At 63.4% G+C, this 41,134-nt stretch carries 39 protein-coding genes and 1 pseudogene; 17 read left to right on the plus strand and 23 right to left on the minus strand.

Annotated features, from left to right (window positions below; all coding sequences use genetic code 11):
• The 7 genes and pseudogenes from HX807_RS29820 to HX807_RS29850 all read right to left on the minus strand — a co-directional run.
• Positions 1 to 1,154 (minus strand): annotated as a pseudogene (locus HX807_RS29820) (type IV secretion protein Rhs); the annotation flags it as partial.
• Between the two features lie 174 nt (positions 1,155 to 1,328).
• Entirely contained in the window at positions 1,329 to 2,090 is a 762-nt protein-coding gene (locus tag HX807_RS29825; RefSeq protein ID WP_003209865.1) for an SDR family oxidoreductase, read from the minus strand.
• Positions 2,083 to 2,883 carry an SDR family NAD(P)-dependent oxidoreductase gene (locus tag HX807_RS29830; protein ID WP_177037359.1) on the minus strand — a complete coding sequence of 267 codons (801 nt, stop codon included), beginning with the start codon at positions 2,881 to 2,883 and terminating at the stop codon, positions 2,083 to 2,085. Before HX807_RS29830 ends, HX807_RS29825 begins: the two co-directional genes overlap by 8 nt.
• A complete protein-coding gene (locus HX807_RS29835; protein ID WP_177051959.1) occupies positions 2,876 to 3,697 on the minus strand; it encodes a molybdenum cofactor biosynthesis F family protein in 822 nt (273 codons plus the stop codon). The genes HX807_RS29830 and HX807_RS29835 overlap by 8 nt, the downstream gene beginning before the upstream one ends.
• An 86-nt stretch (positions 3,698 to 3,783) precedes the next feature.
• Positions 3,784 to 4,443: a LuxR C-terminal-related transcriptional regulator gene (locus HX807_RS29840; RefSeq protein ID WP_102605819.1), complete on the minus strand. Its 660-nt coding sequence runs from the start codon at positions 4,441 to 4,443 to the stop codon at positions 3,784 to 3,786.
• 52 nt (positions 4,444 to 4,495) lie between these two features.
• The gene (locus HX807_RS29845) at positions 4,496 to 4,861 is read right to left on the minus strand and encodes a cupin domain-containing protein (protein WP_003209872.1); all 366 of its coding nucleotides are present in this window, start codon (positions 4,859 to 4,861) and stop codon (positions 4,496 to 4,498) included.
• A 154-nt stretch (positions 4,862 to 5,015) separates the two neighbouring features.
• On the minus strand, positions 5,016 to 6,314 hold the full coding sequence (locus HX807_RS29850) for an FAD-binding oxidoreductase (protein WP_008437180.1): 1,299 nt from the start codon (positions 6,312 to 6,314) through the stop codon (positions 5,016 to 5,018).
• A gap of 195 nt (positions 6,315 to 6,509) precedes the next feature.
• Between HX807_RS29850 and hpaR (HX807_RS29855) the strand changes: the two genes are divergently transcribed.
• On the plus strand, positions 6,510 to 6,932 hold the full coding sequence (hpaR, locus tag HX807_RS29855; RefSeq protein WP_003209875.1) for a homoprotocatechuate degradation operon regulator HpaR: 423 nt from the start codon (positions 6,510 to 6,512) through the stop codon (positions 6,930 to 6,932).
• A 132-nt stretch (positions 6,933 to 7,064) separates the two neighbouring features.
• On the opposite strand, the gene hpaI is transcribed toward hpaR (HX807_RS29855), so the two are convergent.
• The 8 genes from hpaI to HX807_RS29895 form a co-directional block, all read right to left on the minus strand.
• Positions 7,065 to 7,865 carry a 4-hydroxy-2-oxoheptanedioate aldolase gene (gene hpaI, locus HX807_RS29860; RefSeq protein WP_102605821.1) on the minus strand — a complete coding sequence of 267 codons (801 nt, stop codon included), beginning with the start codon at positions 7,863 to 7,865 and terminating at the stop codon, positions 7,065 to 7,067.
• Positions 7,866 to 7,883: 18 nt separating this feature from the next.
• Positions 7,884 to 8,687: a 2-oxo-hept-4-ene-1,7-dioate hydratase gene (gene hpaH / locus HX807_RS29865; protein ID WP_008437182.1), complete on the minus strand. Its 804-nt coding sequence runs from the start codon at positions 8,685 to 8,687 to the stop codon at positions 7,884 to 7,886.
• Positions 8,688 to 8,697: 10 nt separating this feature from the next.
• The gene (locus HX807_RS29870; RefSeq protein WP_008437183.1) at positions 8,698 to 10,002 is read right to left on the minus strand and encodes an MFS transporter; all 1,305 of its coding nucleotides are present in this window, start codon (positions 10,000 to 10,002) and stop codon (positions 8,698 to 8,700) included.
• Between the two features lie 51 nt (positions 10,003 to 10,053).
• Entirely contained in the window at positions 10,054 to 10,446 is a 393-nt protein-coding gene (locus HX807_RS29875; RefSeq protein WP_087694947.1) for a 5-carboxymethyl-2-hydroxymuconate Delta-isomerase, read from the minus strand.
• Positions 10,447 to 10,588: 142 nt separating this feature from the next.
• Positions 10,589 to 11,446, minus strand: a complete 858-nt coding sequence (hpaD, locus tag HX807_RS29880; RefSeq protein WP_003209884.1) for a 3,4-dihydroxyphenylacetate 2,3-dioxygenase — start codon at positions 11,444 to 11,446, stop codon at positions 10,589 to 10,591.
• A 148-nt stretch (positions 11,447 to 11,594) separates the two neighbouring features.
• Positions 11,595 to 13,055, minus strand: coding sequence for a 5-carboxymethyl-2-hydroxymuconate semialdehyde dehydrogenase (gene hpaE, locus HX807_RS29885; protein WP_177051961.1), 1,461 nt, complete (start codon positions 13,053 to 13,055; stop codon positions 11,595 to 11,597).
• 5 nt (positions 13,056 to 13,060) lie between these two features.
• A complete protein-coding gene (locus HX807_RS29890; RefSeq protein WP_177051971.1) occupies positions 13,061 to 13,831 on the minus strand; it encodes a fumarylacetoacetate hydrolase family protein in 771 nt (256 codons plus the stop codon).
• On the minus strand, positions 13,828 to 14,493 hold the full coding sequence (locus HX807_RS29895) for a fumarylacetoacetate hydrolase family protein (protein WP_102368624.1): 666 nt from the start codon (positions 14,491 to 14,493) through the stop codon (positions 13,828 to 13,830). The genes HX807_RS29890 and HX807_RS29895 overlap by 4 nt, the downstream gene beginning before the upstream one ends.
• Positions 14,494 to 14,636: 143 nt before the next feature.
• On the opposite strand from HX807_RS29895, the gene hpaA reads away from it, so the two are divergent.
• Positions 14,637 to 15,539 carry a 4-hydroxyphenylacetate catabolism regulatory protein HpaA gene (gene hpaA, locus HX807_RS29900; protein WP_003209891.1) on the plus strand — a complete coding sequence of 301 codons (903 nt, stop codon included), beginning with the start codon at positions 14,637 to 14,639 and terminating at the stop codon, positions 15,537 to 15,539.
• Positions 15,540 to 15,550: 11 nt separating this feature from the next.
• Here hpaA and HX807_RS29905 read toward each other — a convergent pair whose 3' ends face one another.
• Positions 15,551 to 16,807, minus strand: a complete 1,257-nt coding sequence (locus HX807_RS29905) for an OprD family porin (protein ID WP_177051974.1) — start codon at positions 16,805 to 16,807, stop codon at positions 15,551 to 15,553.
• Positions 16,808 to 17,019: 212 nt separating this feature from the next.
• Between HX807_RS29905 and hpaR (HX807_RS29910) the strand changes: the two genes are divergently transcribed.
• Together hpaR (HX807_RS29910) and HX807_RS29915 are read left to right on the plus strand one after the other, a co-directional pair.
• A complete protein-coding gene (gene hpaR, locus HX807_RS29910; RefSeq protein ID WP_177051976.1) occupies positions 17,020 to 17,442 on the plus strand; it encodes a homoprotocatechuate degradation operon regulator HpaR in 423 nt (140 codons plus the stop codon).
• Between the two features lie 88 nt (positions 17,443 to 17,530).
• On the plus strand, positions 17,531 to 19,921 hold the full coding sequence (locus tag HX807_RS29915) for a TonB-dependent receptor (protein ID WP_177051978.1): 2,391 nt from the start codon (positions 17,531 to 17,533) through the stop codon (positions 19,919 to 19,921).
• Here HX807_RS29915 and HX807_RS29920 read toward each other — a convergent pair.
• The 3 genes from HX807_RS29920 to HX807_RS29930 are packed head-to-tail and all read right to left on the minus strand — an operon-like array spanning position 19,891 to position 24,415.
• The gene (locus HX807_RS29920; RefSeq protein WP_008437192.1) at positions 19,891 to 20,844 is read right to left on the minus strand and encodes a sulfonate ABC transporter substrate-binding protein; all 954 of its coding nucleotides are present in this window, start codon (positions 20,842 to 20,844) and stop codon (positions 19,891 to 19,893) included. The genes HX807_RS29915 and HX807_RS29920 overlap by 31 nt on opposite strands.
• Positions 20,841 to 22,172, minus strand: coding sequence for an LLM class flavin-dependent oxidoreductase (locus HX807_RS29925; RefSeq protein ID WP_177051980.1), 1,332 nt, complete (start codon positions 22,170 to 22,172; stop codon positions 20,841 to 20,843). Before HX807_RS29925 ends, HX807_RS29920 begins: the two co-directional genes overlap by 4 nt.
• A gap of 2 nt (positions 22,173 to 22,174) precedes the next feature.
• Complete coding sequence (locus tag HX807_RS29930) at positions 22,175 to 24,415, minus strand: TonB-dependent receptor (protein ID WP_177051982.1); 2,241 nt, start codon at positions 24,413 to 24,415, stop codon at positions 22,175 to 22,177.
• A 205-nt stretch (positions 24,416 to 24,620) separates the two neighbouring features.
• Here HX807_RS29930 and HX807_RS29935 point away from each other — a divergent pair, with 205 nt between their 5' ends.
• The 12 genes from HX807_RS29935 to gspD all read left to right on the plus strand — a co-directional run bounded on the left by HX807_RS29935 (position 24,621) and on the right by gspD (position 36,096).
• Positions 24,621 to 25,661: a LacI family DNA-binding transcriptional regulator gene (locus tag HX807_RS29935; protein ID WP_008437199.1), complete on the plus strand. Its 1,041-nt coding sequence runs from the start codon at positions 24,621 to 24,623 to the stop codon at positions 25,659 to 25,661.
• Between the two features lie 627 nt (positions 25,662 to 26,288).
• The gene (gspE, locus tag HX807_RS29940) at positions 26,289 to 27,983 is read left to right on the plus strand and encodes a type II secretion system ATPase GspE (RefSeq protein WP_177029019.1); all 1,695 of its coding nucleotides are present in this window, start codon (positions 26,289 to 26,291) and stop codon (positions 27,981 to 27,983) included.
• Positions 27,980 to 29,182: a type II secretion system inner membrane protein GspF gene (gene gspF / locus HX807_RS29945; protein ID WP_102605832.1), complete on the plus strand. Its 1,203-nt coding sequence runs from the start codon at positions 27,980 to 27,982 to the stop codon at positions 29,180 to 29,182. The genes gspE and gspF overlap by 4 nt, the downstream gene beginning before the upstream one ends.
• A 20-nt stretch (positions 29,183 to 29,202) precedes the next feature.
• Entirely contained in the window at positions 29,203 to 29,628 is a 426-nt protein-coding gene (gspG, locus tag HX807_RS29950; RefSeq protein ID WP_177051986.1) for a type II secretion system major pseudopilin GspG, read from the plus strand.
• On the plus strand, positions 29,628 to 30,059 hold the full coding sequence (locus HX807_RS29955) for a type II secretion system protein (RefSeq protein ID WP_003209913.1): 432 nt from the start codon (positions 29,628 to 29,630) through the stop codon (positions 30,057 to 30,059). The genes gspG and HX807_RS29955 overlap by 1 nt, the downstream gene beginning before the upstream one ends.
• Complete coding sequence (locus HX807_RS29960) at positions 30,056 to 30,424, plus strand: type II secretion system protein (protein ID WP_008437204.1); 369 nt, start codon at positions 30,056 to 30,058, stop codon at positions 30,422 to 30,424. Before HX807_RS29955 ends, HX807_RS29960 begins: the two co-directional genes overlap by 4 nt.
• Positions 30,421 to 31,038: a prepilin-type N-terminal cleavage/methylation domain-containing protein gene (locus tag HX807_RS29965; protein ID WP_177051989.1), complete on the plus strand. Its 618-nt coding sequence runs from the start codon at positions 30,421 to 30,423 to the stop codon at positions 31,036 to 31,038. Before HX807_RS29960 ends, HX807_RS29965 begins: the two co-directional genes overlap by 4 nt.
• The gene (locus HX807_RS29970) at positions 31,035 to 31,757 is read left to right on the plus strand and encodes a general secretion pathway protein GspK (RefSeq protein ID WP_177021243.1); all 723 of its coding nucleotides are present in this window, start codon (positions 31,035 to 31,037) and stop codon (positions 31,755 to 31,757) included. Before HX807_RS29965 ends, HX807_RS29970 begins: the two co-directional genes overlap by 4 nt.
• Positions 31,754 to 32,794 (plus strand): PilN domain-containing protein, encoded by a 1,041-nt coding sequence (locus HX807_RS29975; RefSeq protein ID WP_177051991.1) that lies wholly within the window; start codon positions 31,754 to 31,756, stop codon positions 32,792 to 32,794. Before HX807_RS29970 ends, HX807_RS29975 begins: the two co-directional genes overlap by 4 nt.
• On the plus strand, positions 32,769 to 33,380 hold the full coding sequence (gspM, locus tag HX807_RS29980) for a type II secretion system protein GspM (RefSeq protein ID WP_023659000.1): 612 nt from the start codon (positions 32,769 to 32,771) through the stop codon (positions 33,378 to 33,380). The genes HX807_RS29975 and gspM overlap by 26 nt, the downstream gene beginning before the upstream one ends.
• Positions 33,377 to 33,901 carry a general secretion pathway protein GspN gene (locus HX807_RS29985; protein WP_177051993.1) on the plus strand — a complete coding sequence of 175 codons (525 nt, stop codon included), beginning with the start codon at positions 33,377 to 33,379 and terminating at the stop codon, positions 33,899 to 33,901. Before gspM ends, HX807_RS29985 begins: the two co-directional genes overlap by 4 nt.
• Positions 33,898 to 36,096 carry a type II secretion system secretin GspD gene (gene gspD, locus HX807_RS29990; RefSeq protein ID WP_177051995.1) on the plus strand — a complete coding sequence of 733 codons (2,199 nt, stop codon included), beginning with the start codon at positions 33,898 to 33,900 and terminating at the stop codon, positions 36,094 to 36,096. Before HX807_RS29985 ends, gspD begins: the two co-directional genes overlap by 4 nt.
• Before the next feature lie 8 nt (positions 36,097 to 36,104).
• Here the strand turns inward: gspD and HX807_RS29995 are convergent, their stop codons facing one another.
• From HX807_RS29995 to HX807_RS30010, 4 genes are all read right to left on the minus strand, one after another.
• On the minus strand, positions 36,105 to 36,767 hold the full coding sequence (locus tag HX807_RS29995; RefSeq protein ID WP_003209925.1) for an RraA family protein: 663 nt from the start codon (positions 36,765 to 36,767) through the stop codon (positions 36,105 to 36,107).
• 26 nt (positions 36,768 to 36,793) lie between these two features.
• Complete coding sequence (locus tag HX807_RS30000; protein ID WP_256349615.1) at positions 36,794 to 38,131, minus strand: MFS transporter; 1,338 nt, start codon at positions 38,129 to 38,131, stop codon at positions 36,794 to 36,796.
• A 103-nt stretch (positions 38,132 to 38,234) separates the two neighbouring features.
• Positions 38,235 to 39,458, minus strand: coding sequence for a pyridoxal phosphate-dependent aminotransferase (locus HX807_RS30005; RefSeq protein ID WP_177051997.1), 1,224 nt, complete (start codon positions 39,456 to 39,458; stop codon positions 38,235 to 38,237).
• Complete coding sequence (locus tag HX807_RS30010; protein ID WP_177051999.1) at positions 39,455 to 40,111, minus strand: RraA family protein; 657 nt, start codon at positions 40,109 to 40,111, stop codon at positions 39,455 to 39,457. Before HX807_RS30010 ends, HX807_RS30005 begins: the two co-directional genes overlap by 4 nt.
• Positions 40,112 to 40,215: 104 nt before the next feature.
• Here HX807_RS30010 and HX807_RS30015 point away from each other — a divergent pair, with 104 nt between their 5' ends.
• On the plus strand, positions 40,216 to 41,100 hold the full coding sequence (locus HX807_RS30015) for a LysR family transcriptional regulator (RefSeq protein WP_177052001.1): 885 nt from the start codon (positions 40,216 to 40,218) through the stop codon (positions 41,098 to 41,100).
• The last annotated feature ends 34 nt before the right edge of the window (positions 41,101 to 41,134 follow it).

Consider the following 41,134-nt stretch of genomic DNA (forward strand, 5'->3'; position numbering starts at 1 on the left):
TTCACCAGCGCCGTGCGCGCCGTCTTCGGCTCCCGCACCATCGGTGCCGGATTGGAAATCTCGTCCACGCCAGCCTTCAACGGCACCGCCGCAGCCTTGACCGGCACTGCATGACTCTGAAGCGATAACGGCTTAAGCACCTCCGCATGCCTATCCAACGGGGCTGTACCGCCCAACTTGGCAATCTGCTCCAACCACTCCCGTGCCCGCTCGGACCTGACCTTGCCCAGCACCTGCGCGCCCAGCCGTACCGCCACACCCATGCCACCGGTAGCCCACAGCAACAGCAGGTTGAGCAACACCTCGGTGGTGATTTCCCCGAGCAACTCAAACATGTAATGCGGCGGCAGCATGCGTATCCAACTGACCATCGCGGACAGGTAGATGAACAGCAGCGGCTCGTCGCTGAGAATCAACAATCCTTTGGCAATCGCCTCATGACTGAGCTTCAGGAGCGCTCCAAGCTCGGCTTGGGAGAGGTACTGCAGGAGCTTTTCGGTGTTGGGCTTGATGTCTGCCAACCACTGGTACAGCTGCGCAATACCGTCCCAGAGGCCGTAAAGCACGTTTTCAAAGCCCCGCGCATAAGCCAGTTGCAGCGAGGTGTAGCGCTCGCCATAACCCGCCTTGGAATAGCTCTCCCATATCGGATTGAACGTGCTCGTCCACTGACCGCGCAGGTTGCCTTCCAGCGAGCTGATCTCGGACTGGTAGGAGGCATACAGTGCCTTGACGTGATCCTGGGAAACGTTGGGATAAAAACTGACCCGGTACTGCCGGTCGACGGTGCACTCGGTGACTTCGAGAATGCCGCTGGGGCCGATGGTTTTATGGATGGGGTCGCCGAGGGCGCCACCGTCTTGCGCGACTTCCTGCAGCATCACCGGCGTATTGCCGATGGGCACGAACCGTGTGCTCTGGAACATGTGCACCAGGGTCAACGGTGAGTTGGCCTTGCAGGTCGCGACGGTGCTGGCGGGATACAGGGAACGGGTGATGGGCGCGACCAGCGAAACCTCGTCGCCGACCTTGAACACCTGCTCGACATCCAGTGCCGAAAAGCTCCAGAAGCTCTCGGCCCACGCGTCGTAGGTGTTCAGGCAATGTGTGAAGTCGTTGAGAACCCCATCGACGTCGCGCGTCTTCGGGTCCATCGCCGCCACGACCAGAAAGCCTATGGCGGGATTCAAGAGGCAGCCCCATCGGGCAGGGCATTAATCGAAAAAAACATCGGCGTTCCCTCGCGCTGTGTGATCAGGCGAGGGACTTTGCAGAGGTTCTCAGGGCAGGGGAGTAGAGGTTATCCGGCAGTTCGGTAGGACGTTTCGTTAAACCTCCGGCAAGGTCGAGCCGCCATCCACCACCAGCGTCTGCCCAGTGATATAGCCCGCCAGGTCCGATGCCAGGAACAGCATTGCCCCGGCAATATCCGACGGTGCGCCCAGCCGTCCCAGCGGTACCCGGCTGGCGATCTGTGCATTTACCTGGTCATCCCCCAGGTTGCCCATGGCCGGGGTTGCGATCATGCCGGGCTCCACACCGTTGACTCGCACATTCAAACCGGCCAGTTCCAGCGCCGCATTGCGAATGAACCCGTTGACCCCGGCCTTCGACGCCGCATAGTGACTCAACCCCGGAAACGCAACCCGCGGCCCCGTGACAGACGACGTAACCAGCACGCAGCCCCGACCCTGACGGCGGAACATCGGCAGCGCCGCCTGGGTCAGCCAGAACAACGCCGAGAGGTTGACCGCCAAGGTACGGCCGAGCATCGCCGGAGTGATCTCGGCAAAGGGCGTCAGCGGAAAATACCCGGCGTTATGCACCAGAATATCCAGCCGCCCCCAGTCGTGCTCCACCCCTGCAATCAGCTCGAAAACCGCAGCCGCATCCGCCAGATCCACCGTCACCGCTTCCACCTGGCAGCCGCGCCCGCACAGCTCCAGCGCGAGCGCCTCTGCCAGTTGCAGGTCGGCGATCATCACCCGCGCGCCCCGCAGGGCAAACGCTTCGACGATGGCCCGACCAATACCCTGGGCGCCACCCGTTACCAATACGTTGCGACCAGTGAAATCCAGGTCTTCATTCATGACGCTGCTCCATACGCGCATAGGCCAGCGTCGGCACATCGACGATGCTTGAGCCCCCGTCCGCCACCAGCGTCGCACCCGTAATGATCGACGCGTCACTGGATGCCAGGAAGCGGCACACCCTGGCGATTTCTTCAGCGCTGGCCGGCCGGCGCAACGGCACATCGGCGCACACCCGGTCATAGGCGTGCTGCAGCGTCTCGCCATGGAAATCCATCAACGGCTGCATTTCCTCATCCGCCATCGGCGTGCGCACCCAGCCGGGGCACACCGCGTTCACCCGCACCCCGCGCGGGCCGTAATCCCGGGCCAGCGAGCGATTGAGCCCGAGCAAGGCATGCTTGGCCGTGGTGTAGCCGCACACCTCGGGCCCGGCAGCCAGTGAGGCAATCGAACCCATCAGCACGATGTTCCCGCCACTTTCCAGCAGCAGCGGCAAGCACGCCCGCGCACTGTAGAAGGCGCTGTCGAGGTTGCTGCGCAGCGCCGCTTCCCAGGTCTGCGGGCTGGTGTCGGTGGCGCTGCCCACGCCATGGCCGCCCGCACAGGCCAGCAGCACGTCGATCCGCCCATAGTGCTGGCGAATCTGCGCAATAAAACCCTCCCAGGTCTGCGGGCAGGCCGCATCACCCACCAACACCAACCCCCCGGTTTCCCGCGCGACCTGCTCCAGCGGTTCGCGACGACGGCCGATCAGTATCAACTGCGCACCCTCGGCAGCATACAGCCGGGCGCACGCAGCACCGATGCCCGTGCCGGCCCCGGTGATCACAATCGTGCGCGGCTCAGTCATCGGGATGCTCCGTGCGATTGAGCACCTGGCAGTAGGAACTGATGGGAAAGTTCGATAGTTCATCGAAGGAGGCGTCGGCATAGCCAAAGATCTTGCCGTCGCTGCGGTGTTGCTGCAGGTCGATCAGCACCAGGCCGAGGGTGGGGATGATTTTTTCGCGCCAGACGAACAGGTAGAGCTGGTCGGCGATCTTGTAGTAATCGCAGCGGTCGGTGTCGCACAGGCCTTGCTCGACACCCTTAAGGCATTGCCAGGCGTAGAACTGGTGGTTGAGGTAGATGTGCTCGTAGACCTCGCTCGGGCTGTAGCGATACTGGTTGCGCAGGCCGATCAGGTCGGTGGTTGGTGCGTGGGGGCATTGGCCTGGCTGCCACGGGCGGTCGAGGCTGCCGTGGAGGAATTCCACTTCCACCGACGTCAGCGGCTTGCCGGCAAGGGCGCGGCTGTAGAGGCCTTCGCGGGTTTGTTCCTGGGTGGGCATGCGCCCGAGCACAGCGGTGAACGAAGCGCTGGCGGTGTCGAGCACCAGGCTGACCGACCAGGCCTGCGTGCCTTCGCGCTTGATGAAATCCACCAGGTACAGGCCTGGGCGCACCGAGGTCGCACGGTAGGTGGCGCTGCCGCTGGAGTGACCGTCGGCCGCGACCCAGGACAGGCTGTCGCGCTCGAACCGGTGCTCGATCTGCCAGCCATTGGCGAAGTGCAGCGTGAAGGCCTTGCCGCTCAGGTCGGCCAGGTTCGGCAGGATAAATGCCTCTGGGGCGAAGCCGTCGGCCAGGGCGCCCACGGTGATCCAGTCAGAAGGGGTGGTCATTTGCGATGCTCCGGTTGGGTGGGTGAACACCACGAATCATCGCGCCCGGGAGCAGGCGCGGGTATCAACCGGATGGTTGAGGCGAACTACAGAAACAGGCTGCCCACCAGCTCGGTACGACTGCTGACGCCGGTCTTGCGAAACAGGTTGATCAGGTGGGTCTTGATGGTGGGCAGGCCGACGTCCAGCTCCTGGGCCAGCTGTTTATTGCTGGCGCCCTGGCGCAACAGCAGGGCGATCTGGCGCTCCTTGGGTGTGAGACCGGCCAATGCATCTTCAGTGGGCTGCATGTTGGCCACCGCCAGTTGCAGCAAGGTTTGCAGGGCGTTCAGTTGGGCCAGTTGCTCGCCGGTGAAAGCGCCCTGGTCGGCGGTGCGCAACAGCGAAATCGCCGCCTGGGGCTGGCCGGCGCGCTGGGCGAAAATCTCCACCACATCGACCACGCCATAGCGCCGCAGAAAATCCCCATAGCGCCGGGTATCCCGCGCCGGCTGGCGGGCCATGGCAAGGCCCAGCGGCACCACCGCCAGGCCACTGGACAGGCAGTTGCGCGGTTGCAACGGGTCGAATTGGCGGTAGTTGTCGAGGTAGTCGCGGTGCATTTCGCCGCTCATGCCGTGCAACTGGAAATCCCGGGCTTGCAGCTGGCGGTCGACGCAATAGAACGCGGCCTGGCTGACCGGAATCAAGCGGGTGAAAGCCTGCAGGCACTGGCCGGCGACTTCGTGGGCGGGGAGAGCGTGCATGGGTGGGCACCTGCGCCAAAAGGCTGCCGACGGGTGCCGGCAGCCGGGGCTATCACACCACGGCGAAGTAGTGTTTGACGAAACTTTCGCTGACCACTTCCCACAGCACCGGGGTGCCCTTGGTCACGAACCAGCTGTCACCGGCCTTGTAGCGGGTGCTCTGGCCGGTGGATTCGTCGGTGAGTACCACTTCGCCGGTGACCACGGTGGCCTGTTCGGCAAACGGGTAGACCATGCGGAACTTGCCCTGGGTGGTGCCGAAATAGGCGCTGCTGACCGGGTCGGTGGGGGCACCGAAGGTCATTTTGCCGAAGGCCCGGACTTCGCCTTCGAGGATGGTCGAGCCGAGGTCGGCGACGGTGCCCCAGGCGTCGAGTTCGGATAGCTGGATGTCTTTCTTGAGGGTAACGAGGGTCATGGCAGTTGCTCCTGATGAGAAAAATTTAGTGACCAACTGTAGGAGCGAGCTTGCTCGCGAAGGTCGTCAACGATGACGTTGGCGTTCTGGATGAGCGCGGCGCCCTTGGGTTTTTCGCGAGCAAGCTCGCTCCTACAGGTGTCAGGCGTGGGATTTAGCGGCGGCCGTTCCAGTAACCGGAGAGCTGATGCCAGGACTTGCCGGCGGTAAGCAGCAGTGGGCGGATCGCGTCCTTGCCGATGATGGTCGGGCGATGGATCGAGCTGACCAGGTCATACCGCGCCGACCCTTCGCTCATGCCTTCGGCCAGCACCTTGCAGATGATGTGGCTTGGGGTCACGCCGAAGCCCGAATAGCCCTGCACATAGAACGCGTTGCTGCGCCCGGGCAAGGTGCCGACCTGCGGGAACAGGTTCGGGCTGCAGGCCATCGGGCCGCCCCAGGCCAGGTCGATCTTCACGTCCTTGAGGTACGGGAAAATCTTCAGCATCAGGTTGCGGTTCCAGGCTTTCAAATCGCCGGGAATGTGCTCCACCAAAGGCGTGGCGGCGCCGAACAGCAGGCGGTTTTCGTTGGTGACGCGGTAGTAGTCGATCACCGGGCGAATGTCGCTGTAGGCCCCGCGAATCGGGCTGATACGGTTGATCAGCTCTTCTGGCAACGGCTCGGTCATCATCTGGAACGCGTAGGTGTTGATGGTCGAGCGGTGCAGTTCCGGCTCCAGCTTGTTGAGGAAACTGTCGCAGGCCCACAGCAGCTTGCTGGCCTTGACCGAACCGCGGCCGGTGCGCACGGTGATGCGCTCGCCATAACTGACTTCCAGCGCCGGGCTGTTCTCGAAAATTCGCACGCCGTGGCCGGCCAGGGCCTTGGCTTCGCCCAGCAGCAGGTTCAACGAGTGCACATGCCCGCCGCCCATGTGCAGCAGGGCGCTGCTGTAGGCGTCGGAGCCGATGATCTGCCTGACGTCGGAGCCGCCAAGAAAGCGGATCTCGTGTTGGGTGTTGATGGATTTGAAGTCTTTCTCCCAGGCGCGCAGGGTCTTTTCCTGGCGGGCGTTGAAGCCCATGTAGCCATAGCCGTGGCAGAAGTCGGCATCGATGTCGTACTTGGCGATGCGGTTCTTGATGATGTCGGCGCCCAGGTCGCTGATCTCGAAGATCTGGCGCAGGCCGTCTTCACCCACGTCCTTCTTGATCTTTTCCAGGTCGTGGCCAATGCCGGCCATGATCTGCCCACCGTTACGCCCGGTTCCGCCGAAACCCAGGTAACGCGCTTCCAGCACAACGATGTTGGTGATGCCTTTTTCGGCGAGCTCCAGGGCGGTGTTGATCCCGGAAAAGCCGCCACCGATGATCACCACGTCGGCTTCCACGTCCTGCTCCAGGGTGGGGAAGCTGAGGTTGTATTTCTTGGTCGCCGTGTAATAGGTCGGCGTTTCGATATTGATCATTGCGCTGCCTGACAGTGAAGAGCTAATGAGTGTATTAAGGCCGTTGGCGCGCTGGATGTCTTGATTCTGTGTGCCGCCGGTTTTGATCCTGCGCGCCAGAGCCTTCGCCGGCTTCACAAGTTATAGCGTGAGGTGGGGAGGAGAGTGTTAGAGTTTCGTTAAAACATTAACTAAATCTATCGTGACCCTGAGCCTATGTTGAAACCCAGACAATCCCTGACCCTGACCTTGCTTCAGGCCCGTGAAGCGGCGATGAGTTTTTTCCGGCCCTCGCTGAATGAGCATGGGCTGACCGAGCAGCAATGGCGGGTTATTCGAATTCTCAGCCAGCATGACGAGCTGGAGATTTACCAACTGGCGGAACTGGCGTGCATTCTCAAGCCGAGCATGACCGGCGTGCTGGTGCGCATGGAGGCAGCGGGCATGGTGCACCGGCGCAAGGCCGAGCAGGATCAGCGGCGGGTGCTGGTGACGCTGGCGGAGAAGGGCAAGGCCAGTTTCGAGTCGATGAGCCAGTGCATGGAGGAGAATTATCAGCGGTTGCAGGAGCAGTTCGGGGAGGAGAAGTTGCAGGTGTTGTTGGGGTTGCTGGATGAGTTGAAAACCATCAAGCGCTGACACACCGCCGATCCAAATGTGGGAGCGGGCTTGCTCGCGAATGCGGTGGGTCAGCCAACAAACCTGGCACTGATACACCGCTTTCGCGAGCAAGCCCGCTCCCACATTTTGGATCTTTGTGGTTTCAGAGCGTCAGTACACGCCGCCGGTAGTGGCTGGTGCCGCAGTGTCTTTGAACTTCGCCGCCAACCCCTGCAACCCGCGCATCAACACCGTCGTATCCACCCCTACCGCCACAAACGCCGCCCCCAGCTCGATATACCGCCGCGCCAGTTTCTCATCCGCGCTCAAGATGCCCGCCGCCTTGCCGGCTTTTTGAATCCTTACGATGGCGTCCTCAATCGCCGCCTGCACCTCGGGGTGCCCGGGATTCCCCCGATGCCCCATGGCCGCACTCAAATCCGCCGGCCCGATAAACACCCCATCCACGCCATCAACCGCCGCAATCGCGTCCAGGTTGTCCAGGCCTTCACGGTTCTCGATCTGCACCAGCAGGCACATCTGCGCATCGGCCTCATCCAGGTAACCGGGAATACTGTTCCAGCGCGACGCCCGCGCCAGCGCGCTGCCCACGCCCCGTACACCACCCGGTGGATAACGCATCGCCCGCACCAGCTGCCGTGCCTGGTCAGCCGTCTCCACCATCGGCACCAACAGCGTCTGCACGCCGATATCCAGCACCTGCTTGATCAACGCCGTATCGCCGATCACCGGGCGAATCACCGGTTGGCTGTCATAAGGCGCGACAGCCTGCAGTTGGCCGAGCATGCCGCGCAGGTCATTGGGCGCGTGCTCGCCGTCGATCAGCAGCCAGTCGAACCCGGCATTCGCCGCCAGTTCGGCGCAATAAGCGTCCGCCAAACCGAGCCACAGGCCGATCTGGGTCTCGCCACGTTGCAGGCGTTGCTTGAAGCGGTTGATGGGCATGTCCATGAAACAGTCCTCCAGTATTCAGACAAAGCGGCAGGAGATGGAACCCAGCATGTCGTAGTCGACATGGAAGGTGTCACCCGGATTCGCCGCCACCGGGCGGGTGAAGGAGCCGCCGAGGATGATCTGGCCGGGTTGCAGGGTGACGTCGTACGGCGCCAGTTTGTTCGCCAGCCAGGCCACGCCCTTGGCCGGATGGTTAAGTACCGCAGCCGACACCCCGGACTCTTCGATCACCCCGTTGCGGTATAGCACCGCCGGCACCTTGCGCAGGTCGATCTCGGTGGGGCGCACGGCGCGGCCGCCCATCACCACGCCGGCATTGGCGGCGTTGTCGGAAATGGTGTCGAATACCTTGCGGGTGGCGTTGGTGTGCGGGTCGATCTGCTGGATGCGTGCGTCGATGATTTCCAGCGCCGGGATCACCCATTCCGTGGCATCGAGCACATCGAAAATCGTGCAGTTCGGGCCCTTGAGCGGCTTGCCGAGGATGAACGCCAGTTCCACTTCCACCCTCGGCACGATGAAGCGCTCGAAGGGGATGTCGGTGCCTTCGTCGAAGAACATGTCATCGAGCAGGGCGCCGTAATCCGGCTCGGTGATGTTCGACGACACCTGCATCGCCCGCGACGTCAGGCCGATCTTGTGCCCGACCAGCTTGCGCCCGTCCTTGATTTTCCGGGCCACCCAGGCGCGCTGGATGGCGTAGGCGTCTTCAATCGTGATGTTCGGATGCTCCAGGGAAAACTGGCGCACCTGTTCACGGGAACGCTCGGCCTGGTCGAGGCGGGCGGCGGCTTGCTGAATAAGGGCTTGATCAAGCATGACAAAATCTCTACTGGGGATTGACGATGGCCGCATGGGTGCGCAGCACCAGCAGGCCGCCGAGGGCGATAAGCAGCGCCAGCACGTACAGGGCCAGGCTCGCGCTTTGGGTGGTGTCGCGCATCCAGCCGATCAGGTAGGGCGCGAGGAACGAAGCGATGCTGCCGAACGAGCTGATCAGCGCGATGCCGGCCGCCTGGGTGCTGTTGGACAGGAACGCCGGCGGCAATTGCCAGAACATCGGCAGCGCAGCGCTGGCGCCCATGCCGGCGAGGATCAGGCCGCCCAGTACCAGGGTCGGGTTGGTGGGCGAGAGCCCGGCCACCGCAATACCGATGGCCGACATCAGCAACGGCACGCACAGGTGCCAGCGGCGTTCGCGGTTGCGGTCGGACGAGCGCCCGCAGCCGATCATGAAGAAGCACCCGGCCAGATACGGTACGGCGCTCAGCAAGCCGACCTGGCTGTCGCGGCCGATGCCGGCGCCGTGGATCAGGGTGGGCATCCAGAACGCCAGGGTGTTCACCGCCAGCATCACCGCGAAGTACACCGCCACCAGCAGCCACACCTGCGGGTCACGCAGGATGCCGCCGAAGGAGGTGATGGATTTGCGCTGTTCTTCAGTGCTCAGTTGCTCGCGCAGTTGTTGCTTTTGCGCGGGCTCCAGCCACTTCACGGTTTCGAAGCTGTCGGGCAGGTATTTCAGGACGACCAGGCCGAGCAGCACCACCGGGGCGCCTTCGATCAGGAACATCCACTGCCAGCCCCGCAGCCCGCCGAAATCATGGAAGTTCTCCAGGATCGCACCGGACAACGGGCCACCAATCACACCGGCCATGGGCACGGCAATCGCAAACAGTGCGGTGACTTGCGCGCGGCGGCGGGCCGGGTACCAGCGGTTGAGGAACACCAGGATCCCCGGGAAGAAGCCGGCTTCGGCCACCCCCAGCAGAAAGCGCAGCACGTAGAAGCCCGTGGAGCTTTCGATCCACAGCATGCTGGTGGAGAGCACGCCCCACACCACCATCAGGCAGGCGATCCAGCGCCGTGGGCCGACCCGGTCCAGGGCCATGTTGCTGGGTACGCCGAACAGCGCGTAGGCGATGAAAAACAGGCCGGCACCGAGGCCATACACCGTGTCGCTGAAGTGCAGGTCGGTGCTCATCTGCATCTTGGCGAAGCCGATGTTGATGCGGTCCAGGTGGGCAAACAGGTAGCAGATCAGCAGCAACGGCATCAGTCGCCAGGTGACGATGCTGTGGGTGCGCTGATGTTCGATCAGGGTGGTGCTGTCGGCGGTATTGGCTGTGCTCATGATGTTGTTCTTTTTTGTTTGAGTGGCCATGGGCGGAAAGGTGGGCTGTGCTCAGCCCGCCTGGTTCTTCAGGAATGCGTGCACGTTGTTCTGCTTGAAATTCAGCTCGGGGTGCAGCTCGATCATCTCGAACGACAACGCCAGCAGCCGCTGGGATTGCAGCTCGGCGAAGTGTTCGGTGATGACCTTGAACAGGGCTTCGGCCACCGCCTTGCGGGTTTCCAGGTCGCGCCCGTGGCCGACCTTGAGGGTCATGTGGACGAAGGCGTAGTCATGCTTGCCGTCGGCCATGCGCCAGGTGTCCAGGCGCACTCCGCGACTGCGGATGCCCCCCAGGGGAAACACGCCGCTGTCCCCCAGCACGGCGTGAACCTGCTCGAACAGGGCCGGCAGGTTGGCCTGCTGCTCGATGTTGTCGGTGTATTCGGCGATGAAGTGCGGCATGTGTATCTCCTCTTGGGGTGAGGTGCAGCGAATTCCTTGTAGGAGCTGGCTTGCCTGCGATGGCATCAACTCGGTGCGACAGATACACCGAGGTGCCTGCATCGCAGGCAAGCCAGCGCCTACAGGTGATCTTCACCAAGGCTCATAAAGGGAAAATGGCATTGATCTGCCCGGTGCCCGAACTGCCGAACGGCTGGGTGATGATCTCGGCCGGCTGGTTGTAGTCCGGCCCGCCCAGCAGTCCCAGGAGCATCGCGGTGTCGTGCATCTTGCCTTCGCCGAAGCAGTGCTCGGCGTAGTCCGGCAGCATTGCGCAGAACTCCTTGAAGCGGCCTTGCTTCCACATCTCCACCACGTGCAGGTCCATCTGTTTGTCGAATTCACGGGTCCAGTTGTGGATGTTGGCTTCGGCTTCGCGGTCGTCCGAGAAACGGTGGGAGAGGGAGCCCGAGGCCAGCACCAGCACTTTGCGGTCGCTCTTTTCGATGGCGCGGCGCACGGCGGCGCCAAACGCGAAACTGTCTTCCAGGCGGTGCCAGGCGCACCACGCGGCAATCGAGATCACGTCGAACTTCTGCGCGTCCGGCACGCCCATGTGCATGTAGCGCATCGGCACCAGGGTGCCGTATTCCAGCTCCAGGCTCGGGATGTTGTGGGCCATGGTGCGCACGCCGGCCAGGTTGGCCTCGGCGGCGATCAACTCGCCCAGCTCGGGGCAGCCCGGGTACTCGTACTCCATGTTCTTGATGAAGTGCGGCAGTTCGTTGCTGGTGTAGGTGCCCTTGAAATGCTCGCCGCAATTGACGTGATAGCCGCTGTTGACCAGCCAGTGCACGTCGAACACCACCGCGGTGTCGGCCCCCAGTTCACGGGCGCGCCGCCCGATTTCCTTGTGCCCGGCGATGGCTGCTTCGCGGCAACCGTGGTGCTTGCCGGGCAGTTCCGACAGGTACATCGAGGGGACGTGGCAGATCTTCGCTGCCAGAACCACTTCGCCCATGATCATTCTCCTGAGTATTTATTCTTTTGTAGGAGCGAGCTTGCTCGCGAAAAACGTCAACGATAACGCAGCACTTCTGTTAGCCCGCGGCGCCTGCGGGTTCTTCGCGAGCAAGCTCGCTCCTACAGGTAGCGTTGTTATATCCGGGTTACACACCCCAGCGCGGGATGTGATGACTGCCCATGGAAATGCACACGTTCTTGATCTCGGCAAACACTTCGAAGCTGTACTGGCCGCCTTCACGGCCGGTGCCGGAACCTTTTACCCCACCAAACGGCTGGCGCAAGTCCCGCACGTTCTGGCTGTTGATGAACACCATGCCGGCTTCGATGCCGTAGGCCAGACGATGCGCCTTGCCGATGTCCTGGGTCCAGATGTAGGACGCCAGGCCGTACTCGGTATCGTTGGCCAGTTGCAGTGCCTCGGCTTCGTCCTTGAACGGGATCAGGCACACCACCGGGCCGAAGATCTCTTCCTGGGCGATGCGCATCTGGTTGTTCACATCGGCAAACACCGTCGGCTGGATAAACTGCCCGCGGCTCAAGTGCGCCGGCAGGTTGGCCGGGCGTTCCAGGCCGCCGGCCAGCAGGGTGGCACCTTCTTCGAGGCCAATCCTGATGTAGCCGGTGACCTTGTCATAGTGGGCCTGGGTGATCATCGAGCCGACCTGGGTCTTCGGGTCCTGTGGGTCGCCGACGATCAGGCGTTTGGCGCGGGCGGCAAATTCGGCGACGAACTGCGGGTACACGCTCTCCTGAATGAAGATCCGGCTGCCGGCGGTGCAGCGTTCACCGTTGAGCGAGAAGATGGTGAACAGTGCCGCGTCGAGGGCGCGGTCCAGGTCGGCGTCTTCAAAGATCAGCACCGGCGACTTGCCACCCAGTTCCATGGAGTACTTTTTCAGCCCGGCGGTCTGCATGATTTTCTTGCCGGTGGCGGTACCGCCGGTGAAGGAAATCGCCCGCACGTCCGGGTGGCGCACCAGCGCATCACCGGCGGTGGCGCCGTAGCCCTGGATTACGTTCAGCACGCCTTTGGGAATCCCGGCTTCGACCGCCAGGCGCCCCAGTTCATTGGCCGTCAGCGGCGACAGCTCGGACATCTTCAGCACCGCGGTATTGCCCAGCGCCAGGCACGGCGCAGTCTTCCAGGTGGCGGTCATGAACGGCACGTTCCATGGCGACACCAACGCGCACACGCCCACCGGCTGGTACAGGGTGTAGTTGAGCATCTGGTCGTCCACCGGGTAACTGTGGCCGTCCATGCGGGTGCAGACTTCGGCGAAGAAATCGAAGTTGTGGGACGCCCGGGGAATCAGCACGTTCCTGGTCTGGTGGATCGGCAGGCCGGTGTCGAGGGTTTCCAGCTCGGCCAGGTGCGGCACGTTCTGTTCGATCAGCTCACCGAGCTTGCGCATCAAGCGGGCACGTTCCTTGGCCGGTGTGCCTGCCCACTTCGGAAAGGCTTCCTTGGCTGCTGCAACGGCCTGCGCCACTTCCTCGGCACCGCCGCTGGCCACTTCACCGATGGCTTCGCCGGTGGCCGGGTTGTAGTTGATGAAGGTGTCTTTGCTTTCGACCTCACGGCCGTTGATCCAGTGTTTGATCATATTGCTCAAGCCTCTTTACGGGCGGCAAAAAAGTCCGCCTCGCTGACAATTCGATTGACCAGGCGGCCTACGCCTTCCACTTCCACGATCACTTCATCTCCCGGCACCACATCCGCCAGGCCTTCCGGCGTGCCGGTGGCGATCATGTCGCCGGGCTGCAGGGTCATGAAGCTGGACAGGTACTCGATCAAATACGGGATGTCGAAAATCATGTCTTTCGTGCTGCCTTCCTGGCGCAGCTCACCGTTGATCCAGGTGCGCAGCTTCAGGTTGCTCGGGTCTGGCACGTCGGCGACATCCACGATCCATGGGCCTACGGGGGTGGTGGCGTCGCGGTTTTTCACCCGCAGGTTGGGGCGGTAGTAGTTTTCCAGGTAGTCGCGGATCGCGTAGTCGTTGCACACCGTGTAGCCGGCCAGATACTCCAGGGCGTTCTCGCGCTTGACGTTGCGCGCCGGCTTGCCGATGACCGCCACCAGTTCGCACTCGTAGTGCATGTAGGCGACGTTATCCGGCCGCCAGGTCACCTGGTTATGGCCGGTGTAGGTGCCGGGAGACTTGATGAACGCCAGCGGTTCGGTCGGTGGCTTGAAGGCCAGTTCGGCGGCGTGGTCGGCGTAGTTCAGGCCGAGGGCAAACATGCTGCCGGTGGCCGGTGGCAGCCATTCGACCTGGTCTTCAGCCAGCAGGCGACCGTCGGCCAGGCGCACGGCGTTTTCAGCTTCTACCAGCACCTGGTGGGCTTCACCTTCAAAGCGAATACGGGCGTGTTTCATGACAGCTCCTCTGCCTTGATGTGGTTGACCAGGCGGCCCAGGCCGCTGATCTCGACTTCAACCGTGTCGCCGGGTTGCACATCCACCCGGCCTTCGGGCGTGCCGGTGATCAGCAGGTCGCCCTCGTGCAGGGTCATGAACTCGCTGATCTCGGCGATTAACTGCGGCAGGCTGCGTACGAAGTTGGCGGTGGAGTTTTGCTGGCGCAGTTCACCGTTGACGAACAGCTTCACGCTCAATTGATGCGGATTGGCGACCTGGTCGCGGGCCACCAGTTCCGGGCCCAATGCGCAGAAACCGTCCCGGCACTTGGCTTTCACCGCCGGGCGGTAGTAGCTGTCTTCCGGCAGGCTGAACTCATTGACGATGGTGTAGCCCGCCACATGCTCCAGGGCATTTTCGACGCTGACCCGGCTGGCGCTCTTGCCAATCACCACCCCGAGTGCCGGGCCCGGTTGCAGGCGTTCACCCTGTGGGTGCAGCACCACGCCGTCGTGGCCGTTGCGGGTATTGGGCGTCTTGATGAACAGCACCGGCTTCACCGGTGGTTTCTGGTAAGGCGCTTGTTCGAATTCGGCGAGACGTTGGTTCAGCAACCCCTGGTAGTTCAGCGCAACGCCGAACAGGGTGCCGTTCGCAACATCATGCAGGGCACGGCTCATGCTTTTCTCCTGGCAGTGGCGGGGCAGATTCGGACCTGCACCGTGGGAAATTCGTTAACGTGTTAACGTTATAATTAAGATGTTAACTATCGTCAAGCGTGGCAATATTTCAGGGCAGTCAAAACAACAAAGAGAATGCAGTGATGAGCGATCGTCAGCCGATCCCCAACATCAACATCGGGCAGGTCTACGACCAGCGTTACAGCGATGCCGAGGTGCACTACGACCGGCTCGGCAACCTGGCGGGATTTTTTGGCCGCAACATGCCGGTGCATCGCCATGACCGGTTTTTCCAGGTGCATTACGTCAAGACCGGAGCGGTGCGGGTCTACCTGGACGACCAGCAGTACCTCGAATCCGGGCCGATGTTTTTCCTCACGCCGCCGACGGTGGCGCATTCCTTCGTCACCGAAGCCGACGCCGACGGCCATGTGCTGACCGTGCGCCAGCAACTGGTGTGGGCCTTGATTGACGCCGACCCCAGCCTGGCCCCCGGCGCACAATTGCCGGCGGCCTGCGTGGCGTTGGCGCGGCTGGCACCGGAGTTTCAGCCCGAGGTGCGCCGCCTGGAATTCCTGTTTGATGAGCTGTGCAGCGAGATCAACGCCCAGGCCAGCGGACGCGGTTCGGCCCTGGACAGCCTGACACGGCTGATCATGATCAGCCTGCTGCGGCTCTGCGCCAATTCCCTGGAAGCCCGGCCTGCACGGCACGAAGACCTGCGGATCTTCCACCGCTTCAACGAACTGATCGAAGACCACTACCTGCAACACTGGCCGCTGTCACGCTACGCCGACGGTATCGGCGTCACTGAAGCGCGGCTCAACGAGGTGTGCCGACGCATCGCCGACCTGCCGTCCAAGCGCCTGATTCTGGAGCGGCTGATGCAGGAGGCCCGGCGCCTGCTGCTGTTCACCGGCAGTTCGGCGAATGAAATCTGCTACCAGTTGGGGTTCAAGGACCCGGCGTATTTCAGCCGGTTCTTCCAGCGCTACGCGCAAATGACGCCGGGGGAATACCGCCAGCGTCAATCGGGGTTGCGTTGAGGCGCCCGGCGTTACCACAGGGCCACGGTGTAGCCGATGATCACCCGGCTTTCGTCGAGGTCGCTGGTCAGGCCGTTGCTTGAGCGCAGGGTCGCATTGCGCAGGCGCACGTTGACGTTCTTCAGCGGGCCGCTCTGCACGGTGTAGACCAGGTCGGTGTCGCGCTCCCATTCCCGGCCGTTGCGCACCGTGGCGGTTTGCGCATGGCTGCCGTCGACGTAGCGGGTCATGAAGGTCAGGCCCGGCAGGCCGAGGGCGGCGAAGTTGTAGTCGTAGCGCGCCTGCCACGCGTCGGTGTTGGCCTTGGTGAAGATATTGATGGTCACCAGGTTGACCGAGTACGGGTCTTGCCCCGGGAAGGCAAAGTCGCCGTCACCGGAAAGGCTCTGAAAGCCCAGGCCGAATTTGTGTGCGCCCACCGACAAACTGAACATGCCGTTGAAAAAGCGGTTGTCGATCCGCCCGCCGTCCACCCGCGAAGCGCTGCGCAGCAGGGCGCTGCCTTGCTCGCGGGTGTCGAAGTAGCGCAGGTCGGTGCGCAGGTTCACGCCCTGGGCCAGCGGCAGGTCATGCACCAGGCCGATGAAATTCTGGCGGTAGATGTCCTGCATCTGCGCGTAGTAATAGGTCGCGGCCAGGTGCGGGTTGATCGCGTAGGTGCCGCCGGCGAGGTCCAGGTGGCTGCTGTTGACGCCGCCGTAGCTCATGGATTCGTTGTTGGAGGAGTCCCGCAGGTTCTGTTTTTCCAGGCGGCCGACGTTCAGGGTCAGGCCGTCGATGTCCTGGGAGGTCACCAGTTCACCGTTGTAGGTCGACGGCAGCAGCCGGGTGTCGTTGTAGGCGGCCACCGGCAACAGCGGTTGCAGGGTGCCGAGCTTGAGCACGGTCTTCGACAGGCGCAGCTTGGCGGTCAGGCCGAGTTCGCTGTAGCTGTCGGCCGGCTCGCCGCTGGCGCCAGACGGCAACAGCCCGGTGCCCCGGCGGTCGCGGCTGGAGTCGAGCTTCAGGCCCATTTCACCCAGGGCGTCCACGCCAAACCCGACCACGCCTTCGGTGTAGCCCGACTCCAGGCGCAGCACAAAACCTTGCGCCCATTCGTCTGCCTTGTTCTGCGGCGCGTTGGCCTGGCGAAAGTCGCGGCTCATGTAGAAATTGCGCAGGTCCAGGCTGGCCTTGCTGTCCTGGATGAAGTCGGCGTGGGCGACCAGAGGGCTAAACGCGGCGCACAGGCCAGCGCTTGCCGCCGTGCGAAAGAGGCACGAATGCATGAGGGGCGTTCCTTTTGTTGTTTTTGTTGGTAGAGCCCGCCACCAGGGCAGGGGCGGGCATATTGTTAACATGTTATCTTTAAGCTGAATAGCTGGATTAACAGGTTTTTATGAATTCGTTTCGAAATTAACGACTTGCTGCGTGCGTCGGGTTGCGCACGCGGAACACCGACTCTAAGCTTCGTCGCTTCGACCTCTATTGCGCGTGAACCATGCCCACCCCCAGACCGTCCCTTACGCTCACCTTGCTCCAGGCCCGCGAAGCGACCATGGCGTTCTTCCGGCCGTTGCTCAATGAACATGACCTGACCGAACAGCAGTGGCGGGTGATCCGCATCCTGCGCCAGCAAGGCGAACTCGAAAGCCACCAACTGGCGCACCTCGCATGCATCCTCAAGCCGAGCATGACCGGCGTACTGGGGCGGCTGGAGCGTGACGGCATCGTGCGCCGGCGCAAATCCGCCGAAGACCAGCGCCGGGTGTTCGTCGCCCTGACCGAACAGGGCCAGCAGTGTTTCGTCGACATGAGCGCCGGGATGGAAAGCAATTACCTGAAGATTCAGAAGCAGTTCGGCGAGGAATCCCTGGAGCAATTGATGGAGCTGCTCCAGAAGCTCAAAGGCATCAAACCGTAATAATCAAAAAATAGTGGCTGAAGCCTGTCCCTTTTTTTCACGTGACTGGTCATTCCAGGTAAGTGAACAAAATCGAGAGCTTCTTCCAATGCCCGCAATACGCCCGTTGCTGAACCTCAGCCTCATGCTGAGCCTGAGTGCCAGCCCGTTGTTCGTTCCCATCAGCTATGCCGAAGACGGTGCGCCCCGGCGCAGCTACCAGGTGCCGGCCGGCAGCCTGAGTGCCGCGCTGACCCGTTTCGCCGGGTTGGCCGGGGTCAACCTCTCGGTGGACCCGGCGCTGGTCAGCGGCCGCAACAGCAGCGGGTTGTCCGGCGAATACGGCGTCGAAGAAGGTTTCGCGCGCCTGCTCCAGGGCTCCGGCCTGCAACTGCAGCCCATGGGCGAGCAGGCCTATAGGCTGACCCCGGTTCCCGAAGGCGGCAGCCTGCAACTGGCGCCCACCTCGATTCTCGGCACCACCGGCGATGGCGACAGCGAGTCTTTCGCCGGTGGCCAGGTGGCGCGCCGTGGCTCCCAGGGCCTGCTGGGCTCGAAGGACTTCATGGATACTCCGTTCAGCATGACCACCTACACCAGCGCGGCGGTCAAGAACCAACAGGCGCGTACCCTTGGCGACCTGATTGCCAGCGACCCCTCGGTGCGCGCCACCAACCCGGCCGGCGGGCGCTATGAGCAATTCACCATTCGCGGCTTCAGCCTGTTCAACAGTGATGTCGCCTACAACGGCCTCTATGGCGTATTGCCGACCTACACCATCGATATGGAAATGGCCGAGCGCGTCGACATCATCAAAGGCCCCAGCCAGTTGATCAACGGCATCTCGCCACGGGGCAGCGTGGGCGGCGGGATCAACGTGGTGCCCAAGCGTGCCACCGACACACCCATCACCTCGCTCACCGGCAGTTGGGCCTCCGACAGCCAGGCGGGCGGAGCCGTGGACATAGGCCGGCGTTTTGGTGAAGACAATAAATTCGGCCTGCGTTTCAACGGCGTGAAGCAGTCCGGCGACACTGCCTGGGACGACCAGAGTGTCGACCGCGAAATGGCCGTGTTGGGCCTGGATTTTCGCGGTGAACGCCTGCGACTCTCCACCGACATCGGCCGCACCGAGCGCGACACCGACGCCCCCCAGGAACGTGTGCAAGTCGGGCCCGACGCCAGGGTGCCGAGTGCCAACGACGTACGCCACAACTACGCGCAGCCCTGGAGCAAGGCAAGCACCAACGACACCTTCGGCACGGTCAACGGCGAGTTTGATCTCAGCGACAACCTAATGCTCTACGGCGGCGTCGGTGCGCGCAAAAGCAACCATGACTTCCTGCGCCATGCAGTGTCGGTGGCCAACAACGCCGGCGATTTCAGCGTGCAGCCCCGCGACTTCACCCGCGATGAAAACGTGCGCACCGCCACGGCGGGCGTGCGCAACTGGTTCCATACCGGCCCGGTGAGCCATGAGGTCAACCTGGCGGCCAGCTACTTCTACATGGACTTCGAAAACGGCGGCGCGCGATATGCGCAGGGTTCGAGCAATATCTACAACCCTGTGGAAACCCCGGCGCCTGGCCGGCCAACGCGATTTGACTCGAAGGTCTACACCGAAAACCGTTTCAGCGGTGTGGCGTTGTCCGACACCCTGGGTTTTTTCGATGACCGGTTGCTGCTGACCCTCGGTGCGCGCTGGCAGCGGGTCAAGGTCGACGACTGGACCGATGACGTCAAAGGCGACACCGCCTACGACGAGGAAAAAATTTCACCGTCCGGCGGCATCCTGTTCAAGGCCACCGACAAGCTCTCGTTGTACGCCAACTACATGGAAGGCCTGAGCCAGGGCAAGGTCGCGCCGTCGGCGTCGGTCAACGATGACGAAATCTTCCCACCGTTCATCAGCCGTCAGGTCGAAGTCGGCGCCAAGTACGACGCCGGTGCGTTCGCGGTGACGGCCGCTGTATTCCGGATCAAGCAGCCGGCCTACGAGACCAACGCCACCACGCTGGTCTTCGGCCCCAATGGCAAGCGCCAGAACGATGGTGTGGAACTCAGCGTGTTCGGCGAGCCGCTCAAGGGTTTCCGCCTGCTGGGCGGGGTGATGTACATCGACAGCGAACTGACCCACACCACCAACGGCACCTACGACGGCAACCGCGCGCCGGCCACGCCCAAGTACAACGTCAACCTGGGCGCGGAGTGGGACGTGCCGACTGTTGAAGGCCTGACCCTGACCAGCCGCGGGATCTATTCCAGCTCGCAGTACCTGGACCAGTCCAACGTCAAGGAAATCGACGCCTGGACGCGGCTTGATGTCGGCGCACGCTACGCCTTCAAGGTCGACGACAAGCACATCACCCTGCGGGCCAATGTCGAGAACGTGGCCAACCGGCGCTACTGGAGTTCGGCCGGTGCCTCGGATGACAGCGAGCCGGGATTGACCTTGTCGACGCCGCGCACTTACTTGCTGTCGGCCACCGTCGACTTCTGAGGAGCCTGCCATATAGCCTTCTGTACATCGATGGGCTTGGGCAGCAGGCGGTTCTGGTAAAACAGGTCCGCCGTCTCTTGCTGCGCCCCAATGATGTCCTTATCAATCGGCAGGATCGGCGATGGCGGCCGGTTGTCGACGTAACGTGCAATCACCCCGGCCGGCAAACCCATGAAACGGGTCAGCACCTGCAGGCTGTCTTCGCGCTGGCTGCGGGTCAGGGCTTCGGCGGCGCTCAGTTCATCGAGCAGGGCGTGGATGAACGGACCATTGGCCTCGGCGTATGCACGGCGCGCGGTATAGATCGGCCCAGACAGGTTCAAGCCTTCGCCGTTGGCCAGGACGCGGCTCGGGCTTTGGCTCAGGGCCAGTGACGAGTAGGGCTCCCAGATTGCCCAGGCGTCGACACTGCCTTGCTCGAAGGCGGCGCGGGCATCGGCCGGTGGCAGGTAAACCGGCTGGATATCCTTGTAGCTCAGGCCGGCTTTGTTCAAGGCCCGCAGGATCAGGTTGTGGGAGCTGGAGCCTTTCTGGAAGGCGACTTTCTTGCCCTTGAGGTCGGCGATGCCGTGCAGTGGGCTGTCGGCCTGCACCAGGATGGTTTCCGCCGTCGGCTTGGGCGGTTCAGCGCCGATGTAGACGAGGTCGGCGCCCGCCGCCTGGGCGAACAATGGCGGGATATCACCGGTGGACGCCACGTCCAGCGCGCCCACGTTCAAGGCTTCGAGCATCTGCGGGCCAGCGGGGAATTCGATCCATTGCACCTTCGTCTGGTCGAAGCGTTTTTCCAGCAGGCCATGTTCCTTGGCGAGTACCAGGGCGATCGAGCCTTTCTGGTAGCCGATCCTCAGGGTGGCCGGCTCGGCGGCCATTGCAGTTTGAGTCAGGGCAAACAGCGCAAACAACAGTGCAGGAATTCTCATGCCGGTTTCTCCGCAAAGCGATTGGCCGGTCGCGCCAATCCAAGGTTTTCACGCAGGGTGGTGCCGGCGTATTCGGTGCGGAACAGGCCACGCCGTTGCAGTTCCGGCACCACCCCTTGGGCGAAATCTTCCAGCCCGCCCGGCAGGTGCGGCACCAGCACATTGAAGCCATCGGCGGCGCCATTCTCGAACCAGTGCTGCAGTTCATCGGCGATCTGCGCGGGTGTGCCGATCAGGCTGTAGTGCCCACGGCCACCGGCGATGCGCCGGCCCAGTTGCGCCAGGCTCAGCTGTTCGCGGCCCGCCAGTTCGGTCAGCAGTTGCTGGCGGCTGCGCTGGCCGCTGTCGGTCAATGGCAGGTCCGGCAGCGGGCCGTCCAGCGGGTAGCCGGACAAGTCGAAGTTACCCAGCATGCGCCCCAGTAACGCGACGCCAACCTGCGGTTCGACCAACTGCTGGAAGGCCTCGAATTTGTCCCGGGCTTCAGTTTCTGTCTGCCCGACCACCACAAACACCCCCGGCATGATCTTCAGCGCATCCGGCTCCCGCCCGTATCGAGCCAGGCGACCCTTGAGGTCGGCATAGAACGCCTGGGCATTGGCCAATGATGTCTGGGCGGTGAACACCACTTCGGCAGTTTGTGCCGCCAATTCGCGGCCTGCCTCGGACGAACCCGCCTGGACAATCACCGGCTGACCCTGGGGCGAGCGCGCCACGTTCAGCGGGCCCTTCACACGAAATTGTTCGCCGACATGCCCGAGTACATGCAGTTTCGCCGGGTCGTAGTAGCTGCCACTCGCCTTATCGCGCACAAAGGCATCGTCTTCCCAGCTGTCCCACAGCCCCGTCACCACCTGGTGAAATTCCCGGGCACGGCTGTAGCGTTCGCCGTGGCCGAGGTGCTCGTCGCGGCCAAAATTCTGTGCTTCGGCGGCGTTGTCCGAGGTCACCAGGTTCCAGCCGGCGCGCCCGCCGGACAGATGATCCAGTGAGGCGAACTTGCGCGCCACATGGTACGGCTCGTTGTAGCTGGTGGTGGCCGTGGCGATCAGGCCGATGTGTTCGGTCACCACGCTCAATGCCGACAGCAGCGTCAGTGGCTCGAAGTGATCCGAGCGCGCCATGCGGCTGGCAATTTCGCCGGTGGCGGCGGCAATGCTGTCGGCCACGAACAGCGCGTCGAATTTCGCCGCTTCGGCAATTTGCGCCAGGCGTTTGTAGTGGGCGAAATCCAGCCCGGCATTGGCCGGTACATCGGGGTGACGCCAGGCGGCGACGTGGTGCCCGGTGGCCATCAGGAAAGCGCCGAGTTTCAGTTCACGGGGCATGCTCAAAAATCCTTGCGCAGTTGCACGCCGAAGTAACGCTCATCGTCACGGGGCACGGCGCGGTAAATGTAGCTGCCGCCACTGGCCAGCAGCGGTGAATAGGACTTGTCGGTGAGGTTCTTCGCCAGCAGGGCCACGCGCCAGCCGTTGCTGTAGTCGGCCAGGGCGACGCTGGCGTTCCAGATGCCGTAGGCGCCTTGCTTGGTGTCGACGTTCTGGCTGATGTCGTACTGCACTTCGCTCTGCCAGCTGTAGTCGGTACCCAGTTCGATATCCAGGCCGTTATCCAGCGGGATGCTGTAGTCGGCGCGCACGTAGCTTTTCCAGTCCGGGCTGAAGGGCAGCGGCTTGCCGTTGACGTTGCAGGACGCCGCCGCGCCAGGCGGGCAGGCGAACTCATCGATGCGGGCCCGGGTGTAGGCCAGCGCGCCGGAGAGCTTCAGTTGTTGAGTGGCCTGCAACGCGTAGTCGAGTTCGACGCCTTCGGTGCTGACGCTGCCGGCGTTGATCAAGCGCGTCACCACTTGCCCGGCGACGGTGTCGAAGAAGTTCGCCTGGTAGTTGTCGTAGTCGCTGTGGAAGATCGCCAGGTTGGTGGTCAGGCGATTGTTCCAGCTGGTGGCCTTGATCCCGACTTCCCAGGTGTTGGAGGTTTCCGGTTTCAGCGCGTCGGTGTCCCGCGGCTGCATGTTGAAGAACACGTTGTAGGCCGGGCCCTTGTAGCCGCGCGAGTAGGTCAGGTAGCTGGTGACGGTGTCGCTCAGGTCGTATTGCACCCCCAGCCGGCCGGACCAGCCGTCTTCGTCCACCGAGCCGGAACTGCTGGTGGCCGGTTGAATGCCGCTGACAGTGGTGGCCGAGGTGGAGACACGGCGGTGATCGTATTCCAGGTCGTCGTGGGTGTAGCGCAGGCCGGCGATGCCACGAAAGGCCGAGGTGAAATTCAGCGTGGTCTCGCCGAACACCGCGTAGCTGTCGCTGGTGGTGCCGTAGTCGGCGATGCCGCGGTCGGTGCGTGTGGTGGTGGTCAGGGTGCGCTGGTAGGTTTCCTGATCCTTGCCGTGCATGTAGAACAGGCCGCCGACGTATTCGAGGAATTCGCCTTTGGGCGAGGCCAGGCGCAGCTCCTGGGAGTATTGGTCGAACGCCAGTTGGCCTTTGTCGGCGGTGCCGGGGAAAGCGGCGGTCACGGTGCCCAGGCGGTCGCCGTCCTGGTACTGGGTGTTGTCCCAGCCGCGCCAGGCAGTGATCGAGGTCAGGGTGTAGTCGCCGAGGTTCCAGTCCAGTTGGGCAGACAGGCCTTTGTTGGTGTCCTCCACGTGGCTGCGGGTGTCGGTGTTGATGTCGCGGTTGTCGCTGGTCCCGCGCACCGGGTTCAGCGCGTTGGCGAACGCCGGGGTCAGGGATTTGCTCACCACGCCATTTGGCGCATCGTCGTGGGACTGCATGTAGTCGGCAATCAGGGTCAGTTTCACGTCGTCGTTGGGGGTGAACTCCAGTTTGCCGCGCACGCCCTGATGGTTGTAGCCGTTCACTTCCTGGCCGTTGTGCTTGTTGTCGACGTTGCCGTCGTAGCTGCCGAACAGCCCGCTGATGGAGCCCTTCAGCGTGCCGGGAATCAGGCTGCCGCCCAGGCCGAAGCGGGTGCGGCTTTCATTGCCGCTGAAGTAGGACTGGTCGATATAGCCGTGGGTCTCGGCCGTCGGCGCCTTGCTGGTGATATTCAGCACGCCGGCCGAGGCGTTCTTGCCGAACAGTGTGCCCTGGGGCCCGCGCAGCACTTCGACACGATCCAGGTCGAGCAGGTCCAGGGTAGCCTGGCCGGGGCGGGCGTACACCACGCCGTCAATCACCGTCGCCACCGTGGGTTCAACCCCGGGCGAGGTGGATATCGTGCCCACTCCGCGTACGAACAACGAGGTGTCCTTGTTCGACGCGCCGGTACGGAAATTCAGCGAGGGTACCTGCTGGACGATGCTCGCCACGCCGTTGCGATTGTCACGCTCCAGTTGTTCGCCATCGAGCACCGAAACCGCCACCGGGACTTTTTGCAGCGACTCTTCGCGGCGGGTGGCGGTGACCGTGACCGGCTTGAGGGTGGGTTCCTGGTCGTCGGCGGCGAATGCAGCGGGAACGGGCAGGGCGGCGAGCCCCGCCAGTAGCCAACCCAGGTGGGCGCGGTGCCCGGTGGCGGCGCGTATGGATTGCGAAAGTTTTTGAGGTTGCCCCGAATGTGTGTGCATGCTCTGACCGCTCGAAAAATGCCCTGAACCGCTGCCGTTCTGCGACGACAGCGCCGTTGAATCCGTCTTGGGCATTCGCTCGAGCGAGTAGCAGACAAAACGCTTTGGTAGCGCTAACATCGGCATTATTGGTAGGTGCGATATAGAGCGTCAAATACTAAAAAATTAGTTTTATATTCTTTTAGGTTTTTAACAGGATCGTCCCTTGAGCGAAGACAAACCCCGGAAACGCCGTGGTGCCGGCCGCGTCACCTTGAATACCGTGGCGCGCCAGGCCGGTGTGTCAGCGATTACCGTGTCGCGCTATTTCAACCAGCCGGAGCAGGTCTCGCCCGAACGCCGCGAACGCATCGCGGCGGTGGTTGCCGAATTGGGCTATGTGCCGAACCTGGTGGCGGGTGGGCTGGCGTCGGCGCGGGGCAGGATCGTCGCGATGGTGATTCCAAACATCTCCGGGCCGATCTTCGCCAATACCATCCAGGGCTTCAGCGATACCCTCAGCCGCCACGGCTACCAATTGCTGCTGGCGTCCAGTTACTTCAGCGCCGAGCAGGAAGAAAATGCAGTGCGCGCGTTTCTCGGCTGGTCCCCGGCGGCATTGGTGCTCACCAGCCGCTTCCATAGCGCGGGCACCGAGAAGATGATCGCCGAGGCGGATATCCCGGTGGTTGAAACCTGGGATTACCAACCCGAGCGGGAGCCGTTGCAGATTGGCTTCTCGCATTACGAGGTGGGCGTGACGGCTGCGCGCTACCTGCATGGCAAGGGTTATCGGCGCATCGCGTTCGTACAGAACAGCGCGCCGGGGGACTTCAGTGCACTGGAACGCCGGGATGGCTACAGCGCGACCCTGATTGAGCTGGGCATGCAGCCGTGGGTGTTTGCCCCGGACGCCGATCGCGCACCGTTTGAGGCGGGCAAGCAAGCGATGCAGGCATTGATGAGTGCCGCCATTCCACCGGACGCAATCATCTTCGCCAATGACAACCTGGCCGCCGGTGGCCTGCTGGCCGGGCAACGGGCAGGTCTGGAGATCCCCAAGGATTGCGCCGTGCTCGGCTTTGGTGATTACCCGTTTGCCGAAATGCTCTTGCCCAGTCTCAGCACCATCAAGCCGCCCGCCCTGGAGATCGGTGTGCTGGCGGCAACGCGGGTACTGGAAAGCCTGGGCGTGTTGCCGGTTGAGGATGAGGTGCAGCGCTTGAACCTGCTGGAGTGCCGCTTGATCGAGCGCGAGAGCGCCTGAGTCCAGTTGCGGCTCATGGCCATGTTGCGTTGACTCTCGGTATTTTCTGATAACAGGTTATTCAAAGTCAGGCGCTGAAACATGCGTTTGATTGCGTGCGCTCGCCTCTTTTTTATCAGTGGATAGTTCGCCTTTGGTGACAAGTTTTAGCGATGGCTAATTGCAATTAGTGCGGTGAGTTTCGCGATTTAAAAAGTGCAATGACTTGGTGGGTTGTTCTTTTGAGTAGTGTCCATGTGATATTGCAAGGTGGCCTATTGAACTGATCATTGATTGCCATTAGGTGCCGGGATAAAGCCATGCCTTACGTGAGGCTGGCGATATTTTCTTGCGCTGATGAACTAAGTTTAAACATGTCAGTCGATGCTTTAAACATCATGTGTACGGTCATGGCTAACTAATGGCGCCTGTTGGTAGTTCTAAAAGGCCATAACTTAAGTGGGCTGTAATACAAAATGTTTTGGTGTAGGGTCCGTACCTTGTCATGACAGCGCTTGCGCTAAAAACCTCCAACTTAGTGTGGATGCCCTTGTTCCGGCGCGTGCCACGGAACAGGTTTTTAAATAGCCCCTCAGACTTGTGCAGATGCCCCAGCCGATACCGTCAATGCCCATCGATGCATGCCGAATGCAGATTCCGGATGCCGAACAAGTGTGCGCGTGGCTGATGCGAAAAGCCGGTCTGAAAACCGTCGACCTGGAACGTGCTCGACGGTTATCCCAGGAGTCCGACGACCCCGAACTGCTCGGCCTGCTGACGCGCCTGGGGCTCGTTTCCGAAGTGGAACTGGCGCGGGCCTGGGCCGATTTGCTCGGCGCGCCGTTGCTGCTGGCGGACGCCGCACCGCCCGTGCTCGACCCGCTGCCGGCGCTGACCGAACGCTTCATGCGCCATTACCAGGTGGTGCCGGTGGGCTGGAGCCACGGTGGTGTGCGGGTGTTGGCGGCCAACCCGGCGCTGCTGTATCCGTTCCAGGCCCTGGCGTATGCGTGCGGCGTGCCGGTGTGGCTGGCGGTCGGGCCGCGCAACGAAGTCGAAACCCTGATCGAGCGTTACTACGGCCAGGGCCGTTCCGCCATGGGCACCCTGATCGAAAACCTCGACGAACAAGGCGGCGCCCTGGAAGACATCGAACACCTCAAGGACATGGCCTCCGAAGCCCCGGTGATTCGCCTGGTCAACCTGATCCTGCAACGGGCCGTGGAGCACCGCGCCTCGGACATCCATATCGAACCCTTCGAAAACCAGCTCAAGGTGCGCTACCGCATCGACGGTGTGCTGCATGAAGCCGAAGCGCCGCCGGCGAGTTCCTCGGCGGCGGTGATTTCCCGGGTCAAGATCATGGCGCGCCTCGACATCGCCGAGCGCCGCCTGCCGCAGGACGGCCGGATCATGTTGCGCATCCAGGGCAAGGAACTGGACCTGCGGGTATCCACGGTGCCCACCAGTTTTGGCGAGTCGGTGGTGATGCGCCTGCTGGACCGCCAGACCGTGCAGTTCGATTTCCAGAGCCTGGGCTTTGACGGCCAGCGCCTGGCAACCTTCCTTGAAGTGCTCGAGCGGCCCCACGGCATCCTGCTGGTCACCGGGCCCACCGGCTCGGGTAAAACCACCACGCTCTATACCGCGTTGTCGCGGCTCAATACCGCCGAGCGCAAGATCATCACTGTCGAAGACCCGGTGGAATACCAGCTGGAAGGCATCAACCAGATCCAGGTCAAGCCGGCCATTGGGCTGGATTTCGCCGGGGCGCTGCGCTCCATCGTGCGCCAGGACCCGGACGTGATCATGATCGGTGAAATCCGCGACCTCGAAACCTGCCGCATCGCCATCCAGTCTTCCCTGACCGGCCACCTGGTGCTCTCGACCCTGCACACCAACAGTGCCGCAGCAAGTATCACGCGCCTGCTGGACATGGGGGTGGAGAGCTACCTGATCGCCTCGACCGTCAATGGCATCCTCGCGCAGCGCCTGGTGCGCCGCCTCGACCCGGCGACCCGCGAGGCGTTCGAAGCCCCGCCGGAGCTGATCGAGGAACACGGCCTCGACCGCTTCACCGAGCAGCGCCCGATCCTGCTTTACCGGCCTCGCGCCAACGCCGCCGGCGGCGGTTACCACGGCCGCAGTGCAATCACCGAATTGCTGGTGATGAATGACGAACTGCGCAGCTTGTTGATGCGCCAGGCCGACGCCGCGACCCTCGAACAGGCCGCCCGCCGTGGTGGCTTGCGCACCCTGCATGAAGAAGGCCTGCGCCAGGCGGTGGCCGGTGTCACGTCCCTTGAAGAAGTGTTGCGCGTCACCCGTGGAGAGGGCGCGTGAGCCTGTTCAAATACCGCGCCCTGGACAGCCAGGGCGTCGCGCAGAACGGCACCCTCGAAGCGAAGGACCAGGCCGCCGCCGTCGCTGCGCTGCACAAGCGTGGCCTGCTGCTGTTGCACATCGATGCCGCCGGTGCCCAAGGGCTGCGCAATGCCTTCGGGCGCGGCCAGTTGAATGGCGCGGCGCTGGTCAGTTTTACCCAGCAACTGGCCACCCTGCTGGGCGCGGGCCAACCGCTGGAGCGCTCGCTGGGCATCCTGCTCAAGCAGCCCGGCCAGCCGCAGACCCGGGCGCTGATCGAGCGTATCCGCGAGCACGTCAAGGCCGGCAAGCCATTGTCGGCAGCGCTGGAAGAGGAGGGCAGCCAGTTTTCGCCGCTGTACCTGAGCATGGTGCGTGCCGGTGAGGCGGGCGGTGCGCTGGAGAACACCCTGCGCCAACTCAGTGACTACCTGGAACGCAGCCAGTTATTGAGAGGCGAGGTGATCAACGCGCTGATCTATCCCGCCTTCCTGGTGGTGGGCGTGCTCGGTTCCCTGGCGCTGTTGCTGGCTTACGTGGTGCCGCAGTTCGTGCCGATCTTCAAGGATCTGGGCGTGCCGATTCCGTTGATCACCGAAGTGATCCTGGGCCTTGGGCAGTTCCTCGGCGCCTATGGCCTGGCGGTTTTTGCCGGGTTGATCGTGACGGTCTGGGCCCTGGCGGCACGCCTGCGCAACCCACGACACCGCGAGCAGTACGACCGGCGCGTGCTGGGTATCCGCGTTATCGGCCCGCTGTTGCAGCGGGTCGAAGCCGCACGCCTGGCACGCACCCTCGGCACCTTGCTGAGCAACGGCGTGGCGCTGCTGCAAGCGCTGGTGATCGCGCGCCAGGTCTGCACCAACCGTGCCTTGCAGGCACAAGTGGCCCAGGCCGCCGAGTCGGTGAAAGGCGGCGGCACCCTGGCCAGTGCATTTGGCAGCCAACCGCTGCTGCCGGACCTGGCCCTGCAAATGATTGAAGTCGGCGAACAGGCCGGTGAACTGGACAGCATGCTGCTCAAGGTCGCCGACGTGTTCGACGTCGAAGCCAAGCGCGGCATCGACCGCCTGCTCGCCGCCCTGGTGCCGTCCCTGACCGTGGTCATGGCGGTGCTGGTGGCGGTGATCATGCTCGCGATCATGCTGCCGCTGATGAGCCTCACCAGCAATATATGAAGACCCAAGGAAGCAAGCCGATGCGCCATACCCGTTTCAAACCCGCCCGCCGCCAAGGCGGTTTCACCTTGCTGGAAATGCTCGCGGTGATCGTGTTGCTGGGCATCGTCGCGACCATCGTGGTGCGCCAGGTGGGCGGCAACGTCGACAAGGGCAAATACGGCGCGGGCAAGGCGCAACTGGCCAGCCTGAGCATGAAGATCGAGAGCTACGGCCTGGATGTCGGCTCGCCACCCAAGACCCTCCAGCAATTGGTCGACAAGCCCGGCAACACCGCCGGCTGGGCCGGGCCGTACGCCAAGCCCTCAGACCTCAAGGACCCGTTCGGCCATGCCTTCGGCTATCGCTTCCCCGGTGAACATGGCGCCTTCGACCTGATCTTCTACGGTCAGGACGGCCAGCCCGGCGGCGAAGGCTACAGCGCCGACCTGGGCAGCTGGGAATAATGCCGGCCCTCCAACGCGGCTTTACCCTGCTGGAGATGCTGGTGGTGATCGTGTTGATCAGCATCGCGGCCGGGTTGGTGGGATTTGGCCTGCAACAAGGCCTGCGGGTAGCGAAAGAGCGCCAGGTGGTCGGGCAGATGGTGGATGCCCTGCGCAGCACACGGGCACGGGCGATTGTCAGCGGCAGGTCGGCCAAGACCGTCTTCGACTTGGCCCGGCTGAGCTTTCAGGCGCCGGGGCAACCCATCAAGCACTGGCCGGCCGATCTGCAAGTGACCCTGCACACCGCCGAACACGCAGGCGCTGCGGTGGAGTTTTACCCCGACGGCAGCTCTACCGGCGGCAACCTGTTATTGGCCAATGGCACGCGACGCTGGCGCATCGACGTCGGCTGGCTGACCGGCAGCGTGCAGTCCAGGGCATTGCCATGAAGCGTCAGTCGGGTTTCACCTTGCTGGAAATGCTCGCAGCGCTGACCCTCATGGCGATCTGCAGCACGGTGTTGCTGGTCGCGTTCGGCCAAAGCGCGCGCTCGTTGTTGCAGGTGGCCCACAGCGACCGCCTGACCCATACCGCCTTGAGCGTGATGGATCAGGAGGCGTCGGGGCCCCTGGCCAGTGGCGTGCGCGAGGGCGAGCTGGACGGCATTGCCTGGCAACTGCGCGTCGCCCAGCAGCCCACCCGCATCGGTCAGCCACATTTGTTTCGCCTTGATCTCAGCGTCAGCGAAGGTCCGCGCCGCGCAAATTTCAGTACCTTGAAACTGCGCGCCAGCCGCGACGGGAGCCTCCAGTGAAGCAGCAGCGGGGCTTCACGTTGCTCGAAATCATGATCGTGCTCAGCCTGCTGGGCGTGTTGTTGGCCCTGGTGGGCGGCGCGCTCCTGGGAGCCAACCGTGCAGTACTCAAGGCGCAGCGCTACACCGTCAGCCTGGATGAAAGTCGCGCCGCGCAACAGTTCCTGCGCACCTCCATCAGCGAAGCATTGCCCCTCGACGTGACCGAGGACGACAGCCAGACCAACGGTTTTTTTGTCGGCGCTCCCCAGCGCCTGCAATTCGTCGCGACCTTGCCGGGCGTGCTCGGCGGCGGTATCCAGCGTTTCACCTTGCAGTTGACCGAGCGCGAGTTGCAGGTGGCGTTCGCACGGTTTGAGTCCAATGCCCAAGTGAGCGTGCCGGCCATCCGCAGCGAGCCGCAGGTGTTGCTGAAGAACGTCGACGATCTGCAATTCAGCTATCGCGGCCTGTCGCCCAAGGGCCAGGCCACCGGCTGGATCAGTGACTGGCCGTGGACCAAACGCCTGCCTTATGCGGTACGCATTGCAGCACAAGTCAACGGACCGGTGCCGTGGGTCACCCAAGTGGTTGCCCTGCGGCTGAACCTCTCTAGCGGAGCATCAGGCGAATGAAGCGTCAGCGCGGCGTTGCATTGCTGCTGGTGCTGTGGGTACTGGCGTTGCTCAGCCTGCTGCTGGGCGGCCTGGCCGGGTGGGTACAACTGGAAAGTCGCCAGGCCCTGTGGCATCGCCAGCATACCCAGGCGTTGCTGGCGGCGGAGGCGGGTGTGGCGTTGGCCATGCAGGCCTTGGCCGACCCGCTGCAACGCAAGCAATGGATCGCCGACGGCCGTGAAATGCCCCTGGTATTTGATGACGCACAGCTTCACGTGAGCCTGCACAGCGAGCGCGGCAAGCTGTATTTGAACAGCGCCGAGGCCGCTGACTTTGCCCGCCTGGCCCTGGCCTGCGGCGCCACCCAGGCCCAGGCCGGCCGGCTCGCCAGGGACCTGGAAATGCGGCGCAACGCAGGCCTGGCGCCGTTCCGCGTGGTGGAGGAAGTGCGGCAATTGCCCGGCATGACCCAGGCGCTGTACAGCCGGCTGGCCCCGGAAATCAGTTTGTGGAGTGGCCTCGACCGGCCCGATCCCGCCTTCGCCAGCCCCTTGATGCGCCAGGCGCTGAACCTGCCCCGGCAGAGCGCAGTAGGGGCCGACCCCGGTGACGTGCTGGTGATCGACAGCCGCGCACAACGCCCCGGCGGTTACCACGCCCGGTTACGAACCACGGTTTTATTGAGCCCATCGGAGGGAAGCGCACAACCTTATCGGGTGCTGCGTTGGCAAGAATGAATCCATACCTTTCGGCGCCAGTGGCGCGCCTTCAACAGCTGGCCGAACCGCTCACCCGGCGCTGGCGCGGCAGCTTGCTGCAAGTGGGCTGGCGCCTGTGGCTCAAGGAGCTGCGTGGCTGCCTGCCGGCGTGGCTGTCGGTCCGTGACATCCCCGAGCACCGCTACCACTGGCCGTTGACCGGGCCGGTGGCAAAACCTGCCGACGAGGTGCGCCAGGTGCTGGTGCTCGCGCCCTCGGCGGTGTTGCTGCAAACCCTGCAACTGCCTTTGGCGGCCGCGCGCAACCTGTCGACGGTGGTGGGTTATGAACTGGACCGCTTTACCCCGTTCGAAGCTGAACAGTTGTACTTCGTGGCCCGTCAGGAACGGCGCACCGCCACGCATTTGCAGGTGACCCTGGTGGCCATCCTGCGGGAGCGCCTGGATCAAATCCTGTTGGACTGCGCTGCCCTCGGCTTGCAGCCCCATGCGGTGGATGTGGACGGGCCAATGGGCATCGACCTGCTGCCGGCGCCGTTGCGCCCACGCCAGCGGCCGGCCGGGAAGGGCTTGCAACGCAGCCTGCCCTGGCTGTGCGGCGCCTTGCTGATTGCCGCGATGCTGCTGTGGCTCAACGACCGCCAGCGGGTGCTCGACGTCATGCAGGCGCAGGTGCAACAACAGAAAGCCCAGGTCGCCGAGGTCCAGAGCCTGCGCCAGCAACTGCTCAATACCCGTGGCGCCGCGCAGTACCTGATTCGCCGCAAGTCGGCACAACCGCCGTTGGCGGCGTTGCTCAACGAGCTGACCGCCTGCCTGCCCGCCGATACCTGGATCGACCAGTTGGACGTCAACAACGGCGCCGACGTGTCCTTCTCCGGGCAAAGCGCCAAGGCGAGTGCCCTGATCACTCGGATCAAGGCGTGCCACAGCCTGGAAAACCCCCAGTTCGAAGGGGTGATCCAACCCGATGCGCAAACCGGCAAGGATCAGTTTTCCCTGCGCGCCCACTTGCACCAGGAGGCCGCCGATGCGCCGACCACTGACACCCCGTGAGCGTCGCGGCGCCGCCTTGCTGGTTCTGGCGCTGGTGCTGGGCGGCGGTTACTGGCTGCTGATCGACAGCTGGTTCGCCGGGCCATTGCGTGCCATGGGCGAGCAGGCCGAACAGCTGCGCGAACAACAGCAACGCTATGCGGGCCTGCTGCACCAGGGCGCCGCCTTGCGTGAGCAATTGGAGCAAGCCCGCCAGGACCCGGCCAGCAGCACCAGCCTGTTGCCGGGGGATGACCCCAGCGCCGTGGCGGCGGACCTGATGCAGCGCATCGCCGACCTGATCAACAGCCGCGCCGGCCTCGGCGGCGGCTGCAGCCTGACCCAGCGCATGCCCATCACCCCGGAGCAGGACGACACCGAGCCCTATCGCCAGGTCAAAGTCAGCCTGACCCTCAACTGCGCCATCGAACCCCTGACTGCGATCCTGCATGAGCTGGAGTACCAGCGACCGTTCCTGTTCGTGGATGAAATGAGCGTCCGTCGCGGGCCGAATGCCCCCGCCAGCGGCGGTGCCGGAAAGCTGGTGGTGCACCTGTTGGTGCGCGGTTATCTGCAACCGGCAGCCGCCACGCAGGCCCGCCGATGATCAATTCATTGCGCCCCCTCGAGTGGGTGTTGCTCGGTGTGGCCGGGCTGCTGGGCCTGCTGATGGTGGGCATCTTGAGCAGCATCGGCGACGCGCCGCAGTGGCTGGACGAGCCTGCCTCCGCCGTGCGCGCCAATGCTTCGGCGAAGGTTCACGTGGCCCCGAGTGCGACCCTGGAAAGCCTCGCCGGCACCTGGCAGGCGCCGCTGTTCAGCCCCGACCGCAGCCCCGATGCCGCCGTTGGCCAGGCCGAGATTTCCAGCCTGTCGAGCCTGAAGCTGACCGGCGTGCTGCTCGACGGCGACCTGCGCGTCGCGCTGCTCAAGCGTGACGAGGGCTCGCCGCTCAAGGTCCACCAAGGCCAGACTCTGCCCAACGGCTGGCGCCTGGAACACCTGACACCGCTGCACGCCCGTTTTGTGCTGGATGGCCGCACGCAAACCCTGAGCCTCAGCGTTCCGCGTTTGCCGCCGCCGTCCACCACACCACCGATTTCCCTTCCTCACGAGCCCGCCCCTTGATCGATACTTCCCCTAGCGCCTTGCGCACCAGCGTGTTTTGCCTGGCCACCGCCGTCGCCCTGGGCGGCTGTGGGTCATTCCCCGATCACCTCGACCCGGACGATGCCTTGCTTCACGAGGCGATGCAGGGCACCGGTTCGCAACGGCCGCCCGTGGACCCGGCCAGCGAGTCGCCTGCGGCCGACAGCCGCCAACCCCAGGTGCCTACGCCGCCCCAGCGCCAGTTGATTCGCGGTAACCAGCAGTTCGTGCGCCAGTCCGCAGCGGCGCCGGCGGTCAAGGATGAAGCCAGCGGAGACATCGTGTTCAACTTCGCCGACCAGCCGATTGAGGCGGTGATCAACAGCGTCATGGGCGACCTGCTGCACGAGAACTACAGCATCGCCCAGGGTGTGAAAGGCAACGTAAGCTTCTCCACCTCAAAGCCGGTGAACAAGAAACAGGCGCTGTCGATCCTCGAAACCCTGTTGTCCTGGACCGATAACGCGATGATCCGCCAGGGCCAGCGCTACGTGATTCTGCCCGCCAACCAGGCGGTGGCGGGCAAGCTGGTGCCGGAAATGAGCGTGTCGCGACCCTCCAGCGGACTCTCCGCACGGCTGTTTCCGCTGCGCTATATCTCGGCCACGGAAATGCAGAAACTGCTCAAGCCGTTCGCCCGGGAAAACGCATTCCTGCTGGTGGACCCGGCACGCAATGTGTTGAGCCTGGCCGGTACGCCGGATGAGTTGGCTAACTATCAGGACACCATCGACACCTTCGACGTCGATTGGCTCAAGGGGATGTCGGTGGGGGTGTTCGGTTTGCAACGGGCCTCGGTGGCCGAGTTGATGCCCGAGCTGCAAAAAATGTTTGGCCCCGACAGCGGCATGCCCCTGGCGGGCATGGTGCGCTTCCTGCCCATCGAGCGGACCAATTCGGTGGTGGCGATCTCGTCCCAGCCGCAGTACCTCAGTGAAGTTGGCGACTGGATTCACACCATCGACGAAGGTGGCGGCAACGAGCCGCAGATGTACGTCTACGACGTGCGCAACATGAAGGCCACGGACCTCGCCAAATACCTGCGGCAGATCTACGGCACCGGCGCGATCAAGGACGATGCGCCGGCCAAGGTGGCGCCGGGGCTGCGCACGGCGACCTTGTCGTCACTCAATACCAGCGGCGGCACCTCGGGTGGCTTGAACAACAGCAGCAATAGCCCGCCCGTCAGTGACGATGAGGACCAGGCCCCGGCCGCCAGCGAAGACGGTGAAAATGCAGAGCCGGGCGCTGCCAAAAGCCTCGACGCCGGCACCCGGATCACCGCGCAAAAGAGCAGTAACCAGTTGCTAGTACGCACTCGCCCGGTGCAGTGGAAGGAGATCGAATCGGCGATCAAGCGCCTCGACAACCCGCCGCTGCAAGTGCAGATCGAGACGCGCATCCTCGAAGTCAAACTCACCGGCGAACTGGACCTAGGGGTGCAATGGTACCTGGGCCGCCTGGCGGGCAACTCCACCAGCACCACGGTAGCCAATACCCCTGGCAGCCAGGGCGCCCTGGGTGGCGGCGGTGCGGGATTGGGCGCGGATTCGCTGTTCTATTCCTTCGTCAGCTCCAACCTGCAAGTGGCCTTGCACGCCCTGGAAACCAACGGCCGCACCCAGGTGCTGTCGGCGCCATCGCTGGTGGTGATGAACAACCAGCCGGCGCAGATCCAGGTGGGTGACAACATCCCCATCAGCCAGACCACGGTCAACACCGGCAACGCCGACAGCACCTTGAGCAGCGTCGAATACGTGCAGACCGGGGTGATCCTCGACGTGGTGCCGCGCATCAACCCGGGCGGCCTGGTGTACATGGACATCCAGCAACAGGTCAGCGACGCCGAGAACCAAACCACCAACAGCAGTGACACGCCCAACAACCCGCGCATCTCCACACGTTCGGTGTCCACCCAGGTGGCGGTGCAAAGCGGCCAGACCGTGTTGCTCGGCGGGCTGATCAAGCAGGACAACGCCGAGAGCGTCAGTGCGGTGCCGTACCTGGGGAAAATCCCAGGGCTGCGCTGGTTGTTTGGCAACACCAGCAAGTCCAGGGATCGCACCGAGTTGATCGTGCTGATCACGCCGAGGGTGATCACCAGCAGCGGTCAGGCGCGGCAGGTGACGGATGACTATCGCCAGCAGATGCAGCTGTTGCGACCGGCGAACTGAAGGACCTTTCAGCCCTTGCGTTGCAGGGTGTGATAACCCAGCGCTGCGCGGGCTTCACGCAGGGATTTGCCTTCATCGAGCAGCGCCCGGATACGCGCTTCCACCGCTTCAATCGAGCGTGCACAGGCTGCCACTTCATGGGCCCGCTCGCGCGGCACGATCACCACGCCATTGGCATCGGCGACCACGATGTCCCGGGCGCACACCCGGGCCTGGCCGATGGACACCGGCTGGTTTACCGCTTCCACTTCAACCCGGTCCTTGCCCGTGCGCATGAACCGGCCCTTGGTGAACAGCGGGTAGCCGTCGCCCAGGGCCTTGCTCACGTCGCGGCACACGCCATCGATCACCGTCGCGGCGATCCGCTGGCTGCCGGCGTACTGGGTCATGATGTCGCCCCACACCGTGCAGTCGGTGCGTCCGTCGTTGTCGATCACCACCACATCGCCTTCGGCCACGTCATCGATAAAGTCGCCTACGGTGCCCGGCGGGGTGCTGGCGCTGACGTAGCGCACGGTGAAGGCCGGGCCGACCACCACCTGGCGATAGTTGTCCAGGGGCATGATTCCCAGGCATTGGCCGGGCAGGCCGAGTTTGTCCAGGGCGTCGGACACGCCCGGGGTGTCCAGGCCGGCAAACAGGGCAACCAATTCTTGGTCTTGGGGTGACATGGATAACTCCTCGTGGTGGTGACAAATCAGGTCGGGTGGCTGGAGGCCGGGCGGGGCTCGGCAATGGTCAGCAAAATGATGAAGCTGATGAACGAGCCGATCGCCAGCCAGGCAAATACGTAGTTCCAGCCGTAGTTGTCCAGCAGCAGGCCGGTGATGAAGGGCGTGGCGGCGGCGCCCAACTGGCCGATCATGTTCACGATGGCGTTGGAGATCGGGAAGGTCTTCTTGGTGGTCAGGCCCATCGGGTAGACCATGTAGGACGAGAAGCCGAGGCTCAGCACCACGCCGGTCAGCATCAGCAGCAAGCCGTAGGGCAGGGGCTCGGCCGGTGAATTGATCAGCAGGTACATCATCAACGAGGTGCCGACGGCTGACAGCAACATGCCCGGCTTGCGGCGCCCGCCCATCAGGCGGTCCGAGCAGAAACCGCCCAGCAGGTTGCCCAGCACCGCGCCCACCCAGGGCGCTGCCGAGACCAGGCCCATGTTCATGATCGAGAACTGCTTGACGGTCATCAGGTAGGTGGGAATCCACGCCAGCAGCACGCTGGAGACACCGAGCTGGAAGCAGTAGCTGGTGGCGCACCCCCAGATATTCCATGAGGTGAAAACCTGACGGCTGGTTTCCAGGGGCTTTTCATCGCGGGTGCGGATCACCCGGTCGAGCTTTTTCACCCACGCCGGCGTCTTGTGCACACGGACGGTCTGGGCGATTGCGGTGTCTTCGACGATGTATTGAAGTTCGGCCTGGTTGACGAAGCGGCTGCGGGACGGATGGTCGGTGACCAGGAAGTACCAGACCACCGCCAGCACGATGCCCGGGATCGCAAAGAAGTAGAAAATTTCGCGCCAGCCCCATACCGAAATGATCACGGCACACAGCGGCGGCACGATCACCGGTCCGAACTTCACGGCCGACAGAAAGATCCCCGACGCGGTGCCTTTTTCCCGTGCCGGAAACCAGTTATTGATGGTGGTGGTCATGCTGATGGGCAGCGGGCCTTCGGCGATACCCAGGCCCAGGCGATAGAGTTTCAGCGCCAGCAGTGAGCTGGCGGTGCCCACCAGCCCGGTCAACAGGGAGGTCAGCACCATGGCCCCCGGCAGGATCCGGCTGACGCCAAAGCGCCCGAAGGCAAAGCCCGACGGCAGTTGTGCCAGGGCGTAAGCCAGCAGGAACAGGCTGACCAGGCCACCGGCCTGGGCGTTGCTCATTGCAAATTCCTGGCGAATGAACGGCAGCGCCACGCCGAGGTTGGCCCGGTCGGCGGCGGCCACGGTGTAGATCAGGAAAATCAGCGCCGCTACCACCCAGCGGTATTGGCTGCGCACAGCGGGTTTTATGACTTCAGGCATAGACATGGGGGCGGACCTTGTTGTTGTGAGTGTTGTCCTGTTCGGCCTTAATCTTAAGAAGGGGCGCACGCCACCATTAGCGATATTTATCTATGTGAACTCATCACTTTTATTCTTCTGCCAGCAAGCTGCTGCAGAAGCCGCGGATTGCCTCGCACGCCTGGCGCAACGACTTGTCATCCAGGGCATAGGCGATACGGATGTATGGCGCCAGGCCAAAGGCGCTGCCATGCACCACGGCTACATTGGCCTCATCCAGCAGCGCCAGGGCCACGTCTTCATCGCTGCGCAGCAGCCGCCCGCCCGCCGAGGTGCGCCCGATCAGCGCGGCGCATGAGGCGAACGCGTAGAACGCGCCGGCGGGGCTGATGCACGTCAGGCCTGGCGTGTCGTTCAGTAACTGGACCATCAAGTCCCGGCGCGCCTGGAACACCCGGCGGCTGTCGCGGATGAAATCCCTGGGGCCTTCCAGTGCAGCGAGGGCCGCCTGTTGCGAGATCGAACAGGCGCCGGAGGTCTGCTGGCCCTGGAGTTTTTCCATGGCCTCCAGCAGCCAGCGTGGGCCGGTGGCGAAACCGATGCGCCAGCCGGTCATGGCGTAGGCCTTGGACACGCCGTTCATGGTCAATGTGCGTGGTGCCAAACGCGGCTCAACCTGGGCCAGGGTATGAAAGGCCTGGCCGTCGAAGATCAGGTGCTCGTAAATGTCATCGGCCAGGATCAGCACCTGCGGGTGGGCCAGCAGCACCTCGGCGAGTGCCCGCAAGTCGTCTTGGCTGTACACCGCACCGGTGGGGTTGGACGGTGAGTTGAGGATCAGCCAGCGCGTCTGCGGGGTCATTGCAGCGGCCAGGGCCTCGGGTGTCAGCTTGAAACCGCTGTCGGCATCACAGGTGACGATGCGCACTTCGCCGCCGCACAGTTGCACCATCTCCGGGTAACTGACCCAGTACGGCGCGGGCACGATCACCTCGTCGCCTTCATTGAGGGTGGCTGCCAGGGCGTTGTAGATCACCTGCTTGCCGCCGTTGCACACGAGCGTGTCCTGCCAGGACACGTCCAGGCCGTTTTCGCGCCGGAACTTCGCCGCCACCGCCTCCCGCAGGGCCCGCGCACCGGCCACCTGGGTGTAGCGGGTATGCCCGGTTTCAATGGCCTGGATCGCGGCTTCGCGGATATGCGCCGGGGTGTCGAAATCCGGTTCGCCGGCGCACAGCGAGATAATCTGCGCGCCTTGCGCCCGGCGTTCGGCGACGCGGTCCATGATGCGATAGGTGGCAGACGGTTGTGCGCTGGCCAGGCGCTGGTTCAGCCGCTGGATATCGGTGCTCATCGGCTAATCGCCTCAAACTGTGCGTCGTGCATCACCTCGACCACCGAGCGCCCGCTGCGCACGGCCTGCACCATGCCGTCCTGGCGGCGGGCAATGCGCTCGCCCAGGTCCAGGACCTTTTCGATCACCGCCTGGGCCACGAACACCGTGCCGCAGGTATCGGCGATCACGTAGTCGTCTTCGCTGACGCTCACGCCAGCAACGCTGAGGGTCACGCCGGCGTCGAGCTGCACCACGCGGTTGCGCGCGCTGATCATGGTCACGCCGCGTCCGTACACCGGATAGCCGATGGCCTCGCTGCCGTCGATATCGCGGCTGAAACCATCAATTACCGTGCCGCGTATGTGTTTGCGCGCTGCGGCGTTGGCGATGATGTCGCCCCAGCAGGAAATGCCCTCGATACCGCCGGCAATCACCAGCACCCGGTCGCGGGTTTCAACCTGTTCGATCACCGGCGTGATCAAGTGCACGGTGGGGGCTATGTCGGACTTGGGGCCGAGCAGCACGGTACTGGCGCGTCCAACGATCTTCGGGCAGTTCCACAACGGGCGCAGGCCCACGGTGGCGCCTGGCAGGCCGAGGAAGTCGAGGGCGTCGGACACGGTGTTGGTGTCCAGGGCGGCCAGGCGGTCGAGCAAACGGTCAGGGGTCATGGGCAAGCCTCGGGTGACGGAGGCGGCCAGTGTCAGTCAGTGGCTATGATAGGTATATTACGAAGTACAGAAGCCTTGCATACGCTTAACCTATGGATAAGACCATGATCAACTTTCGCCTGATTCGTCACCTCTGGTTGTTCCTGGCCGTGGCTGAAGAGCAGAACTTTGGCCGTGCGGCCAAGCGCCTTGGCATGTCCCAGCCACCGCTGAGCGAGCAGATCCAGGTGCTGGAGCAGGCGCTCAAGGTCAAGCTGTTCGACCGCTCCCGACGGGGGGCCAAGCTGACTCCGGTGGGCGCGGCGATCCTGCCGGCGGTGCGCAAGTTCGCCGAGCAGCTGGAGCGCCTGGAACTCGCCGTGGAAGAAGCGGTGGCGGGGCAGTCGGGGATGTTGACCATCGGCGCGATCTCCACGGCGATGTTTGATGTGCTGCCGGGGTTGATCGAGCAACTGAAGCTTGATTACCCGCAGCTCACGGTGTCGGTGCGGGAAATCGACAGCGTCGAGGCGTTGCCGGCGCTGGAGGCCGGGGATATCGACCTGGCGTTTGCCCGGCTGGATGGTGACCTTGGGGCTTCGGTGCAGTCATTGCCGCTGACGGAGGACCGGCTGGTGGTGGCGCTTCCGGTGGATCATCCGTTGGCGAGTCGTACGCGGATCAGTTTGTCGAGCCTGGCGAATGAGCCGTTGGTGATGTTTTCGCGCAACGTCAGTCCGGTGTATTTCGACAATTTGATCGCTACCTGTCGTGCCAGCGGGTTTTCGCCTCGGGTGCTGCATGAAGTGCGGTCGATGGCTTCGCAGATCGCGTTTGTCAGCTATGGGCAGGGTATTGCGTTAGTGCCGGCGTCGTTGAAGAAGCTGGCGCCGGCCAATGTGGTGTTTCGGGCGTTGAGCCAGAAGCTCAATGTGGTGACCACGGCCGTCGCCTGGAATACCCAGCGGCCGAACCCGGTGGTGGAGGCGGTGATCGCGCGGTTTCGCTAGGGGTTGGGGTTGAGTACATATCCGTTATTTAGGT

The sequence above is a fragment of the Pseudomonas sp. D8002 genome (assembly GCF_013385695.1).
In the GTDB taxonomy this organism is placed as follows: domain Bacteria; phylum Pseudomonadota; class Gammaproteobacteria; order Pseudomonadales; family Pseudomonadaceae; genus Aquipseudomonas.

Coding starts and splice junctions, on each gene's coding strand:
- HX807_RS29825 (WP_003209865.1), bottom strand. CDS start 2,090: ATGAATGAAGACCTGGATTTCACTGGTCGCAACGTATTGGTAACGGGT.
- HX807_RS29830 (WP_177037359.1), bottom strand. CDS start 2,883: ATGACTGAGCCGCGCACGATTGTGATCACCGGGGCCGGCACGGGCATC.
- HX807_RS29835 (WP_177051959.1), bottom strand. CDS start 3,697: ATGACCACCCCTTCTGACTGGATCACCGTGGGCGCCCTGGCCGACGGC.
- HX807_RS29840 (WP_102605819.1), bottom strand. CDS start 4,443: ATGCACGCTCTCCCCGCCCACGAAGTCGCCGGCCAGTGCCTGCAGGCT.
- HX807_RS29845 (WP_003209872.1), bottom strand. CDS start 4,861: ATGACCCTCGTTACCCTCAAGAAAGACATCCAGCTATCCGAACTCGAC.
- HX807_RS29850 (WP_008437180.1), bottom strand. CDS start 6,314: ATGATCAATATCGAAACGCCGACCTATTACACGGCGACCAAGAAATAC.
- hpaR (WP_003209875.1), top strand. CDS start 6,510: ATGTTGAAACCCAGACAATCCCTGACCCTGACCTTGCTTCAGGCCCGT.
- hpaI (WP_102605821.1), bottom strand. CDS start 7,865: ATGGACATGCCCATCAACCGCTTCAAGCAACGCCTGCAACGTGGCGAG.
- hpaH (WP_008437182.1), bottom strand. CDS start 8,687: ATGCTTGATCAAGCCCTTATTCAGCAAGCCGCCGCCCGCCTCGACCAG.
- HX807_RS29870 (WP_008437183.1), bottom strand. CDS start 10,002: ATGAGCACAGCCAATACCGCCGACAGCACCACCCTGATCGAACATCAG.
- HX807_RS29875 (WP_087694947.1), bottom strand. CDS start 10,446: ATGCCGCACTTCATCGCCGAATACACCGACAACATCGAGCAGCAGGCC.
- hpaD (WP_003209884.1), bottom strand. CDS start 11,446: ATGGGCGAAGTGGTTCTGGCAGCGAAGATCTGCCACGTCCCCTCGATG.
- hpaE (WP_177051961.1), bottom strand. CDS start 13,055: ATGATCAAACACTGGATCAACGGCCGTGAGGTCGAAAGCAAAGACACC.
- HX807_RS29890 (WP_177051971.1), bottom strand. CDS start 13,831: ATGAAACACGCCCGTATTCGCTTTGAAGGTGAAGCCCACCAGGTGCTG.
- HX807_RS29895 (WP_102368624.1), bottom strand. CDS start 14,493: ATGAGCCGTGCCCTGCATGATGTTGCGAACGGCACCCTGTTCGGCGTT.
- hpaA (WP_003209891.1), top strand. CDS start 14,637: ATGAGCGATCGTCAGCCGATCCCCAACATCAACATCGGGCAGGTCTAC.
- HX807_RS29905 (WP_177051974.1), bottom strand. CDS start 16,807: ATGCATTCGTGCCTCTTTCGCACGGCGGCAAGCGCTGGCCTGTGCGCC.
- hpaR (WP_177051976.1), top strand. CDS start 17,020: ATGCCCACCCCCAGACCGTCCCTTACGCTCACCTTGCTCCAGGCCCGC.
- HX807_RS29915 (WP_177051978.1), top strand. CDS start 17,531: ATGCCCGCAATACGCCCGTTGCTGAACCTCAGCCTCATGCTGAGCCTG.
- HX807_RS29920 (WP_008437192.1), bottom strand. CDS start 20,844: ATGAGAATTCCTGCACTGTTGTTTGCGCTGTTTGCCCTGACTCAAACT.
- HX807_RS29925 (WP_177051980.1), bottom strand. CDS start 22,172: ATGCCCCGTGAACTGAAACTCGGCGCTTTCCTGATGGCCACCGGGCAC.
- HX807_RS29930 (WP_177051982.1), bottom strand. CDS start 24,415: ATGCACACACATTCGGGGCAACCTCAAAAACTTTCGCAATCCATACGC.
- gspE (WP_177029019.1), top strand. CDS start 26,289: ATGCAGATTCCGGATGCCGAACAAGTGTGCGCGTGGCTGATGCGAAAA.
- gspG (WP_177051986.1), top strand. CDS start 29,203: ATGCGCCATACCCGTTTCAAACCCGCCCGCCGCCAAGGCGGTTTCACC.
- HX807_RS29955 (WP_003209913.1), top strand. CDS start 29,628: ATGCCGGCCCTCCAACGCGGCTTTACCCTGCTGGAGATGCTGGTGGTG.
- HX807_RS29960 (WP_008437204.1), top strand. CDS start 30,056: ATGAAGCGTCAGTCGGGTTTCACCTTGCTGGAAATGCTCGCAGCGCTG.
- HX807_RS29970 (WP_177021243.1), top strand. CDS start 31,035: ATGAAGCGTCAGCGCGGCGTTGCATTGCTGCTGGTGCTGTGGGTACTG.
- HX807_RS29975 (WP_177051991.1), top strand. CDS start 31,754: ATGAATCCATACCTTTCGGCGCCAGTGGCGCGCCTTCAACAGCTGGCC.
- gspM (WP_023659000.1), top strand. CDS start 32,769: ATGCGCCGACCACTGACACCCCGTGAGCGTCGCGGCGCCGCCTTGCTG.
- HX807_RS29985 (WP_177051993.1), top strand. CDS start 33,377: ATGATCAATTCATTGCGCCCCCTCGAGTGGGTGTTGCTCGGTGTGGCC.
- HX807_RS29995 (WP_003209925.1), bottom strand. CDS start 36,767: ATGTCACCCCAAGACCAAGAATTGGTTGCCCTGTTTGCCGGCCTGGAC.
- HX807_RS30000 (WP_256349615.1), bottom strand. CDS start 38,131: ATGTCTATGCCTGAAGTCATAAAACCCGCTGTGCGCAGCCAATACCGC.
- HX807_RS30005 (WP_177051997.1), bottom strand. CDS start 39,458: ATGAGCACCGATATCCAGCGGCTGAACCAGCGCCTGGCCAGCGCACAA.
- HX807_RS30010 (WP_177051999.1), bottom strand. CDS start 40,111: ATGACCCCTGACCGTTTGCTCGACCGCCTGGCCGCCCTGGACACCAAC.
- HX807_RS30015 (WP_177052001.1), top strand. CDS start 40,216: ATGATCAACTTTCGCCTGATTCGTCACCTCTGGTTGTTCCTGGCCGTG.